General features: G+C 62.9%; 57 protein-coding genes and 1 riboswitch (1 of these 58 running past the window's edge). Of the genes, 29 read left to right on the top strand and 28 right to left on the bottom strand.

Annotated elements, in window-relative coordinates; all coding sequences use genetic code 11:
- The 7 genes in view from RM2_RS14585 to RM2_RS14555 are tightly spaced (at most 36 nt apart) and all read left to right on the top strand, a layout consistent with a single transcriptional unit that may run on beyond the window.
- Positions 1–980, top strand: partial view of an ABC transporter substrate-binding protein gene (locus RM2_RS14585; protein ID WP_139277786.1) — the 3' portion only. The gene continues 385 nt to the left of window position 1, outside the view; the window shows 980 of its 1,365 coding nt (coding positions 386–1,365); its start codon lies off the left edge, out of view; its stop codon occupies positions 978–980.
- A 36-nt stretch (positions 981–1,016) separates the two neighbouring features.
- A complete protein-coding gene (locus RM2_RS14580; protein WP_072690286.1) occupies positions 1,017–1,982 on the top strand; it encodes a carbohydrate ABC transporter permease in 966 nt (321 codons plus the stop codon).
- 3 nt (positions 1,983–1,985) lie between these two features.
- Positions 1,986–2,852 carry a carbohydrate ABC transporter permease gene (locus RM2_RS14575; protein ID WP_072690285.1) on the top strand — a complete coding sequence of 289 codons (867 nt, stop codon included), beginning with the start codon at positions 1,986–1,988 and terminating at the stop codon, positions 2,850–2,852.
- The gene (locus tag RM2_RS14570; RefSeq protein WP_072690284.1) at positions 2,852–4,006 is read left to right on the top strand and encodes an ABC transporter ATP-binding protein; all 1,155 of its coding nucleotides are present in this window, start codon (positions 2,852–2,854) and stop codon (positions 4,004–4,006) included. The genes RM2_RS14575 and RM2_RS14570 overlap by 1 nt, the downstream gene beginning before the upstream one ends.
- The gene (locus RM2_RS14565) at positions 4,003–5,127 is read left to right on the top strand and encodes an ABC transporter ATP-binding protein (protein WP_072690283.1); all 1,125 of its coding nucleotides are present in this window, start codon (positions 4,003–4,005) and stop codon (positions 5,125–5,127) included. Before RM2_RS14570 ends, RM2_RS14565 begins: the two co-directional genes overlap by 4 nt.
- Before the next feature lie 10 nt (positions 5,128–5,137).
- A complete protein-coding gene (locus tag RM2_RS14560; RefSeq protein WP_072690282.1) occupies positions 5,138–6,898 on the top strand; it encodes a dihydroxyacetone kinase family protein in 1,761 nt (586 codons plus the stop codon).
- Positions 6,898–7,401: a ribose-5-phosphate isomerase gene (locus RM2_RS14555; protein ID WP_072690281.1), complete on the top strand. Its 504-nt coding sequence runs from the start codon at positions 6,898–6,900 to the stop codon at positions 7,399–7,401. Before RM2_RS14560 ends, RM2_RS14555 begins: the two co-directional genes overlap by 1 nt.
- A gap of 45 nt (positions 7,402–7,446) precedes the next feature.
- Here RM2_RS14555 and RM2_RS14550 read toward each other — a convergent pair whose 3' ends face one another.
- Together RM2_RS14550 and RM2_RS14545 are read right to left on the bottom strand one after the other, a co-directional pair.
- Complete coding sequence (locus RM2_RS14550) at positions 7,447–8,934, bottom strand: purine-cytosine permease family protein (RefSeq protein ID WP_072690280.1); 1,488 nt, start codon at positions 8,932–8,934, stop codon at positions 7,447–7,449.
- A 135-nt stretch (positions 8,935–9,069) separates the two neighbouring features.
- On the bottom strand, positions 9,070–9,780 hold the full coding sequence (locus RM2_RS14545) for a cysteine hydrolase family protein (RefSeq protein WP_139277779.1): 711 nt from the start codon (positions 9,778–9,780) through the stop codon (positions 9,070–9,072).
- A 217-nt stretch (positions 9,781–9,997) separates the two neighbouring features.
- Here RM2_RS14545 and RM2_RS14540 point away from each other — a divergent pair, with 217 nt between their 5' ends.
- A complete protein-coding gene (locus tag RM2_RS14540; protein ID WP_072690278.1) occupies positions 9,998–10,594 on the top strand; it encodes an ISAs1 family transposase in 597 nt (198 codons plus the stop codon).
- Positions 10,595–11,296: 702 nt separating this feature from the next.
- On the opposite strand, the gene RM2_RS14530 is transcribed toward RM2_RS14540, so the two are convergent.
- The 4 genes from RM2_RS14530 to RM2_RS14520 form a co-directional block, all read right to left on the bottom strand.
- A complete protein-coding gene (locus RM2_RS14530; protein ID WP_072690277.1) occupies positions 11,297–11,503 on the bottom strand; it encodes a hypothetical protein in 207 nt (68 codons plus the stop codon).
- Between the two features lie 5 nt (positions 11,504–11,508).
- The gene (locus RM2_RS14525; RefSeq protein WP_139277778.1) at positions 11,509–11,946 is read right to left on the bottom strand and encodes a hypothetical protein; all 438 of its coding nucleotides are present in this window, start codon (positions 11,944–11,946) and stop codon (positions 11,509–11,511) included.
- Between the two features lie 274 nt (positions 11,947–12,220).
- On the bottom strand, positions 12,221–12,415 hold the full coding sequence (locus RM2_RS23975) for a hypothetical protein (RefSeq protein ID WP_139277777.1): 195 nt from the start codon (positions 12,413–12,415) through the stop codon (positions 12,221–12,223).
- An 81-nt stretch (positions 12,416–12,496) separates the two neighbouring features.
- Positions 12,497–13,438: an alpha/beta fold hydrolase gene (locus tag RM2_RS14520; RefSeq protein WP_072690332.1), complete on the bottom strand. Its 942-nt coding sequence runs from the start codon at positions 13,436–13,438 to the stop codon at positions 12,497–12,499.
- Positions 13,439–13,548: 110 nt separating this feature from the next.
- On the opposite strand from RM2_RS14520, the gene RM2_RS14515 reads away from it, so the two are divergent.
- Both RM2_RS14515 and RM2_RS14510 read left to right on the top strand, forming a co-directional pair.
- Positions 13,549–14,514 carry a helix-turn-helix transcriptional regulator gene (locus RM2_RS14515; RefSeq protein WP_072690275.1) on the top strand — a complete coding sequence of 322 codons (966 nt, stop codon included), beginning with the start codon at positions 13,549–13,551 and terminating at the stop codon, positions 14,512–14,514.
- Between the two features lie 134 nt (positions 14,515–14,648).
- Positions 14,649–15,269 carry a YdeI/OmpD-associated family protein gene (locus RM2_RS14510; RefSeq protein WP_072690274.1) on the top strand — a complete coding sequence of 207 codons (621 nt, stop codon included), beginning with the start codon at positions 14,649–14,651 and terminating at the stop codon, positions 15,267–15,269.
- Between the two features lie 280 nt (positions 15,270–15,549).
- Here RM2_RS14510 and RM2_RS24555 read toward each other — a convergent pair whose 3' ends face one another.
- The 3 genes from RM2_RS24555 to RM2_RS25245 all read right to left on the bottom strand — a co-directional run bounded on the left by RM2_RS24555 (position 15,550) and on the right by RM2_RS25245 (position 17,434).
- On the bottom strand, positions 15,550–15,714 hold the full coding sequence (locus RM2_RS24555; RefSeq protein WP_169846736.1) for a hypothetical protein: 165 nt from the start codon (positions 15,712–15,714) through the stop codon (positions 15,550–15,552).
- Between the two features lie 504 nt (positions 15,715–16,218).
- The gene (locus RM2_RS25645) at positions 16,219–16,353 is read right to left on the bottom strand and encodes a hypothetical protein (protein WP_281250419.1); all 135 of its coding nucleotides are present in this window, start codon (positions 16,351–16,353) and stop codon (positions 16,219–16,221) included.
- A gap of 592 nt (positions 16,354–16,945) precedes the next feature.
- Positions 16,946–17,434 carry a replication initiation protein gene (locus RM2_RS25245; RefSeq protein WP_245813948.1) on the bottom strand — a complete coding sequence of 163 codons (489 nt, stop codon included), beginning with the start codon at positions 17,432–17,434 and terminating at the stop codon, positions 16,946–16,948.
- Positions 17,435–17,489: 55 nt separating this feature from the next.
- On the opposite strand from RM2_RS25245, the gene dapA reads away from it, so the two are divergent.
- Positions 17,490–18,380 carry a 4-hydroxy-tetrahydrodipicolinate synthase gene (gene dapA, locus RM2_RS14495; protein ID WP_072690272.1) on the top strand — a complete coding sequence of 297 codons (891 nt, stop codon included), beginning with the start codon at positions 17,490–17,492 and terminating at the stop codon, positions 18,378–18,380.
- 90 nt (positions 18,381–18,470) lie between these two features.
- Complete coding sequence (locus RM2_RS14490; RefSeq protein WP_072690271.1) at positions 18,471–19,436, top strand: DUF3293 domain-containing protein; 966 nt, start codon at positions 18,471–18,473, stop codon at positions 19,434–19,436.
- Between the two features lie 66 nt (positions 19,437–19,502).
- On the opposite strand, the gene RM2_RS14485 is transcribed toward RM2_RS14490, so the two are convergent.
- Complete coding sequence (locus RM2_RS14485; RefSeq protein ID WP_072690270.1) at positions 19,503–20,864, bottom strand: MFS transporter; 1,362 nt, start codon at positions 20,862–20,864, stop codon at positions 19,503–19,505.
- A gap of 360 nt (positions 20,865–21,224) precedes the next feature.
- Between RM2_RS14485 and RM2_RS14480 the strand changes: the two genes are divergently transcribed.
- Entirely contained in the window at positions 21,225–22,307 is a 1,083-nt protein-coding gene (locus RM2_RS14480) for a hypothetical protein (protein ID WP_169846735.1), read from the top strand.
- A gap of 21 nt (positions 22,308–22,328) precedes the next feature.
- Here the strand turns inward: RM2_RS14480 and RM2_RS14475 are convergent, their stop codons facing one another.
- The 7 genes from RM2_RS14475 to rpsF all read right to left on the bottom strand — a co-directional run bounded on the left by RM2_RS14475 (position 22,329) and on the right by rpsF (position 27,692).
- The gene (locus RM2_RS14475) at positions 22,329–22,583 is read right to left on the bottom strand and encodes a type I restriction-modification enzyme R subunit C-terminal domain-containing protein (protein ID WP_245813942.1); all 255 of its coding nucleotides are present in this window, start codon (positions 22,581–22,583) and stop codon (positions 22,329–22,331) included.
- Between the two features lie 112 nt (positions 22,584–22,695).
- Positions 22,696–23,253, bottom strand: coding sequence for an Ltp family lipoprotein (locus RM2_RS14470; protein ID WP_072690268.1), 558 nt, complete (start codon positions 23,251–23,253; stop codon positions 22,696–22,698).
- Between the two features lie 97 nt (positions 23,254–23,350).
- On the bottom strand, positions 23,351–25,513 hold the full coding sequence (dnaB, locus tag RM2_RS14465) for a replicative DNA helicase (RefSeq protein ID WP_072690331.1): 2,163 nt from the start codon (positions 25,511–25,513) through the stop codon (positions 23,351–23,353).
- A gap of 550 nt (positions 25,514–26,063) precedes the next feature.
- A complete protein-coding gene (gene rplI, locus RM2_RS14460; RefSeq protein WP_072690267.1) occupies positions 26,064–26,519 on the bottom strand; it encodes a 50S ribosomal protein L9 in 456 nt (151 codons plus the stop codon).
- Between the two features lie 17 nt (positions 26,520–26,536).
- Positions 26,537–26,779, bottom strand: a complete 243-nt coding sequence (rpsR, locus tag RM2_RS14455; protein WP_005249686.1) for a 30S ribosomal protein S18 — start codon at positions 26,777–26,779, stop codon at positions 26,537–26,539.
- A gap of 38 nt (positions 26,780–26,817) precedes the next feature.
- Positions 26,818–27,339, bottom strand: coding sequence for a single-stranded DNA-binding protein (locus RM2_RS14450; protein ID WP_072690266.1), 522 nt, complete (start codon positions 27,337–27,339; stop codon positions 26,818–26,820).
- 65 nt (positions 27,340–27,404) lie between these two features.
- Positions 27,405–27,692 carry a 30S ribosomal protein S6 gene (gene rpsF, locus RM2_RS14445; RefSeq protein WP_072690265.1) on the bottom strand — a complete coding sequence of 96 codons (288 nt, stop codon included), beginning with the start codon at positions 27,690–27,692 and terminating at the stop codon, positions 27,405–27,407.
- A gap of 293 nt (positions 27,693–27,985) precedes the next feature.
- On the opposite strand from rpsF, the gene RM2_RS14440 reads away from it, so the two are divergent.
- From RM2_RS14440 to RM2_RS14420, 5 genes are all read left to right on the top strand, one after another.
- Complete coding sequence (locus tag RM2_RS14440) at positions 27,986–29,083, top strand: phosphatidylinositol-specific phospholipase C domain-containing protein (RefSeq protein ID WP_245813939.1); 1,098 nt, start codon at positions 27,986–27,988, stop codon at positions 29,081–29,083.
- Between the two features lie 128 nt (positions 29,084–29,211).
- Entirely contained in the window at positions 29,212–29,700 is a 489-nt protein-coding gene (locus RM2_RS14435) for a GNAT family N-acetyltransferase (RefSeq protein WP_072690329.1), read from the top strand.
- A 276-nt stretch (positions 29,701–29,976) separates the two neighbouring features.
- A riboswitch (SAM riboswitch) is annotated at positions 29,977–30,089 on the top strand.
- Positions 30,090–30,235: 146 nt separating this feature from the next.
- Positions 30,236–31,126 (top strand): arginase family protein, encoded by an 891-nt coding sequence (locus RM2_RS14430; RefSeq protein WP_072690264.1) that lies wholly within the window; start codon positions 30,236–30,238, stop codon positions 31,124–31,126.
- Between the two features lie 73 nt (positions 31,127–31,199).
- Positions 31,200–32,561, top strand: coding sequence for a glycosyltransferase family 87 protein (locus RM2_RS14425; RefSeq protein ID WP_072690263.1), 1,362 nt, complete (start codon positions 31,200–31,202; stop codon positions 32,559–32,561).
- Positions 32,562–32,781: 220 nt separating this feature from the next.
- Positions 32,782–33,069 (top strand): CD225/dispanin family protein, encoded by a 288-nt coding sequence (locus tag RM2_RS14420; protein WP_072690328.1) that lies wholly within the window; start codon positions 32,782–32,784, stop codon positions 33,067–33,069.
- Here RM2_RS14420 and RM2_RS14415 read toward each other — a convergent pair.
- The 3 genes from RM2_RS14415 to RM2_RS14400 all read right to left on the bottom strand — a co-directional run bounded on the left by RM2_RS14415 (position 33,066) and on the right by RM2_RS14400 (position 37,811).
- Positions 33,066–34,691, bottom strand: coding sequence for a glycosyltransferase family 87 protein (locus tag RM2_RS14415; protein WP_072690262.1), 1,626 nt, complete (start codon positions 34,689–34,691; stop codon positions 33,066–33,068). The genes RM2_RS14420 and RM2_RS14415 overlap by 4 nt on opposite strands.
- Positions 34,692–34,769: 78 nt before the next feature.
- On the bottom strand, positions 34,770–37,142 hold the full coding sequence (locus tag RM2_RS14410) for a transglycosylase domain-containing protein (protein WP_373863340.1): 2,373 nt from the start codon (positions 37,140–37,142) through the stop codon (positions 34,770–34,772).
- A 249-nt stretch (positions 37,143–37,391) separates the two neighbouring features.
- On the bottom strand, positions 37,392–37,811 hold the full coding sequence (locus RM2_RS14400) for a DUF5318 domain-containing protein (protein WP_174553858.1): 420 nt from the start codon (positions 37,809–37,811) through the stop codon (positions 37,392–37,394).
- A gap of 301 nt (positions 37,812–38,112) precedes the next feature.
- Here RM2_RS14400 and RM2_RS14395 point away from each other — a divergent pair, with 301 nt between their 5' ends.
- Both RM2_RS14395 and RM2_RS14390 read left to right on the top strand, forming a co-directional pair.
- The gene (locus RM2_RS14395) at positions 38,113–38,670 is read left to right on the top strand and encodes a PadR family transcriptional regulator (RefSeq protein WP_072690327.1); all 558 of its coding nucleotides are present in this window, start codon (positions 38,113–38,115) and stop codon (positions 38,668–38,670) included.
- Positions 38,663–39,745, top strand: a complete 1,083-nt coding sequence (locus RM2_RS14390) for an inositol-3-phosphate synthase (protein WP_072690259.1) — start codon at positions 38,663–38,665, stop codon at positions 39,743–39,745. The genes RM2_RS14395 and RM2_RS14390 overlap by 8 nt, the downstream gene beginning before the upstream one ends.
- Positions 39,746–39,820: 75 nt before the next feature.
- On the opposite strand, the gene RM2_RS14385 is transcribed toward RM2_RS14390, so the two are convergent.
- The 5 genes from RM2_RS14385 to RM2_RS14365 form a co-directional block, all read right to left on the bottom strand.
- Positions 39,821–40,012 carry a hypothetical protein gene (locus tag RM2_RS14385; protein ID WP_072690258.1) on the bottom strand — a complete coding sequence of 64 codons (192 nt, stop codon included), beginning with the start codon at positions 40,010–40,012 and terminating at the stop codon, positions 39,821–39,823.
- A 61-nt stretch (positions 40,013–40,073) separates the two neighbouring features.
- Complete coding sequence (locus tag RM2_RS14380; protein ID WP_084721806.1) at positions 40,074–40,925, bottom strand: carbohydrate ABC transporter permease; 852 nt, start codon at positions 40,923–40,925, stop codon at positions 40,074–40,076.
- Between the two features lie 41 nt (positions 40,926–40,966).
- The gene (locus RM2_RS14375) at positions 40,967–42,016 is read right to left on the bottom strand and encodes a carbohydrate ABC transporter permease (protein ID WP_072690257.1); all 1,050 of its coding nucleotides are present in this window, start codon (positions 42,014–42,016) and stop codon (positions 40,967–40,969) included.
- A gap of 30 nt (positions 42,017–42,046) precedes the next feature.
- Complete coding sequence (locus tag RM2_RS14370) at positions 42,047–43,321, bottom strand: ABC transporter substrate-binding protein (RefSeq protein WP_072690256.1); 1,275 nt, start codon at positions 43,319–43,321, stop codon at positions 42,047–42,049.
- 153 nt (positions 43,322–43,474) lie between these two features.
- Complete coding sequence (locus RM2_RS14365) at positions 43,475–44,548, bottom strand: ABC transporter ATP-binding protein (RefSeq protein ID WP_072690255.1); 1,074 nt, start codon at positions 44,546–44,548, stop codon at positions 43,475–43,477.
- Positions 44,549–44,707: 159 nt separating this feature from the next.
- Between RM2_RS14365 and RM2_RS14360 the strand changes: the two genes are divergently transcribed.
- Entirely contained in the window at positions 44,708–45,526 is an 819-nt protein-coding gene (locus RM2_RS14360; protein ID WP_072690254.1) for a DUF2786 domain-containing protein, read from the top strand.
- On the top strand, positions 45,523–46,047 hold the full coding sequence (locus RM2_RS14355) for a TIGR04338 family metallohydrolase (protein ID WP_072690253.1): 525 nt from the start codon (positions 45,523–45,525) through the stop codon (positions 46,045–46,047). The genes RM2_RS14360 and RM2_RS14355 overlap by 4 nt, the downstream gene beginning before the upstream one ends.
- Positions 46,048–46,128: 81 nt before the next feature.
- On the opposite strand, the gene RM2_RS14350 is transcribed toward RM2_RS14355, so the two are convergent.
- The gene (locus RM2_RS14350; RefSeq protein WP_072690325.1) at positions 46,129–46,608 is read right to left on the bottom strand and encodes a nitroreductase family deazaflavin-dependent oxidoreductase; all 480 of its coding nucleotides are present in this window, start codon (positions 46,606–46,608) and stop codon (positions 46,129–46,131) included.
- Between the two features lie 189 nt (positions 46,609–46,797).
- Here RM2_RS14350 and RM2_RS14345 point away from each other — a divergent pair, with 189 nt between their 5' ends.
- From RM2_RS14345 to RM2_RS14310, 7 genes are all read left to right on the top strand, one after another.
- Complete coding sequence (locus tag RM2_RS14345; RefSeq protein WP_072690252.1) at positions 46,798–47,592, top strand: LLM class F420-dependent oxidoreductase; 795 nt, start codon at positions 46,798–46,800, stop codon at positions 47,590–47,592.
- Positions 47,593–47,821: 229 nt separating this feature from the next.
- Positions 47,822–47,938 carry a DUF2510 domain-containing protein gene (locus RM2_RS25935; RefSeq protein WP_084721805.1) on the top strand — a complete coding sequence of 39 codons (117 nt, stop codon included), beginning with the start codon at positions 47,822–47,824 and terminating at the stop codon, positions 47,936–47,938.
- Positions 47,939–48,337: 399 nt separating this feature from the next.
- Positions 48,338–49,810, top strand: a complete 1,473-nt coding sequence (locus tag RM2_RS14330) for a class I adenylate-forming enzyme family protein (protein ID WP_072690251.1) — start codon at positions 48,338–48,340, stop codon at positions 49,808–49,810.
- 67 nt (positions 49,811–49,877) lie between these two features.
- Positions 49,878–51,719 carry a DUF3556 domain-containing protein gene (locus tag RM2_RS14325; RefSeq protein ID WP_072690250.1) on the top strand — a complete coding sequence of 614 codons (1,842 nt, stop codon included), beginning with the start codon at positions 49,878–49,880 and terminating at the stop codon, positions 51,717–51,719.
- Positions 51,716–53,149, top strand: coding sequence for a phytoene desaturase family protein (locus RM2_RS14320; protein ID WP_072690249.1), 1,434 nt, complete (start codon positions 51,716–51,718; stop codon positions 53,147–53,149). The genes RM2_RS14325 and RM2_RS14320 overlap by 4 nt, the downstream gene beginning before the upstream one ends.
- A 38-nt stretch (positions 53,150–53,187) precedes the next feature.
- Positions 53,188–54,459 (top strand): PucR family transcriptional regulator, encoded by a 1,272-nt coding sequence (locus RM2_RS14315; RefSeq protein ID WP_072690324.1) that lies wholly within the window; start codon positions 53,188–53,190, stop codon positions 54,457–54,459.
- A gap of 38 nt (positions 54,460–54,497) precedes the next feature.
- Positions 54,498–55,001, top strand: a complete 504-nt coding sequence (locus tag RM2_RS14310) for a hypothetical protein (protein WP_072690248.1) — start codon at positions 54,498–54,500, stop codon at positions 54,999–55,001.
- Positions 55,002–55,706: 705 nt separating this feature from the next.
- Here the strand turns inward: RM2_RS14310 and RM2_RS14295 are convergent.
- Together RM2_RS14295 and RM2_RS14290 are read right to left on the bottom strand one after the other, a co-directional pair.
- Entirely contained in the window at positions 55,707–56,237 is a 531-nt protein-coding gene (locus tag RM2_RS14295) for an AMIN-like domain-containing (lipo)protein (protein WP_245813938.1), read from the bottom strand.
- Positions 56,238–57,211: 974 nt separating this feature from the next.
- Entirely contained in the window at positions 57,212–57,442 is a 231-nt protein-coding gene (locus RM2_RS14290; RefSeq protein ID WP_072690244.1) for a hypothetical protein, read from the bottom strand.
- Between the last annotated feature and the right edge of the window lie 229 nt (positions 57,443–57,671).

The following is a 57,671-nucleotide window of genomic DNA, read 5'->3' as shown; positions in this document are numbered from 1 at the left end:
CGGCGACCAGCGACGAATACGACTTCGAGGACATCTACGAGGGGCTACGCACCTCCACGAGATGGGATTTCGACCTGGGCAGCCCACTCGGCACCGGCGGGCAGTGGGCGATCCCGTGGGGTTTCGAGAACGTCGTAGTGACGTACAACAACGCCTATTTCGACCAGCGCAAGATCGCCCTACCGGACACTTTCGACAATTTCATCCAGTTGGCGATCGACCTCACCGACCGGTCTGAGAATCAGTACGGCGTCGCCACCCGCGGCTCCAAGTCGTGGGACACCATTATCCCCGGCTTCATGACCCAGTTCAGCAGGGAGGGTGCCAAGGACTACCGACTCGACGGCGATAGTTTGGTGGCGGTGATGGACTCGGGCGAGGCGGTTGCCTTCACCGAGAAGTGGATCGAGATGCAGATCAAGGCGGGACCGACGTCCTGGACCACCTACGACTACCCAAATGCCACCGGTGATCTCGGTGACGGCAGGGCAATGATGGTCTACGACACCGACGGCGCCACATACCCGAAGAACAGAAGGGGCGCGAGCGCACAGGCCGGCAACCTCGGCTGGTATCCCGGCCCCGCTGGTCCGAACGGGAATTACAACTCGAATCTGTGGACCTGGTCGCTGGCGATGAACTCGATGTCGAAGAACAAACAGGCGGCGTGGCTGTTCATCCAATGGGCCACAGGGAAGGACGCCCTGTCCAAGGCTGTGGAGGGGGGAATCTTTGCCGACCCGGTGCGCAAGTCGGTATTCGACGGGGTGTTCAAGCAGCAACTCGACGACATGCCCGGCTACCTCGATACGTTCGAGACCGTGATCGGCAGTTCGAAGATCCTGTTCACGCCCCAGAAGAAATTCTTCGACACCACCGAGGACTGGGCCGTGGCGATCCAGGACATCTACGGAGGGGCGGATGCGCGTTCCCGCCTGTCCAGCCTCGCCAGAACCAACACGTCCAAGGTCAACCTGTGACCCGGTGAGTGGCAGGTCGAAGAAAGGCAATGGAACATGACTATCCAATCAGTTCACCGGCCATCACAGGTTCCCGACGGTCCGCAATCCACGGAAGACGTGGAACGCCCTCAGGTTCCTGAGATTCCACGATGGCGGCGGTCTCTGCGACCGTATTTGTTGTCCATCCCGGCAGTGCTGATCGTGATCGGCATCCTGTACCCGTTCTTCATCGGCGCCTACTACTCGTTCCTCAACTACGCCGCCGTGAACCCGAATCCTCACTTCGTCGGATTGCGGAACTATGCCAGCGTGCTCGGTGACGAACAGTTCTGGAGCAGCGTTCGTGTCACCGGGACTTTCGCGGTCGTCGCCACCGCAGTGGAGACGGTTATCGGCGTCGGCATCGCCTTGCTTCTGAACAGATCCAGCATAATCGGCAAGATCTTCGAGAAGGTCCTGATACTGCCGTTGATGATCGCACCCGTTATAGCGGGAGTTATCTGGAAACTGATGTTCAATCCGCAGTTCGGCATCCTCAACCACGTACTCGGCCTGGGGTCCACGTTCGATTGGTTAAGCAGCAAGAACGCGTTGTGGTCGATCATCCTGGTGGACCTGTGGATTTTCACGCCTTTCGTCGCGATCCTGGTTCTTGCTGGAATTCGCTCGCTGCCGAAAGAACCCTTCGAGGCATCCGAGGTGGACGGCGCCAGTTGGTTCTACATGTTCCGCAAGCTGATGTTGCCGATGCTCTGGCCGTACATTCTGGTCGCCGTCATCTTCCGGTTCATGGACAACCTCAAGGTGTTCGACGCGATCTACGTGCTCACCGCAGGCGGGCCCGGCGTGGCGACCCGGACGCTTCAGATCGGCGCATTCGAGGACTCGATCATCAACCTCGACTATTCACGCGGGAGCACTTACATGTTCGTGCTGTGGATCATCGTGTTCATCACCGCGCGCTACCTGGTAAGCGTGCTCGGAAAGGCGCAGAAGCGCGCAGCTGGAGCGGAGTCGTAAATCATGTCGAGAGAACTCTTGCCCGGACAAAGACGCTTCACGCCGGCCTCGGTAGGCGCCGACCTGGTCATCCTTCTATGGTTCATCTTCTCCCTGTTTCCGATCGTTTGGATGTTCCTGCTGGCGCTCAAGACGCCCGCCGAACAGACGACCACCTATTTCAAGTTCAGCCCCACTTTCGAGAACTTCGGCACCGTACTCAGCCAACGGGGCACCGACTTGACCAGTGTCGATTTCAAGGCTGCGCTGATTACCAGCCTCATCAACTGTGGTGGCGCCGTGCTGGTCTCGTTGGTGATCGGAATTCCGGCGGCGTACGCCGCGGGCCGGTGGCAGTACAAGGGGTCCAACGATCTGATGTTCCAGATGCTCTCGTTCCGATTCGCACCGGAGTTGATGGTGATCGTGCCCCTGTTCGTAATTTACAACCAGATCGGCTTGTTCGACACCAAACTCGGGATGGTGTGGGTGCTGCAGTTGGTGACCATGCCACTTGTGGTGTGGATCTTGCGATCATATTTCCAAGATCTGCCGGAGGACTTGGAGCAAGCCGCTTTGCTGGACGGATACACTCGCCGCCAAGCTTTCGTGATGGTGGCTCTTCCTCTGGTGCGACCGGGGATTGCGGCTGCCGCCTTACTCGCCTTCATCTTCGCGTGGAACAACTATGTGTTCCCGCTCATCCTGAGCGACAGCAATGCCAGTACTGTCACCGTGGCCATTACCAAGTATCTCGGCGGCGGCGGTCAGGCCTACTACAACCTCACGGCTGCGGCCGCGGTGATCGCAGCACTGCCACCGCTCGTTCTCGCCCTGACTATCCAGCGTTACCTGGTGCGCGGGCTTTCGTTTGGGGCGGTGAAAGCCTGATGGCTCGATTAACGCTCAGCGGACTGACCAAGCACTTCGGCGAAACCGTCGGCATCGACGATCTTGCGCTGGACATATCCGAGGGCGAGTTCTTCGTCATCCTCGGGCCCTCCGGTGCAGGGAAGACCACCACTCTGAAATCCATTGCAGGGCTGGTTGATATCGACTGCGGATCGGTGGCCATCGGTGGTACCGACATGACGCTGGTGGAGCCGTACAATCGCAACGTCGCGATGGCATTCGAGAGCTACGCTCTGTACCCGCAGAAGACGGTGTCGCAGAACCTGGAGTCACCGCTGAGGTCGGGGCGAACGGGCAAGTACTCCGAAGCCGAACGGCGCGAACGCATCGATTCCGTCACGAAGACCCTCGGCATCAATCATCTGCTCGAGCGATTCCCACGGGAGCTGTCCAACGGACAGAGACAACGCGTGGCCCTCGGACGCGTGCTGGTTCGGCCCGCCGATGTCTACCTGCTCGACGAACCGCTGTCCCACCTGGACGCCAAGCTACGTGGCGCCATGCGTGCAGAACTACGTCAACTCGGGCACATGTCCAACACCACCACCACCGTGTACGTCACACACGACTACCAGGAGGCGCTGGCGCTCGGTGACCGGATCGCGATTCTCCGTCACGGCCGATTGGTTCAGGTCGACACCCCCGAAGTCATCTGGCGGGCACCGCACAACACCTTCGTCGCGAAGGCACTCGGCCAGCCTGAAATCAACATCTTCGATGCGACGGTGGACGACAACTCGCTTCGAGTGCTCGGCAGCGGCATCGAGGTCGACCTGCCCGCGGCGTTCGGGCTCGGCAATGGTGTCAATGCACGGCTCGGCATTCGGCCATGCGACGTCACGGTCACCGAGTCCGAGAGCGACGACGCCGACATCGTCAATCTGTCCGGAAGGATCTTGCTGGCAGAACGCCTGGGCCGCAATGTCGAGGTATCGGTCGATATCGGAGGCACCTCGCTCATCGCCCTGTCGAAGGGCGGACCCCACATCAGGGAGAACGCGAACGTAGTCGTCCAGGTGCCGCTGGCCGATATTCACATCTTCGAGGGTGCCGCCGAAGGCGAAGAGAGTAAACGCCTCGGCGACGCGGCGAACGGACCCGAGTCGGCACCGAAACAGGAGGAGAGACAGTGACTGCCACCAGGGATCGAACGACGTCGGTCGCGCAGAGCCTCACGCTCGAGCACCTCACCAAGACCTACATGTCACGCGGTCGAGAAAGCTTCCAGGCAGTCAAGGGAATCGAACTCGATATCGCGCCGGGCGAATTGATCGCGCTGCTGGGCCCCTCTGGTTGCGGTAAGACGACGACGCTGCGAATGATCGCGGGACTGGAGACGGTCACGAGCGGCGACATCCGCATTGGCGACCGGACCATCACGAATCTTCCACCCGGAAAGCGCGGCGTTGGAGTGGGATTCGAAAGCTACGCACTTTACCCTCCGCTGTCGGTTCGGGAAAATCTGAGCTACGGTCTCCTTGCCCGCAAGGTGCCCCGGGCCAACGAACTCGTGAACACCATCGCCCGGCGCCTCGAGATGCAGGACCTACTCGACTTGCGGCCGGCGAGCCTGTCCAGCGGCCAGAAACAGCGGGTGGCACTTGCACGTGCGCTCGTACGCAATCCCCCGATTTTACTGCTGGACGAACCACTTTCGCACCTGGACGCATCTGCCCGCCAACGCGTGCGGCGCGAACTCAAGGTGCTGCAACGCGAGTTCGGCTATACCACCATCGTCGTCACGCACGATCAGGTCGAGGCGCTGAGCCTGGCGGATCGACTCGCAGTGATGGACGGCGGCATCATCGCGCAGTTCGGAACCCCCGACGAGGTCTTCGACGACCCAGCAAATCTCTTTGTCGCCGGTTTCGTCGGCGAACCGCAGATCAATGTGCTCGACGGAGTTGTTCGTCGCGACAGAGGGGCACCGAGCGTCGAGATCGGCACCGGAAGAATGCCCGTCGCCGTATCTTCCGTCGCCGATGGTCAAGCGGTCAAGGTCGGAATCCGCCCGCAAGACACCTTGATCTCGATTGCTACCGCGAGCACCGGTCAGGTGTCGGCATCAGTGCAGTACTTCGAGCACCTGATGGAATTCGGCCAGGCAAGTCTGGAGGTTACCGGAGTCGACGCATCAGTACTCGTTCAGACCCCAGCGCAAGAGAGCTTCAAACCCCACGACGTTTGCACGCTGTGGGCACCTCCGAATCAGATATACCTGTTCGATCCCGATACTGGAAATAGATTGCGATAGAGGCCATCACATGACACGACTATTCAATGACCCTGCGTCGTTCACTGAAGACATGCTCACCGGATTCCTCGACGCCAACTCCGACTATGTGGTCGGTGTCCCTGGTGGCGTTGTCCGGGCAACTTCTACACCACCCGGCAAGGTGGCCGTCGTGGTGGGTGGAGGATCGGGGCACTATCCGGCGTTCTGCGGAGTAGTCGGACCCGGATTCGCCGACGGCGCCGTGGTCGGGAACATCTTCACCTCACCCTCCGCAGCCGACGCCGCGTCCGTGGCCCGGGTCGCTGAGGGGGGTGCTGGCGTGTTGCTTACCACCGGGAACTACGCGGGTGACGTGATGAACTTCGGCCTCGCGGTCGAGCAACTGACAGCGGATGGAATCGACGCCCGGTACCTCGCCGTCACCGATGACGTCGCGAGCGCTCCGGCCGATGACGTCGCGAAACGTCGCGGGATCGCCGGGGACTTCACGGTTTTCAAATGTGCTTCTGCGGCCGCGGAGGCCGGATACGACCTCGATGGGGTGATGCGGGTCGCCCAATCGGCCAACGACAACACCCGGACCCTGGGCGTGGCATTCGACGGGTGCACGATGCCGGGCGCCGCAGATCCGCTCTTCACCGTGGACAAGGGAACGATGGGTCTCGGCCTCGGCATTCACGGAGAACCCGGGGTGGCCTCGCACACGATGCCGACCGCCGACGAACTCGCCCGGCTACTGGTATCCGGGGTACTCGAGCAGAAGCCGGGTGGCGCCGGTGCCCGAATCGCCGTGATCCTCAACGGCCTCGGGCGCACCAAGTACGAGGAGTTGTTCGTCGTCTGGGGCACGATGGCACCCCTGTTACGGGAGTCGGGGTACGCCGTGGTCCGACCCGAAGTCGGAGAACTGGTGACCAGTCTCGACATGGCCGGGTGTTCGTTGACCCTCATGTGGCTCGACGACGAACTCGAGGGCTTCTGGACGGCGCCAGCGGATACCCCGGCATACAGGCGCGGCGGTCTGGCGCGAACCCCGGACGCCAACCGGCGCACTGCTCACCAGGAGGTCGAACACAAGCGCCCTGTGACGGTATCCGACGGCGCGGCCCGAGAGTGCGGCGTCGCGGTCGCTCGTGCGATTCGCGCAATGAAGGAACGCATGGTCTCCGCGGAGGACGAACTGGGCCGCATCGATGCCGTCGCCGGCGATGGTGATCATGGCAGGGGAATGGTGAAGGGCTCCACCGCTGCGCTCGCTGCTGCGGACGATGCCGTCGCGGATGGCGCAGGCCAGGGCGGGGTACTGGTGGGGGCGGGAGAGGCGTGGGCCACGAAAGCGGGTGGCACGTCCGGCGTGCTGTGGGGGGCGGCACTCACCGCACTGGGCGGACGGTTGGGCGACACCGGAACTCCGTCGAACCGCGATGTTGCCGACGCACTGCGCGCCGGCTATGACGTGCTGGTTCGTTTGGGCGGCGCCAAGCCTGGCGACAAGACCATGCTCGACTCCTTGCTTCCCTTTGTCGAAGCGGTGGAACAATCTGTGACGCATGGTAAGTCATGGTTGACGGCGTGGCGAGGTGCAGCTGAGATCGCGGAGCAGGCCGCGGCTGCAACCACAGAGTTGAGACCGAGGATCGGCCGAGCGAGACCATTGGCCGAGCGCAGCGTCGGAACACCCGATGCGGGCGCAGTTTCGTTAGCGATGTGCGTGCGAGCCGTCATTGATGCGTTCGAGGCACGCAACGACGAAGCGGCTTACCAGCACAATACGGAAGGAGTGCGCTGATGCCAGAACGACTGAGGATCGTTGTCGGTTGTGATGATGCCGGACTGGAGTACAAGAACGCCCTGAAGGCCGACCTCGAATCCGATGATCGGGTCGCCGAGGTGACCGACGTGGGAGTGGGAAACGACGAGCACACCGCATATCCGCACGTCGCGGTCACCGCTGCGCGCATGATCGCCGACGGTAACGCAGATCGTGCACTACTGGTGTGCGGCACCGGGTTGGGTGTTGCGATCAGCGCCAATAAGGTGCCAGGGATCCGCGCGGTGACCGCACACGACAGTTTCTCCGTGGAGCGATCGGTGCTCAGCAACGACGCCCAGGTGCTCTGCTTCGGGCAGAGGGTCGTCGGGATCGAACTGGCCCGACGTCTCGCCAAAGAATGGCTCGGTTACCAATTCGATCCCGAATCTGACTCTGCTGCAAAGGTTGCCGACATCAGTTCGTACGAGTCCGGCCCACTCGCGACGGCGTTGGACACTGCCGGGACAGTCGGCGACTGAACAGTCTTGACGATTCTACGCGGTTCCACCTGAAAGTCATGGCCGTCACGAAATGTGATCATGCCCAGTACCAGGCGGGGCTGTCATTTCCTTTCGAGCGACTAGTGAGCCTTCTCCCGACCCTCCGACCTCGACTGCTGGTCCGGCCATAGCGTCGTCGGAGTTACCGGCGTTCGTGTGCGCAACGTACCCGCCCATGCCCAACTTCGGGATCACGGTCCTACCAAGTACGTAGTAGACCCCGCCCGACGCGGCCATGGCAGGAAGCGTGGCACTGATGTAGCCGAAGGCTTCCTGGCCCGCGGTGAATGTCAGGATCGAAAAGCCGCTCTCCCAACCACCGAGGAACACCCATACGATCATCCCGACCGCGGTGCTTGCGAAAGCCAAGATGTTGAAACCGCGACTGTACCAATACGGCCCGGACGTATCGAAGCACGCTTTCGCATCGATGCGCTGTCGGCGAAGGAAGAAATAGTCGACGAGCGCCACCGCCCAATACGGCCCCACGAGCAAACCGATAAAGATGAGCAGGGTGTCGAAGATGCCCTCCAATGATGAACCGAAGACAAATATCAGCGATGGAACGGTGACCAGCACACACACAATTCTGTAGTTTGTGCCTGGGAAAGTGCTCAGAATACCCATCGACCCCGAACCGAGAAGATGCGTGACCGACGTAATGGTGCCGAGAACGATGATGAGTAGAGACACCAATCCTAGGTCTAGTTGATTGGCCCAAATGGCTGGATCAATCTCTCCGGTTGCCAGCGTCGCCATGCCGCCCACGACGGCAAACATGACACCGGTCACCAACAACCCGAGGTATGTTCCCCAAAAACTCGATTTCTCGGTTTTGGAAAATCTGTTCCACGATCCAAGGTAGGGGAACCAAGATATCGAAAAGGCAAAGATGATTTCGAATGCAATCGCCCAATCGGAACTTCCGTCACCGGGTTTGTTCACTATCGTCGGCATATGACCATCGATGAACAGTCTGACGACGATATACCCAATGAAGGCCACCAGTAGCGGCACAACCAACCGCGAAACCGTGAACGCAGCCTTTTGACTGTAGGCGACGATGAGCAACGGAATGACGATACCCGCACCGATCGAATACACGTAGTAGTCGCCTGCGAAGCTGACTCCCTGGCCATTGGCCACGATCTGCGTGGCTGTACCAGCGAGCGCAGCCAGAATTCCGACCCAGCCAAAATTGATACAGACGAGAACCATCGTTCCATATGCGGAACCTCGATGGCCGAATGTCGGGCGCAGCGACACGATCTCATCGATTCCGTATCGCGCACTGCGCTGAGAATTCCATGAGCAGAAGGCGAATCCGAGCATGAATCCGGTGACAGTGATCACCAGCATATTCCGAAATCCGAGACCGCTGGCATACGAAGATCCGGAGATGAAGTTCGTAAGCAGAACATTGCCTCCGGCCCACAGCCAGAAGATCGAGAAGAAACCGGCGTAGCGTTGCGATTTCTTCAGCGGTAGGGACGTGGAAGCTTCACCACTCACGCCGGTATCCCCTGCGCGATGTACCACCAGGTCGAAAGGGCGATGGGGGTTACAGCCAATACCAGCATCAGAACTTGATCGGTTCTCGTAAGATCAGTGGATTCATCGGGATCGACGTTCGCACCCTGATCATACTCAGTCATTGAATACGTCTCCCTTGAATTCTGCCGAGAGAGACTCATAGGCGTCGTCGATCCTCTTGCTCGAGTAGGCGACCAGATCAGGTGCGGTTGCCTTCCACGATGTGAACGCGGACCCGGACATCTTGTTGATCAGTTCACCGGAGTCGATGATTTCGATCCCGTAAGTCCAATTCGCCATGTTCAGAATTGCCGCCTTGTGGGCACCAGAATTGGTGGCCGCGCAAGCATCCTTCACCAGTACGACATCATAGTTGCGGGAGAAGGCATCGAACACGGTGGTCAATACGCAGCAATCGGTCGTAAATCCGATCACAATCACTGTTTCAATTTTCTGGGTACGAAGCATGAGATCCAGGGAAGTCTCGTGGAATCCACTCCACCGATACTTGTCGATCACGACCTCCCCGGAATGCGGCCTGAGTTGGTCAATCACCTCGAGATTCTCGGTATCGGACCGGTAAAAAATGGGTTTCCCCGAATCATCGACAACCTCGTTATTGATCAGTCCCGCACCGTCTACTCGGCTGACGTGTCTGGTGTAAATGACCGGGACCGACAACGATCGGCAGGCATCGATCAGGGATTCGGCGGAATCCACCGCTTCCTGCATGTGCTCGATACCGTATTTACTTTCCTTCTGCATATCTATGACAAGAAGTGCAGTATTTCTTTTGTTTACCATTGATTTACCTTCACTCGTCAACGAGCCAGATCGTATCCTGCTTTCGCAGTATGCGCTCGGCGAGAAACCAGGGCTCCGGCAAAGTCGTGAGTGGGGTGCCCTGAACTGCGAATTCAGCGTCGGGTTGGTGGTCCGAGGATGTGGATTCGGGCGGGCACGACAGTCTCGGGGATGATTCGAGTTCCTATACAAGCACCATCACGAGGAACGCACCGTGCCCGCAGCCCAATCTTCTCCCATGCCCGTGACCGTGTTCGACGCGGGGATCTTCGATACGCTCACACGGGTGCCGGATCCTCGCGCCCGCCGTGGTATCCGGCACAGGTTGCCGGCGATCCTGGGGTTGGCGCTACCGGCGACGTGTGCCGGGGCGCGTCGGGTGATCGCCGTCGACGGCAAGACCCTGCGCGGCGCGAGAGATGCGGCCGGGTGCCTGACGCATCGGCTGGCCACACTCGACCATGACACCGGGGTGGTGCTCGGGCTGGTCGAGGTTGGTGCGAAGATCAACGAGATTCCGAGGCTCACCGCACTGCTCGACCCGCTCGATCTCTCCGATGTCGCCGTCACCGCGGACGCCCTGCACCGCCAACGGGGCGCAGCCGACTACATCGTCGGCCGGGGTGGGCACTACGTGTTCACCGTCAAGAACAATCAGCCGTCCCTGTTGTCTCGGTTGAAAGCATTGCCGTGGAACGGCATTCCGGTCGCGTCCTCAATGGTCGGGCACGGGCGGCGGGAGCGGTGCACGGTGAAGGCCCCCGAGGTCGCTGCGGCACGGAAGGAACCGTGCCCGGTGGAGGAGACGGCTCCGAGCCAGGGCCAGCATTGGTGATCGCGGCGCCGGTAGCGTTTCGCTACGAAACGGGCTACGACGTGGGGATCGTCGAGCCATTGCTGCCACAGATGGTGGGGGATGCGCGCAGGTTGGGGCACTCCGATCAGGGTCAGCTGCTCACCGCCGGTGAGGGAGGGTCTCGCGGCGATCCCCGGGAAGGGGAGAGCGTCGAGTGCTGTCACGATCGGTCTTCCTGTGCGCGCCATACTGTTACCGCCGACCTGACGGTAGGGCGGGGGTCTGACAGGGTTGTCCGGGACGGGCGTGTTTGTCAACGCGGCGGGAAGGCCCCGGCGAAGAGAGTGAGATCGCGTTCGAGCAGGAAACCGAGCTCCACGGGCAAGCCGACCGCGGTGCCGTGGCGCACGCAATCTAGGACCCCGCCGCTGCGCCGGTAGAACAGGAAAAGGTCGCCACACCCCGCCGATCCGAGAAACTTCTCGAATCAGGGCCGACAGGGAATGTTCCCTGTCGGCCAAGGCAGTGTGCGGCGACCTCTTTCTCGTCGCGCCAGCAGTGTAGAACGGGCCTACGACATGGGATGGGGCCGCCATTTCACCTGACGACCGCACAACTCACGTCAAAACACCGACCTGTCATGTTCGCCGTGGGACTGTCCGATGAACGGGGGAACCGCATTGACATCGGTGAGTCTGACTCGGTGTGAACAGGCCATTGCCTCACGAGCTGAGGCAGCTGTCACTCCTTCTTCTTCGGTTGTTCGTCCTTCGGCGAGATCAGTAGACGAACCGCCACAAGCGTTGCGGCACCGAAGATGAGCCCCACGATGACGATCTGCGCGACCACGGACCAGGAACGGAACTGCGCACCAGCGACGACCGAACCTATCGTCAGAACCACCAAACCAGCGGTCAGGCCTTGAACCTCGTTTTTCCTCAGACGCATTTTCCTCAGACGCATTTGAATGAAGGGAGTGGGTTAGGGAAGTCCGCATAGTTGATCTCTAACTCACCTGGGCGACAAATGCCGTTCGCTGCAATGTACGCGGCCGCGCCGACCAACGCACCCACCGCACTCGCGCAGCCGGCTTGGCCGATATACGGAATGGCGCAGACGGCGACACCCAGCGCCGCTGCGCCAGCGGTGGCCAGCACTTTCTGATCCGTTTGGTTCAGGTAGAGATAGATTCCGCTGCCGACCCCCGCGCGGAGCTTCGGAGCGATCTCGCCCGGCGCCAAAGGCGCCGGCCCAGTGGTCTCGATGACGACCCGAGGCCCCCCGGGTTGGGTCACGTCGTATTCCTTCTTCTGCACACCCTTGCCGGTGCTGACCTCCGGGGTGATGCCCTGGGACTTCAAGGTCGTCTGCAGTTCGGTGACAGACTCCATGGTGGGGTTCTGCACGACCTCGGCAGTGGCAGCTGCCTGGCGGCCGCAGCAACAGCGACGGCTAAAACACCCGTTCTGGCGAGTATTTTCACAGAGAGCCTTTCGTATACACGAAGAACATACCGACTTGCATGTTCTTCACGGGAGGCTAGCTGCGCAAACCAGATTGCGCGGCAGATTCGGGCTACCGATCGATCTACTGTCGCCGCCCGCGCCGCGTCGAGATTCATGGGACATGCTGGTGATGTGGCGGCTCGGCCGCCTCGGACGATACCTACCGCACCTGCCCCGAGATCCAGACGTTCCCTTCGACCCCGTCCTCGTCGGAGAACTCGTGGTCGGTGTCGACGGCAAGGACGGCGTGCCGACGCCCGTACAACGATGGCTCACCGATGCTGGGTGGCGAACGAATCGACGCCTTTCTGCCCGACCAGGCGGCGTGCACGGGAGGATAAACTTTCCCGTGCACGCCGCCTGCACTCGTGTGCACTACGGTCGATTTGTTCCGTTCAAGCCGGAGGGCATGCTCAACCTTGAAACGCTTCTGGGACTAGGTGGCATCCTGCTGGTCCAGCCATTTCAAAATCGCTTGGTTTGTTTCTTCCGGCCTTTCCTGTTGGATCCAATGACCGCAATCGAGATTGACCACTTCAACATTGGGCACGAACTCTGCCAGGTTTTCAGACCTCGCGACCGCATCCCGGTCGCCATAGATCATGAGCGCGGGCTGCTGGATGATCGGGTCCACATCCGCCAACAGGCGCCAGTTGCGATCGAGGTTTCTGTACCAGTTGATGCTGCCCGTGAACCCTGTCGATTCGAAGGCGGAGACGAAAACGGCCAGTTCGCTATCGCTCATCAGAGGCTCACCGAGTGGTGTTTCTGCTCTGGCGAGATCGATCAGCGCCATGCCCGGTTGAGGCTCCTTGAGGGGCTCGTTCTTCCGGTACAGGTTGCGAAGGAACTGGAATGTGTTCTCTTCGAACACGGCGTCCGCGACACCCGGCTGCCGGTTGAAGTGGACGAAATAGAAGTCACTGCCAAGCACGGCTTCCATGAACTCGATCCAGGGTTTTTCTCCGCGCTCCTGGTAAGGCAAGCTCAGGTTGATCACCCTATTTACACGGTTCGGATGCAACAGGGTCAGTCCCCAAACGACAAAGGCACCCCAATCATGACCGACAAAGGTGGCATCCTCGTAGCCGTAGTGATCGAGAAGTCCGACGAGATCACCCGACAAATGTTCAATGTCATAGTCCGTTACTTCGGTCGGACGGGATGAGTTGCCGTAGCCGCGCTGGTTCGGGACGATGACGTGGTAGCCCGCCGCGACAAGGGCGGGCACCTGATGGCGCCACGAAAACGCATGCTCTGGGAAGCCGTGACACAGCACGATGGGTTTCCCGGCATTTTGTCGCCCTGCTTCAAAGACTTCCAGTTCCACGCCGTTGACTGGGATACGGACAGGCTTGGGAAAGTCGGATGGATTCACGGATGCTCCTTTGGGTTGACTACCGATCTTGTGTACGGATCGACCGGTTGCTCCGACGATAGGGAGCATCGTGGACAAATGAAGTCCTAGATCGTTGGCAAGCTGAAGAAATGCGTAACGATCCCACAGGCCGAGCACTGCAACTGCTGTCGCTCCTTCAGACCCATCGTTTCTGGCACTGTGCCGAGCTCTCCGCACGCCTCGAGGTCACGGAGCGAACGGTGCGCCGTGACATCGATCGCCTACGCGATCTGGGCTATCCGGTCGATTCCACGTCCGGAAAATACGGGGGCTACCGACTTGCAACGGGGGCGCACGTGCCGCCTCTGGTCCTCGACGATGACGAGGCCGTCGCGGTAGCCGTCGGGCTGCGCTACGCCGCTGAGGCCGCCATCAGCGGCATCGAAGAAACGTCGCTGCGCGCGCTGACGAAGATCGAAACACTCCTGCCCCATCGCCTGCGCCGACGTGTGTCGGCGCTGCATTCGAGCGTCACTTCGATGCGGCGGGCCGACGACGACATTGTTGACCCCGAAGCGCTCAGTGTGCTCGCCGCGGCATGTCGCGACCATGAGCACGTGCGTTTTGACTATCGGCGAGGTGATGGCGAGAGCAGCAGACGGCTGGTCGAGCCGCACCGCCTTGTCACGGCAGGACGTCGTTGGTATCTCGTAGCATGGGACCAACATCGTGGTGGGTGGCGAATGTTTCGACTGGACCGGCTCTGGGAGCCCTGGCTGGCGGGCAGTCATTTCACGCCACGTGAGATCCCGGGCGGTGATGCGGCGAGCTTCGTCGCGAGCTCAGTCGGCTCGACACCCCGTCACCACGATGCGAGACTCGCCATCCAAGCCACGTTCGCTGACCTTGAGGGTGTGCTCCGATGGATTGACCACACACCAATCGAGGTGCAAGCGGACTCCTGTCTTGTCCAGATCCGCAGCGAAGATCTCGGCCGGCTCACCATGACGGTTGCTCGCATTGCGCTCACCGCCCCAGTGGTCGTCATCGAACCAGCCGAGCTCGCCGACACCGTCAGGCAGCTCGCCCTTCACCTCAGAGTCTCGCCACCGTGACGACCAGAAGAGGATTGCGCGACAAGGCCATGCATGTCCAGGTCGCCACTGGGACGAGTTCGCGGTCGTGTTCCCTACGCCGGTCCCTCGTCTATCGAGACACGTATCCGTTTCCCTCTGAGCTGGGAGAGTAAGTGACCAATTCGGAATCATCGCCACCGGCTTCCGTCCACCCCCCAACGTGGAAGTTCGACTACCCGATCATCCACGCCGAGACTCGGGAACAGTGGCGAACTTGGCTGACGCACAACCACACGTCAGCCCGAGGAGGGTGGTTGTGCTCCTGGCGTAACACCACCAGCCGACCACGCTGCCCCTACCCCCGGGCCGTCGAGGAAGCCATCTGCTTTGGTTGGATCGACTCCACCAACACCATCCTCGACGAAGAGCGCGGCCTGCAGCTGTTCACGCCACGTAGACGCAAGAGTTCCTGGACCCGGCTCAACCGCGAACGCGCAGCCGATATGGAGAAGCATGGCCTCATGACCGACGCTGGTCGCCACGCCATTGCTGCCGCGAAATCCAACGGTTGGTGGACGATTTCCGACCAAGTCGAAGACCTCGAGGAACCACCTGACTTAACGGCAGCGCTGGACCGAGACCCGCGAGCTCGAAGCAACTGGGACAGTTTTCCGCCCAGCGCCCGCAAACAGATGCTGTGGTGGATCGTCAGTGCCGCTCGAGACGCAACACGGGCAGGTCGAATCGCCCATATCGTCAACAAAGCGGCCATCGGTCAACGTGCCCACGGCTGATCCGCAATTCGACCGCGCCCGGTATGAAACCGTAGCGAGCTTCGGATCGGTCTGACGTCGTCCAGTGTGGCAGGTAGTGCGGTATCCACCAGTGCACGGCCAGTCCGTCAGAAAAATCCTCGTCGAGGTCCGGAGTCCGGTCAGGTGCACGTGGAGCCGTAAGACCTGTTTCATCGAAAGCTTGCCGTCGATGGTCATCGGAACGGTCATCATCTGAACGCGAGGGTGTCCCTCGGCGGAGAATCCAGCCACAGACGTTCTCTGCGCCGGCGCGGTCGATCTAGGTATCGATCATCACCCTGAGCAGGCGGCGAACTTCTGCCCGCTTCTCAGGAATCCTGTCCGCACTCTTGCCCGCGAACTCAGGGTCGAGCAAGAGGCTTGTCTCGACCACCACGGCGGCAACACCATCAAAACCGGCACGGACTCCTACCGACTCGCTCATACCCGAGCTCAGCAATCTCCCTGATCCATACATCAGGGCGGGTCCGGATCAAGCCGCCCTACTGGACCTGAATGAGATTGACATATTCACCTGGTGCTGGCGCTCGGATTGCTGGTGTGGTTCGTGGCCAACAGGGACTATGCGTTCATGATCGTGTTTCTTGCTACCGGGCTCCTACTAGGGCCCTGCACCAGGCGGTTCTCCATGTACACAATCGGAAGATCCGTAGTAGCTGACCGAGTAGGCCTGGTGCTTGTCGACAACCCGTGTTGGGAATCAACGTCGGAAAACCCGAGCCAACTTGCACCCTGGGACACGCTCGGGAGTACCCGGCCTACCGCCACGACCTGACCTGCCACCACTGACCGACGACGACTACACCACCGCACTCGCGTTCGTCGGGGAACTCGGCCACATTCGCGAGCGCTCTCGCGCCCGCATCGACCTCGAACTCGGAACGTATGCGGGGGCATTGCTTGCAATGCCCAGTAGTTCTGGAACTATCTAGCGTTCAGGACCCGCCGAGTTCACCGATGCACGGGCGATAAGCAGCACAACCGCGACCCCACATGTCATGCCTGCCACGAAGCCGCCCGCGGCCAGGTTGAAGCCCTGGGCGCCCCAGGTGCTACCCGTCATGATGAAGACCAAGGCGATTAGACCCCCTAGGCCTCGCCGCGGGACTGCACGCCCAAGTCTCACTGATATAGCGCTTCACCAGGTACCTCCATCATCATATGCACTTGAACTCATAGATCCTCAGGTTAAAGGGGTTCCCCAGTTGGTTGTTCTGCGTGCATCGCGGCCGCCGGCGCTGTTGGGGGAGGAACCCTCGGAGCTTGCTTTGCACAAGCTTGGGGATGAGAGTTGAGGGATGACCAGACAGAGGTTTCAAATACTGAACGCCGCCTGTACGGCATTGGTCATTTTGGGTGTCATGCTCCCGATCATGTTGCAGGGGAACTACTTTAGCGGGATCCTCGGCTGGTCTCTAGCTCTGATCGTTCTGGCAATTTGGTTCTCCGCGGCGGTTGTCATGTGGCGGAAGCAGAACATGCCTCAGTGATCGAGAGTCAATTCCATCAGCTGCAATCTGAGAGACTGAAGTGCCCCTCCTCGCTTCCGGCGAGCGAGGGGCACTTCACGTTTTGTCCCTTGGAATTATCCTGGTTACGTCCCTGGGAAACGCCAAAATCCGATTCGAACGCAGGTAGGGGACACAAACCGTCGTTTACGAAACGGCCTCGTCAAGGGCCGCGCGCGACCGGGGCAGTGACCGCCCTGAAAGCTGATCCAACTCGACCAGGCGCAAGCAGACCGTGTTGCCATTCACCGGGCTCAGCGGTGCCAGCCATCTTCCCGGGGTAGTGGTCGACAAGACAGGCAACACCACCGTTGTCATCAACCGGGCCACTGTTATGGGTCGTCGACGCGCTTGCCGCCCGTCTGGCCGCGCTCCGGGGCGACGGCGGCAGTCGGGGTGGATAGGATTTTTGGTGAGTTGCCCGCCGTAGGAGCAGTCGCCGCCGACACAGAGTTTGAGGCCGGTTTCGATGCGGTGCGCGTAGCGAATGGGGGTCAGGCGGGCTGAATCGGTGCGGCAGATGTGGTTGGGGCCGAGCCACCACCCGAGGTGCGCGCGCCCGGACGGGGACTGGGCCACCCAGTTCGGGGCGGGATGGTCCGCGGGCCGGAGTCTTCCGATGTGCGTCGTACACATCTCGCGATCGGTCGGCGATGCCGAAGGCGACGGTCGGGCGTAGTGTTTATCAACCATGGAGGACACCCCATTCGGCCGGATGATCACCGCAATGGTGACTCCGATGCACAATGATTGCTCGATCGACTACGACGGGCTGCAGCGGCTCGCCGTACACCTCGCCAACCATGGGCACGACGGGCTTCTGGTCAATGGCACCACGGGAGAATCCCCGACGACCACCGACGAGGAGGACTACTCCTCGGTGCAGGCCGTCGTCGAGGCGGTGGGCGACCGAGTCGCGGTCATGGCTGGTTGCGGCACCAACGACACCGAGCACTCCACGCGCGCGGCTCGGGAGATGGTCGCCCGCGGAGCGGATGCGCTGCTAGTGGTCACGCCTTACTACAACAAGCCACCGCAGGACTGCATCCTCGAGCACTTCCGCCTTGTCGCCGAAGCAGGCGGCCAGACGCCAGTCATGCTGTACGACATCCCCGGCCGCACCGGAACCGCCCTGACGACCGACACGATTCGGCGCGCCTCGGATATCGAGCAGGTCAAGGCCGTCAAGGATGCCAAGGGCGAAATGTTCGAGGCGAGCCGACTGATGGCCGAGACCGATCTTCTCTGGTATTCGGGGGACGACGTAGTCAACCTCGCCCACCTCGCGCAGGGCGCCACCGGAGTCGTGTCGGTTGTCGGGCACGTCGCAGGCGACCTCTACGCAGAGATGATCGCCTGCATGGACAGGGGCGACCTGGCGCGTGCACGCGAGATCCACACCCAACTGATTCCTGCGGTCGACGCAATCATGCACACCTCGCAGGGCGCGATCCAGGTGAAGGCAGCGCTCAAGATGCTCGGTGTCATCGATTCCGACCAGCTCCGCATGCCGCTGCGGGAGGGGCCGGCCGAGCACATCGAGCGCCTGCGAACCGGGCTCGCCGCGTCGGGTCTGCTGTGACGGGAGTGGAACTCGGCGCAGGTCTGTGATGGCACTTCTCGAAGAGCCGACCCCGGGCGCGGATGTCTGTGCCCTCGGTACCTTCAAAGCATGACGTTGGGGGACATCACAGCAGGGTTCCTGGTTGACGTAGTGGTCGTGAATGCCGGCGAGGTCGAACATCACCAGGTCGAACAGTTCTCGGTCGCCGCGCAGCCTGCAACTACGCGGCAGCGTTCACGGACCGAGGGGCAGCTGCAGAACACCTACCTCACCTATCTGCGCCGAATTGGGCATCAGGTCAGCGGTCGGCGAATCACGTTCGGCGACACCACATTGGTGGTGGACCTGTTCGACGACACGAACCGCGAGCTGATCGAGGTCAAGGCGACGATCGACAGGGCGACGATGCGCACCGCGTTAGGTCAGATCCTCGACTACGCCCGCTACCTCGAGCACAGTCACCGGTCGATCCTGCTGCCGGAGGAACCGGCTGAGGAAATGATCGAGCTGCTCCACGATCACGGGGTGTCCGTGATCTGGGTAAGCGGAGTCGACTTCGCGGTACGACGCTGCCCTGCCTCGTTGGCCGCCTCCGCCGCCAACGATGTCCTTTGGCAGGACTATTCGGAGGCGGTCGTGGACATTCACCTACCCACCGGCGCCGTTCGCATCATCCCCACCGACGACGCTGCAGGCCACACCAGGCCCCCGGCCGGTCCGTTGCACATCATCGCAGCCTGCCAACCCGGTGAACTTCCCGGGACCGAACGTGAACGCGAGAGCTACCGCCGCCTCACCGAATATCTTTGCGGCCGTGGCCTGGAGCCATTCGCAACGGTCGGAGGCGCGCAGGACGGCACCTACCAGGAGCTCAGCGTTGCAGTGTCCGGACTGACCGACGATCACGCCCGCAAGATCGGCTGCCGATTCGGGCAGGTCGCGGTATTCTCCTGGAACTCGACACAGTGGACGTTGCTGGCATGCGCCAGTTACCGATCCGCCGTCCACCGATGGATCCTCGCTCCATCACCACCCCCAGCGAGGGAATTGGTAGCAACCGAAACACCCGCTTGATGGTTTCGCCATCGTCGATCAGCATCCACCCAACCGCCTATTGCATGAAGCGGGCAAGGGACTCGATCAGTTGTCGCTCATGTTCCGTTCCTCGGCTGCTAGTCGGTATCCGCGCAACGCGACCATGCTCGCCACGACGAGGACGGCGGGCACGGCGGCGAAGGCGATCACGATGCCGGTGACGGCTCCGTCGGATTGGATGACGGTCTCCCCGCCGGCCGAGGAGACGAACCCGGTGGCGGCGAGGATGGCGAGCACCACCGCGGGACCGAGTGCCAATCCCACGGTCTCCGCGGCGGTCCACACCCCACTGAAGGCGCCCGCACGAACGGATCCGGTAGTGGCGTTCTCGTGGTCGCTGATTACGTCCGGCAGCATCGACATCGGCAGCATCTGCATGCCGGCGTAGCCGATGCCCGCCAGCGCGACCACCGCATACACCCACGGCCCGGGGGTGGCGAGGAGGCCGAGCATGGCGACGGCTGAGGACAGAAACAGCCCGGACGCCAGGAAGTACGCGCCCCGCTTGCCCCACGCCCGCACCAGCCGGATCCACATCGGCATCACCGCCAGAGCGGGTGCGACCAGCGCGGCGAACAGGACGGACACCGAGCCTTCGGAGTCGAGCACGTACGTGGCCACGTATTGGGCGGCACCCAGCATGCATCCGGTGGCCAGGGCCTGCAGCACGAAGGCGCCGAGCAGGAATCGGAACGGGCCGCTCGAGCGCACCGCGGCGAGGCTGTCCGCGAGCCCGTGCCCCGACGAGGCGTCTGCGGGGGCGGCGTCGGGGTCGACGTTGCGTCCGCGTGGCGCGATCCGCCAGGCGGCCAGCATCCCGAGCCCGAGGGCGAGCCCCGCGAAGATCCCCATCAAAAGGTATCCAGGCTGGCCGCCGCCTCCGAGGTCGCGCAGCGCGGGGCCACCCGCACCGAACAGCAGGATCGCGACGGCGAGCAGCGCGACCCGCCAGGACATCAGCCGGGACCGCTCGTGATAGTCGTCGGTGAGCTCGGCGGGCAACGCGATGTACGGAACCTGGAACAGGCTGAAGGCGATCGCGGCGAAGATGAACGCCACGGTCACCCACAGGCACCCGACCAGAGTCGAGGCGCCGGCGGGCACCGCGAAGGTGAGTGCGAAGAACACCGGCAGGGCCAGCGCGCCGAGGAGCAGGAACCGTCGTCGTGTCCCGGTGCGGGCCGCGGCTGCGTCGCTGCGGGAACCGATGTACGGGTTGATCAGCAAGTCGAGCGCCTTGGGTGCGAACACCACCACCGAGGCGACCGCCGCGGCGACACCAAGGGTGTCGGTGAGGTAGTAGGCCAGCACCAGCCCGGGGAGGGTGGCGAACCCGCCGGTGCCCACCGAACCCAGCGAGTAGCCGGTTACGGTCGATCTACTCAGCCGTGGGGGAGCCATCGTCATCCGGCCAACATAGGCGATCGTTTCCGGTCTCGAGCGGATTATGCGCAGCTTGGAACGGGGGGTACACGCCCAGTTGAAGCGGCGTTGCCGTCTCTGGTTGAAGGGTGCGGTACTGTTCGGCGCAAGGTAGCCCCGCGCCCGATGGCGTCGTCCATCGGATCGTCGAGTGCGTGGGGTTCGACGATGATCGCCGAAACGGCATGTCGCACACTCCGGGTCCTGATTCCCGGTGCAGTTTTTGATGATCGTTCACTCGCTCCGCCTTCTCGAGGTGATGTTGTCGAAGTGGTGGTGCAGTTCATCCCCACTGGTTCTGTGGCGTCACCCATCGAACAATCCGCGCGAGGGATTGCACGGCCGGTGTTCGGGCAGGGGGCCGGCGTTCACCCGGACGGTGGTCTGCACTGGCTGATCTGGTTGTTCGGGGACGGCTGGTCGGCCACTTGGTGGTCCGACCGACCGGTCACGGGAGCAGTCGAAGTCACGGGAAGATTCGTCGCCCGCCTCGGACCAGGACGGTCGGAGGAAGATCCTGTGCCCGTTCGGGGCAGGGTGCGGCGGTTGCGGGTGGTCGAACAGCCAGTCGAACGCACCGACAACAGTGCCCGTACCATCGAAGATACCGAGCGATTCATCGAGGTCGAGTCCACACCAAAACGATTCTGGTCGACATTGGAACCACTGGTGGACGACGAAAGCTTCTGCCCAACCGGGGTTCTGGTCGATCTCGACCTCGACGACGTGCCGCCCCTCGATTCGGAGTTCGCTCCCGGGGCGATGTCTGCCGACGGCGCGGATGTCTGGTTGATGGATCGGTCGAACCCCATTCTCCTGCACCTCGATACCCGCTCGACGCCACCGCGGATCACCGAGTACCTATTGCCGCTGACGATCGAGCCTCCGGGGAATAGGTGGGCGCGTGACGTACACGCCGATTCGGGTGGGTGTTGGATTACCTCCCACTACGACGTGTTCCGATGCGACCGCGCCCTCGACGGGCCATTGGCGGTCGAACGCGTGAGCACCGAAGGCGGCGGCGCCATCGTTGACAACGGACGCCTGTTCATCCTCCGCATGCCCCGGCCTGTGATGCGGATTGATCGCCGGCATGGTGTCGTCCGTGTCGAACCGGACGCACACCCTGTGCGAATGCTCGACCGGGATGGGCGGTTGATACCAGTCGACGACCCGGACGCCGCGGCTGCGTTGCAGGCGAAACGCCTTCGGGTCGGCAAAGCCCACGCTGCCGACGAGGCGGACTCGCGATCTGCCGACGGGCAGGTCACCATCCGAACGCCGGACGGTGAGCGCACGCCGGTCGACCTCGGTACGCGCACGCGCGGCACCCTTTTCTGGGATCCACCGGACCCATTCCACGATCCGGCGAACGCGGATGTCGTAGAGAGGATCTCGCTATCACTCCCACGGTCGGTCACCGAGTGAGCGCATAGCACTCCGGCCGGTTCAGGCGCTGGCCGCTTCCGTCGGCTCGACGGACGCGTTGATCGACCGGATCACCTGGACCAACCGCACCGCCGGCTCGTCCCCGAATGCCTGAGTCGGTCCCTGCGGGGCGCTGTTGGTGAACGGCGACTCGAACAGCAGCTTCGGGTCCATCTCCCCGTGACAGGTCAGGTGCGAGACGATCAGGTTGACGAAGTCGATCTGGCTGGCGGTCGCGGTCTTACCGTGCAGAAACTCCGCGAAAGCGTCGGTCACCGCCCTCGACGCCCTTGGAGTCCAGCGCATCCGGTCAGGGTTGGCACAATAGATTGGTGCAACCCAGACCATACAGCGCCGAGGAGGAAGTACTCGAAAGGTTCGTGCGGACTTATCTGTACGCTGCGTTGGCTCCGTGCTCAGCCTGCGCTCTCGTGAAGCCGTCGAACTCCAGCTGCTCGATCAGTCCCGACCTGGAGAACGACATCATGTCGAGATACTGCTCGGCACTCAGCCCAGCCTGCTTGTTCCAGTCCGCATTCAAACTGTCCACCGCGTACGTCGCATCCGCGACGGAGAAGCCTTCGAACTCAAGCTGTTCGATCAGTCCGCTGCGGGAGAAGGCCATCATGTCGATGTACTGATCGGCAGACCGGACGGCGTTCCGTTGACTGGCACTGATCTGCGGCTTGGCCGGGACCGGTGCGGCTGCCGGCGCGGGCGCTGGTGCGGGCGCTGGTGCCGGCACCTGGTACGTGCTGGGCGCCGCTACCTCCGCTTTACTCGGCGACGGGGCAGGAGTGCGCATCTCGGAGGTGGTGGTGGGCGTGCTCAGTGCAGTCGTCGGAGCGGATTCCTGGGCTTCTGACTTACCTTCCGTGTTCCCGCCACAACCCGTAAGCGTTAGGACACCTATGGCCAGGAAGGACGTAGCGAGTTGCAGCTTCATGCGAAAAGCATGCCATACGATCTCGGTTCACGATGGGGGTTCCCCCAAACGGTGGACAAGGGTTAAGCAGCTTCGACCCGAACCCGGCCAAGAACTACTACCCCCGCGCCATGTCCACGAACTTGGACAGGTGAAGTTGGTGTGCCACAGTGATTGTCGCCGTCGGACCGTTGCGGTGCTTGCCCAGGATGAGGTCGGCCTCACCGCCGCGTGGGTCGTCGCGTTCGAAGGCGTCGGGACGGTGTAGCAGGATGACCATGTCGGCGTCCTGCTCGAGCGAGCCCGACTCACGAAGGTCGGAAACCATCGGCTTCTTGTCCGTTCGCTGTTCGGGGCCACGGTTCAGCTGGCAGATGGCGACCACGGGAACCTCGAGTTCCTTCGCCAAAAGCTTGAGGCTGCGCGAGAATTCGGAGACTTCCTGCTGGCGCGACTCGACCTTCTTACCGGACGTCATCAGCTGAAGGTAGTCCACCACAATGAGTTTGATGTCGTGCTTCTGCTTGAGCCGGCGAGCCTTGGCGCGGATCTCCATCATGGTGAGGTTGGGGGAGTCGTCGATGAAGAGCGGCGCCTCACTGATCTCACTCATGCGGCGGGCGAGTTTGGTCCAGTCGTCGTCGGTCATCTTGCCGGAGCGCATATCGCCGAGTTTGATCTTTGCCTCCGCAGACAGCAGACGCATGACGATTTCGGTCTTGCTCATCTCCAGGGAGAATATGACGCTGGCCATGCCGTTCTTTACGGAACAGGAACGCAGGAAGTCCATGCCCAGCGTGGAATTGTGCGTGGGCACCATCGAACGGCCCGCGAGGTACAGGTGATCTGCGTTGTCGACCTCGACGCACCGCACGGGAACGCTCTCGATCCGGCGCACGTCGACTATGCGGCGCGAGCCGCTGACCTCACCACGAAGTTCCTTGTGCCGGATCGCCTTCCGGTGAAGTTGGAACACCTCGTCATTGGCGGAGAAGGTCAGGTGGCCGGCGATGCGTCGGCAGTCGTATCCCAACCCGACGACCAGTTCGTGAACATCGTCCGCAAGCGGAACATTCTTGGCCTCGAAGCAAACCGAACCGTCGTCGCCGACCGAACCGCCTGCGTCGAGCAGACCGGCCAGCAGCTCGCGCCGCTCCAGCTCCGAGCCGCGCAGCAGCTCCGCCGGAACGCGCTTGGCCGCCACTGCAATGCTGCCCGTAGTGAGCGAGGCCCCCAACGCGTAGGGGTCGACACTGACGCTCGACGACGGCAGCTGAAGCGCGCCGGTATGCGCGACATGATGCCCACGCTCGAGCGACCCGGCAATCTGATCCGTGGTGTGGATGGCAGGCAAGCCGTCAACCCTCGTCAGCCACTGATGTTGAGCATCGGCGACGAGGACGGTGCCGTCGGAGAATTCCACCTCGTAGCATGACCGACCGTGCATGACGTCGGTGGCCGCGACGACGCGGGTGGGCTTGCCGTCGGCGTCGATCAGGTGGTCGCCGACCCGGACCTCACCCATGGTGGTCCAGCCCGCGGGGGTAGCGAGGGGTGTATCGAGGGCGAGCGCCTTACCCACACCGGGCCTGGCCGCGACGATGATCATCTGACCGGGGTGGAGGCCGTTGGTGACCTCGTCGAGTTCGACGAAGCCGGTGGGCACGCCGAGTGAGATTCCGCCGCGGCTGGCGATGGAGTCGATCTCGTCCATCGTCGGCTGTAGCAACTGCTCGAGGGGGACGAAGTCTTCGGTAGTACGACGTTCGGTGACCTCGAAGATCTCCGCCTGCGCACGGTCGACGACCTCGGCGACGTCCTGGCCGTCGGCACCGGTGTAGCCGTATTGCACGATCCGCGTACCGGCATCGACGAGGCGCCGCAAGATCGCCTTTTCCGACACGATCTCGGCGTAGTAGCCGGCGTTGGCGGCAGTAGGGACCGTCTGGGTGAGCGTCACCAGATAGGGCGCTCCGCCGATACGACGGAGTTCGCCGCGGCGGTCGAGTTCAGCGGACACTGTTACCGGATCGGCGGGTTCACCGCGGGCGTAGAGGTCGAGGACGGCGTCGTACACCGACTGATGGGCGGGGCGGTAGAAATCGTCGGGCCGGAGCACCTCGAGCACGTCCGCGATGGCGTCCTTACTGAGCAGCATGCCGCCCAACACCGACTGCTCGGCCGCCATGTCCTGTGGTGGCTGCCGACCGAACTCCTCACCGGGTTCCGTGTCAGGCGGACCCGCGTATTCGGAACGGCCCCGATCGTCTACTACAGCCACTCGACCGACCTTCCGGATCACTGTTGCGCTGCTGTCGAGAACTCGATCTCGGTAGCCTCAAAGTCTTTGTACTCGCCCCTACCGACTAGCTTCTCAGGCTCTTCACGGCAAACGGCGCCGTGATAGTGAGACACGCTGGAACGACGTTAGGGACCGGCTCCCCAGTGATCAAACCGGCCTGTGCACAGGGTTGGGGATGAATTGTGGAAACAACTGGATACGTTTGTTAACCCCATGGGGACAACCTGAGGATAAGTACGTATCACAATCCAGAAACGCCAGTTCAGGCTAAATTTTTGGACTATCGCCATTGTGGATGGAAACTCGTTCGGCGTGTCTTCCGCGTTGGGGAGTCGGGCGTGTCGCGCGGGTCGCCCCCGCCTGGCAAGATGATTCGCCCCCGCCTGGGAAGATGATTCGCTCCCGCCTGGGAAGATGTTTCGCCCCCCATCTAGCACGGATGAGGGACTAGCTCCCAGATTCGACAAACGCAGGTCCCCAACGCTCCGAGGAACGTGGGGACCTGCGTTCGAAAAGAACGACGAGTCGACTAAGCGCCGATGACGTTCAGGTGGAACTTCGCAACCACGTCGGCGTGCAGGTTCACGACGATGGCGTGCTTTCCGGTCGCCTTGATATGAGCCTTCGGAAGTTCCAGGCTGCGCTTGTCGACCACGGGTCCACCAGCGGCCTTGACGGCACCTGCAACATCGGCGGCGGTAACCGAACCGAAGAGCTTGCCCGAATCACCGGCGGTCTTGACCGACAGCGAGACGGACTCGAGGCCCTCGATAGCTGCCTTGAGCTCCTGTGCGTGGTCGAGACCACGCACAGCGCGAGCTTGCTGGGCACGACGGATGCCTTCGACCTGCTTCTCGGCGCCGCGGGTGGCAGCGATCGCCAGGCCGCGAGGAAGCAGGTAGTTGCGGCCGTAGCCGTCCTTGACCTCGACGGTGTCGCCAGGCGCACCGAGGTTGTCCACGTCAGCGGTGAGGATGAGCTTCATGTCTTCCCTCCCTTTCCTTAGCGAGCCACGGTGGCGTAGGGCAGCAACGCCACCTCACGTGAGTTCTTCACGGCAATGGCAACGTCGCGCTGGTGCTGGACGCAATTGCCGGTGACACGGCGCGCGCGGATCTTGCCACGGTCGCTGACGTACTTACGCAGAAGCGTCGTGTCCTTGTAGTTGATCTGCGTGTTCTTCTCTTTGCAGAAGATGCAGATTTTCTTCTTCATTACCTTGTCGCGCAAGGGCGGCTTCGGCATTAGTTTGCTCTTTTCTGGATGTTCCGATCAGGTACGGATCAGAACGGGGGTTCGTCGCTCCCACCACCAGAGCCTCCGAAGGAGTCCTGCGCCTGCGGCGCACTGCCCCACGGATCATCTCCGCCGCTGGTGGATTGCGGACGTCCGCCGCCTAATCCGCCGGAGGAACCGAAGCCGCCTCCGCCTCCGCCGCCACGACTGGCCTTGTTGACCTTGGCCGTGGCGTACTTCAGCGAGGGGCCGATCTCGTCGACCTCTAGCTCGACGACAGTGCGCTTCTCACCTTCACGAGTTTCGTAGGAGCGCTGCTTGAGCCGGCCGCTCGCGATCACTCGCGAACCACGGGTCAAGCTCTCCGCAACGTTCTCGGCTGCCTCGCGCCAAATGTTGCAGCGCAGAAACAGGGCTTCACCGTCTTTCCATTCATTGGTCTGACGGTCGAAGGTGCGGGGCGTGGACGCAACGGTGAAGTTCGCGACCGCGGCACCCGCGGGGGTGAATCGAAGCTCCGGATCAGCCGTCAAGTTTCCGATGACGGTGATAACGGTGTCGCCTGCCATTTGGTTCCTCCTGCAGAATGTGGAGTTCGGTTGGGCACGAGCCTAAGGCTCGGGGCCGACAGAAATCACTTGTTGTGGCGAAGAACCTTCGTTCGCAGCACCGACTCGTTCAGACCGAGCTGACGATCGAGCTCCGCAACAGTGGCGGGAGCAGCGCTGATATCGATCACCGCATAGATGCCTTCGCTCTGCTTGGAGATCTCGTAGGCGAGGCGACGCTTACCCCAAACATCGACCTTGTCGATCTTGCCGCCGTCCTGGCGAACAACATTGAGGAACGTATCCAGCGAAGGAGCAACAGTGCGCTCGTCCAGGCTGGGGTCAAGGATGACCATCAATTCGTAATGACGCATAAGACCTCATCACCTCCTATGGACTAGTGAAACGGCCACGGACTGTCCGTGGCAGGAGGGTCGTTGCGTCAGCAACCTTTGCAGGCTACACGACGAGCCCCTGACCAGCGAAGTCAGGCCGCCCGGTCCGATCACGGGATCAGCGTTTCCCTATGTGCGCGCACCCCGATACAGCCAGAGAAGTACCGAGGTGGCGGGCAAATCGAAATGTTCGACGAAAAGCCCACGGGCCGAACACGAATGACTATACGCTCCCGGCTGTTCCTATTTATTCTCGAAAAGGCGGCAAGACAGTGAACATCTCTCGACCGGGACGCGCGACGATTGCCTCCCTCGCGGCCATGGCTGCCATCCTGGTTTCGCTGCCCACGACTGCGAACTCTGCCGAACCGCCTGCGGACACCGAATTGCTCGGGTACGACGAAACCACCACGGTCGGCGTTCACAATGCCTACGAGAAGTCCACCTTCCCGTTCCTCGCCGATGCGCTGGACTCCGGTGCTGCGTTGATCGAACTCGATGTGTGGACCAACAGCGCGGCTCCAGGGTGGCGGGTATCGCATGCCAATCCCATTGGCAACGACAACAACTGCGTTGGTGCGAAGTCGGAGGCCGAGTTGCGCACCGGTTCGCGCGATCAGGGGCTCGACGGCTGCCTGGCGGACATGCGGGTGTGGCACGACGCGAACCCCGATCACCCTCCAGTGATATTCAAGATGGAGATGAAGGACGGGTTCAACGCAGGGCAGACCGTCGGGTCCAGCGGATCGGCGGCAAACGGGCGGGGGCCGAGTGACTTCGACGCACTCGTCAGTGGACAACTCGGCGACGCGCTGCTGCGTCCGGCCGACTTGGTTGGCGACGCCGACTCGACCTTGGACGAGGCGGTGCGTACCCATGGCTGGCCTACCCGTGACGCGATGCGGGGCAAGTTCCTCTTCTATCTGACCAAGGGAACAGTCGAGGGACAGAACCCACTCGACACCCTGCATACCGACGTCGAGTACGGCACTCATGTTCGGGACCTGGCGGCGGAAAATGAACTCGAGCAGGCTGTGGCTTTCCCGGCCGCACTCGGCGCGAGGAAGGGCGATCCGCGAGAGGCGAAGTATGAGGACGAGTCGATTCGGCCCTGGTTCGTGGTGTTCGACGGTGGTGCGTCCGGGTTCGTCTCGCGGGACATCGACACCGAGTGGTACCGCGACAACGGATATCTGCTGGTGATGACCGCCGCGGAAAGCGTCGCGCCCCCGATCGACAGCAGGACGCCAACTGAGGGAGAGGCGCGGGCGCGGGTGGCCAAGTTGGCGGCCCTCTCTGCCAGCATCGTCACTTCCGACTGGGCCTCACTACCGGCGGTGCTGTCCGACGTCATTCCCCGTGGCGCATGACACAACTCCCCTCGAGCACCAGTTGTCCGGAAAACCAACGGTTTCCGGAAGACCGCGCGACCAGCAGCAAGCCTCGGCGGCCCCGAATGTCGAACCGGTTGCAGGCGGGTGATGACGCTGGATTCGAGATGGGTGCCACTGCCGCTCCAGTGATCCGGATCGACGATCTGACTGGTTCGGAGATCGCGGCCTTGCTGCAGGAACACAATAACGAGATGCGATCGATCTCCCCGCCGGAGAGCTGCCACGCGCTGGACTTGGACGGGTTGCGGGTGCCCGAGGTGACGTTCTGGACGATGTGGTCGGAGACTGTGCTGGTGGCGTGCGGCGCGATCAAGGATCTCGGCGGCGGGCACGCCGAGATCAAATCGATGCGCACCTCGCGCGTATATAAGCAACGTGGACTGGCCTCGGATCTGTTGTCGCACCTAATGGCCGAGGCCACTGTCCGTGAATTCAGGCGGGTCAGCCTGGAGACCGGACGGCAGGACTTCTTCGAACCAGCGCGAAAGTTGTACATCAAGCACGGATTCGAATTCTGCGGTCCGTTCGGCAGTTACCAGGACGATCCCAACAGTGTGTTCATGACCCGCAAACTCGGGCAGCACGCGCGATAAGCGGGATGATCGGCTGCGCGGATTCCTGCTGTACGCGCAGTCGGGGTGTGGCATATGACGGTGTTGTTGCGGCACATCTGAAGTTGGTGTGGAATTCCGTGACCACCACTCACACGGCACCTCCCACTGACAGAGCCTGACCGGGCCACGACGGGATGCAAGGAATGATGCTGGCTCAATCCGATTGAACCGGTGAGACATTCGATCACTACGATGACTAACGGGACGTGTCGACATGCGCGGATGCGTCGTACACCCGCTATATGCATTGGCCAGTTTCACGAGATGCGGCGCCAAGCTCCGACTGGCCGCACACCAACCCCACTGCGTTTGAGGGTGGATCGGATGACGAAGCAGCCTGTACCGACCGGTTCGGGTAAGTGCGCCGCCGGACCGGACTGGACCGGAGGAGTTGATGCCGCCCGGGATCACAGCAGCTCAGCACCCGTACGAACACCGAAGCCAGCACAAATCGGTAGTCTGCGGTGTAGGGGGCTGACGTAGGGGGCCAACGCACCTGGAAGGACACCAGGCCATGAAGGTCTTCTACTCTCCCGAGTACACCGCATCGACCCACGCGTTCGACACCACCCTCAAGTCGCAGTGGGTCGCCGAGTCTCTGCTTCGCGATCCCATCGACGGGGTGGAGTTGGTGCGCCCTCACTCGCTGAATGTCGAGGAGCTGGCCGGCGTACACGACCTGCAGTACGTCCAGGCGGTGCAGTGCGGTTCGCCCCGTGGCCTCGCCGGGTCGCCGGGAATCAGGTGGGACGAGGATCTGTGGACCGCGACCACGGCGTCGGCTGGGGGCATTGTGGACGCGGCCCTGGCCGGGCTGCGGACCGGTGGGGTCGCCGGGTCGTTGTCCTCAGGACTGCACCACGCCTACCGGACCTCGGGCCGTGGCTTCTGCACCTTCAACGGCCTGGCGTTAGCCGCCGCCACCGCACTCGATGCCGGCGCCGAGTCGGTGCTGATTGTGGACTTCGACGCGCACTGTGGCGGCGGCACCGCTTCGCTCGTGCAGTCGGACCCGAGGATCTGGCAGGCCGACGTGTCAGTGGACTGGTTCGACTTTTACGATCAGACAGATCGATGCAAGCCGGTCTTGGTCTCGGACGGGGAGAGTTATCTGACCGAGTGCAGTCAGGCGCTGAGCCGGATCGACCATATCGGGCCGAACTTCGACCTGGTGCTCTACAACGCCGGGATGGACCCATACGAGGGCTGCGACAGCGGTGGGCTGGACGGCATCACACGCGAGGTGCTGGACGCCCGCGAACACCTGTTGTTCAGCTGGTGCCAGGCGCGCGAGGTCCCCGTCGCCTTTGCCTTGGCCGGGGGTTACGTCGGCACTCGCCTCGACGAGAAGGAGTTGGTGGATCTGCACCGCCTGACGATTTCGGAGGCCAGCCTGCTCGACTAGGTGTTCGAAGTCTCCCAGGCGCTATTTCCCGACAGAGCCGAGTGTGGCGTCCGTAGAGAACTAGTGTGGATCCATGCATATCGGAGTTCGGCAGCGGGCGCCGATCGCGGCGCTGGCCGTCGGATTGGCCGGCCTGTCCATGCTCGTCGGCTATCTGCAGAAGGCTCGATGCGCCGGGGCGCCGTTCGACGACGCCGGGCGCAGCCTGATCTTCGACCGTATCAAGGACACGCAGGTCTGCTATTCCGACATCCAACTCCTGTGGCTCGGCCGCGACGTCAACCTGCACGTCTTTCCCTACCTCACCGGCGGGATCAACTCCGACGGCACCCTGACCGGCGGCACGGTGGAATACCCGGTACTCAGCGGTGTCCTGATGTGGCTCGGCGGCATCGGTTCACACACCGACGCCGACTTCCTCCTGCACTCGGCGTTGATCCTCGCTCCGTTCGGCCTGCTCACGGCCTGGATGCTGGGACGTCTGGCGGGCTGGTGGGCTCTGCTCTGGTCGGTCGGCCCGCCGCTGATTCTGTATGCATTCCACAACTGGGAACTACCAGTGATCGCCATGTCGGTGGCCGCGATCTTCGTCATGACACTCGAACGCATTCCGCTGCGCACCCGCGCGGTCATCGCGGCCGTACTCCTCGCCGTCGGTTTCTGTCTCAAGCTGTATCCGGGTGCGTTCGTGCTTCCGCTGATCGCATACGTCCTGACGCACGACCGCACCGCCGAACGCCGGTACGACGTGCGCGGCGCCGTCATGGTCGGAGTGGCTGCGATCACCACCGTGGTGGCGGTGAATCTGCCGTTCGCCCTGATCTCCTTCCAGGGCTGGCGAGCATCTTTCACATTCCAGCAAAATCGGCAAGCAGACATCACCAGCAATTCCATCTGGTACTGGGGTCTGCGACCGCTGTTCGGGCCGCACGACGCGGATACCCCAGTGCCGGCGTACGACCAGACCGTGAGCCTCGTGTCGCCGCTGCTGGTGTGCGCCGCGTTTGCGGTTGCCATGAGACTCGGCTGGTTGCGGTACCAGCGCGAAGGCATATACCCGTGGATCCCGGTCAGCGCCGCCATGCTCTGCGGATTCCTGCTGCTGCACAAGGTGCATTCGCCGCAGTACACACTGTGGCTCGTCCCGTTCTTCGTGCTGCTACGGGTGCCGTGGGGGCTTGTCGCAGCGTATCTGGTGGCCGACCTGTCGCTCGGGATCGGTGTCTTCAAGTACTTCGGGGCGCTGGTCTCCGAGACCGACGCGACGACCTTCGAGCTGCTGGTGAAGTTCGGGGTGTGGGGTCGTGCGGCACTGCTCATGGTGCTGTTCTTCGTATTCCTGCGCGCCAGCCTTCGACACCCTCATGTCAGTGCCACCACAGATCCCGACAGCGACCAACGATCGCGGCCGAAATCTCCCGAGCCCGCGCGATGAGCGAATCCTGGTTCGCTCACCCAACTCTCCTCGGACGGCACGTACGACTCGAGGCGTGCGTCGAGGACTGACCGGTCGGGCCGAGTTCGGCGGTCGTGCCACGGCCCGTCCGATGTCGCATTACGATCGATCGAAAGGCGCTGCGCAGAGGGGTATCTCGACGGGTCTATACTCCACGACGTCGCCCATATTCGTGGGCCCAGCCACGGGGAGGCATCGCATGACGTCACAGCAGCAGGACAACTCGACGGAGTACAGCGGGCGCCTGGCGCCGCCGCCCGCCAGCAGTCTCCCTCTCGCGATCCTGGCGATCGTCACCTTCGTGCCGTTCGGCATCGTCGCGCTTCTACGAGCGCTCAGCGTGCGCGGATTGTGGGAGCAGGGAGAGTACGACAGTTCCGTGCGTGCCGCCGCCGACGCCCGCCGGTGGTCGATCCGTGCGCTCGCCGTGGGCGTCTCGATCGCAGTGCTATCCGTCGGGGCGGCACTGGTGCTGTCAAGGTCCTAAGCTCCAGAGTTTCCCAACGGAACCTTCTGGGCCGGAACTGCTTCCACCGTCGATCGCGGGCGCAGCCAGGTGGGTAGCCACTGCGGTTGGGCGTCGGGCGCCTGGTCGAACACACCTCCCGACGGATCATCGATGAAACCGTACCGCGTCAGGTCTTCGTCGGGTCGGTAGATCTGACGGACGATCAGCGCACAGATGATGATCACCGCGACGTCGCGAACCACCACCGTCGCGGTGAACCACTGCTCGGGCAAGCCCTTGTTCGACGTACCGAGGTAATAGAACATTCGCGGCACCCACACCAGCGCGTCGATCGTCATCCACGCGAGCAGTATCCGCCGGTGGGGGAAGGCGAGAACGGCCAACGGCACCAGCCACAGTGAATACTGCGGGCTCCACACCTTGTTCGTGAGCAGGAAACCCGCGACCACCAGGAAGCACAGCTGCATCAGCCGCGGCCGGGTTGGTGCTGTGAGGGCGATGTAGCCGATTCCGACGCACACCGCCGCGAACAGCAAGATTGACACCGTATTCAGGACGGTGGGGGACTGACCGGACGGAAGGACGCCGTCGAACCCGGCCCAGCCGGTGAACGACGTGATGACGTTGTATACGGAATCGGGGTCGGCACCGCGCTCGGAGTTGAGACGGAAGAACTCGGCCCATCCACTCGGGAACAGCAGGGCGATCGGCAGATTGACCGCCAGCCACGCGCCGAAACCAGCCAGCGCGGCCACCCCCCAGTCTCGCACTTTGCCCGTCCGTAGACACAACACCAGCAAAGGTCCGAAGAGCAGCAGCGGATACAGCTTGGTCGCACCGCCGAGCCCGAGCAGAATTCCGGCGAGCACGGGCCGCTTCCTCGACCATGCCAGCAACCCGCCCGCCGCGAAAGCCGTTGCAAGGGGGTCGAAATTCGTGAACGCATGCACGATCACGAGAGGCGACGCCGCGGCCATTGCGGCGTCCCAGATTCGGCGACCGGCCAGAAGCGCACTTGCCCACACCGTGATGAGCCACGCCAGCGCCAGACCGAAGGCAACGACGTTGAAATAGGTCACGACCTGCAGCGCACCAGGCAGCCAGTGAACTGCATCCCACGACTTCGCGGCCGTCATCGAGACATACTGGTAGAGGCCGGCAATCACCGGATACTCCATGTAACGTTGCTGAACCTGGCCGTTGCCGACGTCCTCCACCCACGACTTCTTGTAGGGGAAGGCGCCCTCGTTCAGCCGTTCCGCGCCGTAAAGCGGCACCGTGTCCGAGTAGCACATCGCCACATATTGCCGACTACCACTCCAGTCCAGCGCGAGCGCGCCGTTCTCACCTAATGGCGCCTGTTGGATGCACGGCGCCTTCGCGAACCAGCCCAGCGTCAGAAACAAGACTGCCAGCAACAGTATGGCGCGCATCGGCGTGAAAAATCGACTTCGCCCCACCACCGCATGCCGGCCGACCGGACCACCGATCACTGCGGAGAGGTCTGCGGTCAGCGGGTCGGTGCGACCGGGAAGATCCCGCCAATCCGCGGAACGCCTATCCTCCGCCAGGGGCGCGGGCGAGACGAACTCCGGCTCGCCCGCATCTCGCACGGTATGCGCATCAGCGTTCTCGGCCACTCCGCGAGGCTACCGGTCGCCCGCTACCCCGTCGGAACCTACCGCCCACCCGCGCCCGTGTTCGGTTGCACCGATTGGCTACCCGGGGGGCTGCCGTGGAACCAGGCGCGGAATCGGAATGGAGATCCCGGGCAGGATCTCGACCGGCGTCGGCTCGAACACTGGCGGCAAGAGATCCGTCGGAAATTCGAACGTACTCGTCGGCGGTGCCGAGGTCGTCGTGGGCGGGGGCCCGGTGAACGACGGGACACCCGATTGACCACCGATGGCCCCGGGCTTCGGGAACCTCTCGACGGAAGTGCCCTTCAGAGCGTCGTCCATCGTGTCCTCCCAGATGTCCGAAGGTATACCGGAGCCGTAGATCTGTCCGCCGCTGCTGCTCCGCAGAGCCTGACCGTCAGTGGTTCCGACCCAAACCGCAGTCGACAGCGACGGCGTGTAGCCAATCATCCAGGCGTCCTTGTTCTCACCGGTGTCACCCAGTTGTGTGGTACCCGTCTTCGCTGCCGACGGACGCCCACCTGCCAGGTTGTGGTTGCGTGAATACGCGGCGATGGGTTCCATCGCCGCAGTGACGTTGTCGGCAACAGCCCTGTCGATGCGATCCTCACCGGGGACGATGCCGCGGTCGAACAACACCGTGCCGTCTGCGCTCACCACCTTCTGGACGAAGTATGGGGCGTGGTACGTGCCCGAGTCGGCCAGCGTGGCATATGCCGACGCCATGTCGATCGGACGCGACAGATACTGGCCGAGAACGATGCCGTTGTTCGGAGCACTGCCGTCGGATTCTTTCAGTGATGGTCCGACGCCCGGGATGTCTTCCGGTATACCCGCCTTGTGAGCGATGTCCGCGATGGACTGCGGCCCGCCGTCGAGTTCGAGTTGCATGCGGTAGAAACTGGTGTTGAGGGACCGCTTCAGCGCCTCGGCGATGGTGCAGGTGCCACAGCTCTCGCCTCCGACGTTGCCGATGGTGATGCCGTTGACCGTGAGTTCCGAGCTGTCGTACATCTGTGACAGCGGGATGCCCTGGTCGAGTGCTGCCGCGAGCCCGAACACCTTGAACGATGAACCGGTCTGTAGGCCTGCATTCGCGAAGTCATAACCGACGCCGTCCTCGCCGCCGTAGTACGCCCGCACCGCGCCGGTCTTGGGATCCACCGACACGACAGCGGCGCGCAGGTTCTCCGACTCACCCGTCATGTTGGAGCTAACGGCATCCACGGCAGCAGCCTGGGCCGTGGGATCGATCGTGGTCGTGATATCCAAGCCCTCGGTGTTGAGTAGCTGTTCGCTGATCCCCGCCTCGCCCAGCTCACGCAGAACCTGGTTCTTGATCAACCCTTCCGGCCCCGAGTCCTGGCCGCCCTGGTCCACCTGGGCCAGCGGCACATAAGCGGGGTATTGCATGCCGGCCCTGACCGACTGCTCGAGCGTTCCGGCCGTGACCATCCCGTCGAGCACGTAGTTCCAACGCGCCTGTGCACCGTCCGGGTTGGTCTCCGGATCGAGCAGTGACGGCAGCTGGATCGACGACGCCAGAACGGCGCTCTCCTCGATCGTCAACTGCTCGACCGGTTTGTTGAAGTACGCCTTCGACGCCGCTTCGATGCCATACGCACCACGGCCGAAGTAGATGGTGTTGAGGTACGCGGCGAGGATGTCGTCCTTCGTCCATTCGCGGGCCATCTTCGACGCGATGACGAGTTCCTTCATCTTTCGCGTCAGCGAGCGGTCGGAACCGACCATTGTCTTCTTCACATACTGCTGGGTGATGGTCGAGCCACCGCCGGCGCTTTCCTTGCCCTGGACATTGTCGCGAGCGGCGCGCACAAAACCACCGATGGAGAAGCCGGGGTTCGTGTAGAAGTCCCGGTCCTCGGCGGCCAGGACGGCGTCACGTGTGTGCTTCGGAATCTGGTCCAGCGTCACCTCGGAGCGGTTACCTTCCGGCGGCACAACCTTGCTGATCACGGACGTTCCATCGGCCGCGTAGATCGTGGCCACCTGGTTGGTCTTGAGGTCGCCGGGACGCGGGACTTCCTGAACGACGTAGGCCGCCATGAACACCAAGATCGGGATGATGAGACCAAGTGCGACACCCGTGTAGGCCGTCCGCCGAACGATCTTCCACACCGACTTCTTCTTTTTCTTCGCGGCTGCCTTTCTGCCACCCCTCGGGGGTTCGCCACCACGGCCGCCACCGCCGGTCTTGCGACCGTTCGACGGCGGGGGGCCGGGCGGACGTCCACCGGGACCCGATTGGTTGCGGGTCTCTGGCGCACCTGGTGCGGGACGTCCGGGCGGGGGCCCGGGGCGCCGGGGCGGCGGACCGGGACGACGCGGGGGAGGGCCCGGGGGGCGGCCACCACCTTGTGGCGGGGGCCCGGGGCGGTGCGGCGGGGGCCCCGGAGGACGACCCGCGCCCTGCGGAGGCGGAAACGGCATGCGTCGGGGCGGGGGCGCACCCGCAGGCTGTCCGCCGTGGGGTGGTGGACCTCCGGGGCGTCCCTGCGGCGGGGGGCCGCTCGGTCGTCTCGGTCCGTTCGGTCGGTCACCCGGGGCGTTGCTGCGGGGGGAACTCACGTACAAATCTCCAGTGGTTGTGGACCTGATTCAGTCCTGCGTTACTACTGTGCGAAATACTCGGCCCAAGTGTGCGAAATACTCGGCCCAAGTTCCGTCTCCGGACAGGTCCTACTCGCTCGCGGTCCGACGTGGCCGCGACAAAGACCGCCTCGGACTTTTCGGTGCAGGTAGCTTACCGAGAACATAGGACTGAACCAGGTGATTCCAGCTACATGTCCGGCACACCTCGACCACATGAACCGAGAACTCTTCCTGAGTGGACGCCAGACGCACCAGCTCTTCTGCCGTACGAGCCGAACCCGATACGGAACCCAACTTGTCACCGAAGACCCAGGAGACCAGAGTCAGCTGCTCCTTGCGACAGATAGGGCATACCACATCACTGCCCTTGCCGTGAAACTTTGCAGCTCGGAGCAGGTATGGGCTGGCGTCACACACCTCCGTGACACCCGTCCTGCCTGAGTAGACCTCGGCCAGGAGAGACCGGCGCTGAAGCGCGTAGTCCACCATCTGCCGCTGTATCCGCACGCAGACCAGAGTACGTGCGTACGCCGGTATGGCTAGTGCGACTCCCATTTTCACTCTCGGCCGTGTGCCCCGTCACGCTCGCCCGATGTGACATCCGGTCGGTCAGACGACACCCGTGTGACACCGGGCACAACCAACTGGACGCGACTAGGTGCACGTACCCCCGAAACGCACGCACCTGGACGAATCAACCCGCGGTATCCGTGGCGCATGTATCGGCTCGGCGTATCGTTCTATATATCGGTACGATATAGTTGCCGATGGCATTACATGGTTAGGTTGGGCGACTCAGGGGGTGGACATGCTCGAATTGGCGATTCTCGGACTGCTCCACGGGTCACCCATGCACGGATACGAGCTGCGCAAGCGGTTGACCGGACTCCTGGGCGCATTTCGCGCCTTTTCCTACGGTTCCCTCTACCCGACGCTTCGACGCATGCAGGCGGACGGGTTGATCGCCGAGGACGCAAGACCGCCGGGGACCGCCAAGCGACGTGCCCGCCGCGTCTACCAGCTCACCCCGATCGGCAAGATGCGGTTCGAGGAACTGGTCGCTGACACAGGTCCGCAGAACTACACCGATGACGGATTCGGTGTTCATCTGGCATTCTTCAGTCGCACTCCCGCGGAAGCTCGGATGCGGATCCTCGAAGGCCGACGCCGCCAGGTCGAGGAGCGCCGCGAAGCGCTCCGAGACGCGATCGGAAGAGCCAGCGGCACGCTGGATCGCTACACAAAACAGCTCCACCAACTCGGTCTCGAATCCAGCGAACGCGAAGTGCGCTGGCTCAACGAACTGATCGCCGCCGAGCAATCGACAGCAACACCTAAGAAAGAAGGAGAACCCGACAATGGGTGAGAACAGCACCGCGGTGCGCGTGGCCATTGTGGGCGTGGGGAACTGTGCCTCGTCCCTGGTCCAGGGCGTGCAGTACTACAAGGATGCCGACGAGACGGCGACCGTCCCCGGCCTCATGCACGTCAAGTTCGGCAGCTATCACGTCCGCGACGTCCAGTTTGTCGCAGCTTTCGATGTCGACGCCAAGAAGGTCGGATTCGACCTCTCCGAGGCCATCTTCGCCAGCGAAAACAACACCATCAAGATCGCTGACGTTCCGCCGGCCGGCGTTCCCGTGTTGCGCGGCCCCACCCTCGACGGCATCGGCAAGTACTACGCCGAGACCATCGAGCTCTCCGAGGCCGAGCCCGTCGACGTCGTCCAGGCACTGAAGGACGCCGAGGTCGACGTGCTGGTCTCGTACCTGCCCGTGGGTTCCGAGAACGCCGACAAGTTCTATGCCCAGTGCGCCATCGATGCCGGCGTCGGGTTCGTCAACGCGCTGCCCGTGTTCATCGCGTCCGACCCCGAGTGGGCCGCGAAGTTCAAGGACGCCGGCGTTCCGATCGTCGGCGACGACATCAAGTCGCAGGTCGGCGCCACCATTACTCACCGCGTGATGGCGAAGCTCTTCGAAGACCGCGGCGTGCAGCTCGACCGCACCATGCAGCTCAACGTGGGCGGCAACATGGACTTCAAGAACATGCTCGAACGTGAGCGCCTGGAGTCCAAGAAGATCTCCAAGACGCAGGCCGTCACCTCCAACCTGACCCGCGACCTCGGCGCCGGCAACGTGCACATCGGTCCGTCGGATCACGTCGGCTGGCTCGACGACCGCAAGTGGGCGTACGTCCGTCTCGAGGGGCGTGCATTCGGAGACGTCCCACTCAACCTGGAGTACAAGCTCGAGGTCTGGGACTCCCCCAACTCGGCCGGCATCATCATCGACGCGGTCCGCGCCGCCAAGATCGCCAAGGACCGCGGCATCGGCGGACCCGTCTACCCGGCGTCCGCCTACCTGATGAAGTCCCCGCCGGTCCAGATGGCGGACGACAAGGCTCGCAGCGAGCTCGAGGCGTTCATCATCGACGCGTAATCCCCCACATTGGTCGCTCAGCTAAAGGCGAATGTACCTCGGTACATTCGCCTTTTGCGTTCGACTCCGCCTGTTTCAGCGGAGGCGACTCCGGGCTAGAACGGCCAGGCCCGTCAGCACCAAGCAGCCGAGTAGCACCAGCGCCGGCATGATGCCGGGGTCGCCGCGCGCGACCTCGACGACCGCCGCGATGAACGCCATCGACGTGAAGAACCCGAGGATCCCGATCAAGACCTCGAGTCGCTGGCGCTTCGCAACCGGGTGCATCGGTTCAGTCTCCCCTCGCTTCGCTCGACCGGTCCAAATTCCCCTCGCTTCGCTCGACCGGTTAGCTCTTTACACCACCGGCCGTCAGCCCCGACACTATGCGGCGCTGGAACAGCAGCACCATGATCACCAGCGGAATCGTGACGATGGTGCCCGCGGCCATGATCGCCGCATAAGGCACGACGTGCGGGTCGTTGCCGGAGAACCGGGCAATCGCGACGGTGACCGGTTCAGTGGCGGCGCTGGAGAGTTGGCTGGCGAGCAGGTACTCGTTGACGGTCGCGATGAACGCGAGGATCGCGGTGGTGAACAGCGCCGGCGCCGCGAGCGGCAGCATCACTAGTCGGAACGCCTGGCCGCGACTGGCACCGTCGATCCGAGCCGCCTCCTCGAGTTCCCAGGGGAGATCCCTGAAAAACGACGTCAGCGTGTAGATGGTGAGCGGCAGGACAAACGAGATGTTCGGGATGATCATCGCCTGATAACTGCCGATCCAGCCGATGTTCGTGAACAACTGGAACAACGGGGTGACCAGCGCGACGACGGGGAACATCGATGCGCCGAGCACGATACCGACCACCAAGTACTTGAAGCGAAACTCGATGCGTGCCAGCGCATACGCGGTGAAAATGCCCACCACGAGGGCGACCCCGGTGGTGACCCCGCCGATGATCATGCTGTTCACGACGGCCCGGGTGAAATTATTTCCGCTGCTCGTCGACAGTGCGTTCTGGAAGTTCTCGAGCGTGAGATGCGTGGGCCAGGGGGTGGTGTCGAATGTGTAGTCGGGGTCACGGAAGGCCGTCACTACCATCCAGTAGAACGGCGCCAGCCCCCACACGAGAATGATCGTGACACCGATGTAGATGCGGGAATTCTTGAACGAGGGGACCTTCGGAAGGTTCAGCTTCAACGACGAGGTCGGCGGAGCATCCGTCTCCAAGACGCGATGGGTCACGATTTCGGCCCCTTCCGCTGGGCTTCCTGCGTTTCGACGGCATTGGCACCGAGGAACTTCACCAGGACGAACGCCACCGCGAAGATCATGAGGAAGGTAATGGTCGACAGTGCGGACGCGCTGTTGAAGCCTTGCCGCACCTGGTCAACCACAAGGATGGAAACCGTCCTGGTAGCGGGATTGCCTTCGGTGAGGATTGCGGGCAGGTCGTACATCCGTAGTGCGTCCATGGTGCGGAACAGAATGGCGACCATCAACGCCGGCTTCACCAACGGGAGCGTGATCTGCCGGAACCTCTGCCACGCGGAAGCGCCGTCCACCTTGGCCGCCTCGTAGATATCCTGCGGGATCATCTGCAGCCCTGCCAGGATCAGAAGGGCCATGAAGGGTGTGGTCTTCCAGACGTCCGAGATGATCACCGCGAACCGGGCGGGCCAGGAGTCCGACGTCCACAGGATCTCGGTTCCGAGCAGGCGGTTGACGATGCCGTCGTACGCGAAGATGAAGTACCAGAGCTTGGCTGTGACCGCAGTCGGGATGGCCCACGGGATCAGGACCGCCGCACGCAGCAGAGCGCGGCCCTTGAACGTCTTGCCCATGATGATCGCCATCCACAGGCCGATCGTGATCTCGATGCTCACCGTCACAACGGTGAAGAACGCGGTGTTGCCTACGGCCGACCAGAACTGCGAACCCAGCGTGCCCGGCGGGCACGACGCAACCACGCCGCCTGGAAACGTGCACTGCTGCAGGATCCAGTGTGTGTAGTTGGTGAGTCCAGCCCAGCCACCCGGAGTGAACATGCCCGTCACCGGATCGAGACCGGCGTCCTTCTCGAACGACATCACAACTGCCCGGATCACCGGGTACCCGATGACAACAGCCAGCACGGACAACGCGGGAACGATGAACAGCCACGCACGACGACTACTCAGCCCCATGCGTCTACCGCTCTCGCTCTTCTCACGCGCACCGCGGCCGGGGTTCGAATCCCCGGCCGCGGTTTGGGCTGGCGCTCCACTGGTGGTCCCAGCGGGAACGGCCATTTTCACTCCTGTGTTCGACGACCCGATACCTTACGAGCCTGCGGACTGGATTCCGGACTGCATGTCCGTGATCGCCTGGTCCACCGACTTCTCACCCCTGATCGCAGCGTAGGCGTTGTCCTGCACAGCCTTCGACACGGCCGGGTAAAACGGCGTAACCGGACGCGGGACTGCGTTCTCGATCGACACCTTCAGCGTCGGCATGAACGGGTACTTCGCGACAACCTCCGGGTCGTCGTAGAGGTCCGCGCGGACCGGGGGAAGCGAGTCCATCGCCATGATGCGCTGAGCCTGCTCACCCTGGAGGAACTCCAGGAAGTCGTGGGCGGTCGCCTTGTTCTCCGAGTACGCGCTGATTGCGGCGTTGTAACCACCGAGCGTCGACGTGCCGATGCCGTCCTTGCCGGGCAGTGGGGCCACGGCGAAGTTGCCGTTCACTGCGGAGGAATCCTTCTCGGCGTTGGCGTACACGTACGGCCAGTTGCGCAGGAACAGCACCTGACCGTCCTCGAACGCCTGCTGGCTCTCAGGCTCCTGGAACGTGGTGTCCTGGGCCGGGATGTTGCCGTCCGCGAAGTTGTCGACGAGAACCTGCAGTCCCTCGCGGGCCTCGGGGCTGTCGATCGTCGGGGTCGTGCCGTCCTCGCCGACGAACGATCCACCGTAGGCGTTGATGACCTCGGCTGTATTCACCATCAGGCCCTCGTACGGAGCGAACTGGCCTGCATAGCAGTCGATGTTGTTTTCGGTGGCGACATCGCAGGCGGCTTCGAGTTCGGTCCACGTCGTCGGTGCAGCCGGCAACAGATCCGTGCGGTAATACAGCAGGCCGCCGTTGGTGTTCTTCGGGGCCGCGTACTGGGTGCCGTTATACGTGGCGCTGTCCACCGTGGCGGGAATGATGCCGGTGTTGTCCATGGCGAAGTCGCCGGTCAATGGCTGCAGCCAGCCCTTTGCCGCGAACTCCGCGGTCCAGGGGACGTCGAGCGCCATGACATCGTAGTCGGACTGCTGGGCCTGCAGGTGCTGGACCAGATCATCGTGCTGCTGACTGGCGTCATTCGACTGCTCCCTGAACGTCACCTGCTCGTCCGGGTGCTCGGCGTTCCACGCGTCGATGATTTGCCTGACCACACCGGTTTCGGTGGTGTCCTGGCCCTCGACGTACGTGATGGGTCCGCGACCATCGAGGTTCTCTGACGCGGAGTCACTCCCGCCGTCGCTCGTCGAGCAGGCGGTGAGCGTGACAAGCGAAGCGGTGGCAAACACCGCGGTGCGCCGGACCGCTCTCGAAATCTGAACCATGAAGTCTCTCCGTCGGTGGATGTGGATGTAGCCATATCGGTGCCGGAAATCACAGAACCGGCTATGTCGGAACATACTGTGGCATGAATCGCCGTCCGAGGGCAGCATTACCCCAGACCTGTATCGGTAAGGACCGCGACCGTTCCTTCGGAACTAGACCAGGCGATCTCCCGTCGAGGCCGAGAACAGATGCACCCAGGCCGGGTCTACGTGCAGTTTCACCAGGTCTCCCTTGCGCGGCGGGTCGCGCCAGTCGGTGCGAGCCACCAGCTGCTGCGTCTCACCGTTGACGGTGCTCCGGCCATAGATGTAGGCGTCGGATCCGAGTTCTTCCACCACCCCGACCTCCATCGGGATTCCAGTGCTCGAAAGCTCGAGGTGTTCGGGCCGGATCCCGACCACCACCTCACGCTCACCGGTCCCGGAGAGGAAGTGCCGCGGCAATGGGATGGTCGCGTCGCCGAGCACAACTCCCTCGGGCGTGATCGGCAGAGTGAAGAGGTTCATCGAGGGAGAACCCATGAAGCCCGCGACGAACACGTTGGCGGGCGCGCTGTAGAGGTCACGCGGAGACGCGCACTGCTGCAGGACCCCGTGATCGAGCACGGCCACCCGATCACCCATGGTCATAGCCTCGATCTGATCGTGCGTCACGTAGACCATGGTGGTATCGAGACGACGCTGTAGTTGCGCGATCTGGGTGCGGGTCTGCGTGCGGAGCTTCGCGTCGAGGTTCGACAGCGGCTCGTCCATCAGGAACACCTGAGGTTGGCGGACAATCGCACGTCCCATCGCGACCCGCTGCCGCTGACCGCCGGACAGCGCCTTGGGCTTGCGGTCCAGGTACGGCTCGAGGTCCAAGAGTTTCGCGGTCTCTGCGACGCGCGCGCGAATGTCGGTCTTGTTCATGCCCACGAGCTTGAGCGCGAAGCCCATGTTCTCGGCCACCGACATATGTGGGTACAGCGCATAGTTCTGGAACACCATCGCGATGTCGCGCTGCTTGGGTTCCTCCGCGGTGACGTCGCGGTCGCCGATCAGGATCCTCCCGCTGTGGACGTCCTCTAGTCCGGCCAGCATCCGAAGCGACGTCGATTTTCCGCATCCGGAGGGACCGACGAGCACCAGGAACTCACCGTCCTCGATCTGCAAATCGAGATTCTCGACGGCCGGCTTGTCCGAACCTGGGAATAGGCAGGTGGCACCGTCATAGGTCACTGTGGCCATGAACGTGAAGTCCCTTCTACCCGACGCATCGCGCAGGTGCGTCAGAACTTACCTGGTCATACACTTTCGCACCCACCCGGGAGAGTGGGACATCGACGACGAACTCGACGCCAACCAGGCCCACTACCGCCCGTGGATCACGGGGCGTAGCCTCTCGGCGTGAGTTCGGACAAGATGCTGACCCGCATCGGTGGGCTTCTCCGGCTGGCTGAATCCACCGACAACTCGCACGAGGGCGACGCATTCATGGCCGCGGCGCAACGGCTCGCCACGGCCGCGTCGATCGATCTCGCGGTGGCGCGCGCACACGCGGCGGGTGGGCAGAGGCGCGACACTCCGACGCAGCGCCTGATCAGCATCGGCGAACCGGGCAAGAAGGGTCTACGCACGTACGCCAAGCTTTTTCTGGCGATTGCCGCCGCCAACGACGTCCAATGTGACATCGCCCAGACGTCGGCCGTCGTCTACGCCTACGGCTTCGGCGGGGACATCGACGTGTGCGAAGCCCTGTACACGAGCCTTCTGATCCAGATGGTCCGGGCGTCCGACGCCTACATCCGGTCGGGTGAGTACCGCAGCGAGACGACGGTGCGCACCCGGGTCGAGAGACGGGGACGGCGTCGTGTCGCAACCGAGGTACGACGTCCCGTCGCCGGGGTGACAGCGCGGCTGAACTTCCAACTCGCCTACGCCGCGCGAATCGGGCAGCGCCTCGCCGACTCCAAGAGCGAGACCGAGAAGCAGGCCGTGTCGGTACCGGAATCGTCGACTGAGACCGCGATCGCCCTGCGCGACAAGCAACTCGAATTGAAAGACTACTACCGGGAGAACTCACAGGCTCGGGGCACGTGGCGCGGGGCGCGCGCAGCGGCCGGGCACGTCTCGGACGCCCAGCGCGCCGGGGATCGAGCCGCGAGGACGGCACGGTTGAGCAATACACCAGAGTTGTCGGTGGCGAGGAAGCAGCTACCGTCGTGAGTGGCCTGCGCGACAATCAACGCGCCGCGGTGTACGACGCGGAAGCTTTGGTACGCACCATGTTCGACCGTGCGGACGAGCGGGAACTGCGCGTCGTCGAGGTGATGGGGTCGCAGGTGACGCTGCCGGTGGAGCGAAAATTTGCGTCCATCGAATCCGTGCAGGATTACGTCGACCGCGTTCTCGTCCTGAATTGGGTCCGATCCACGTGGACGAGGGCTGCAACCCCGATTCGCGTTCGCGCGAGAGCAGGCAACAAGGCATCGCACTACGAAAGTGACTGTGCCACAATCGCAATTCCCGAGCATCAGGGCGGGAGGGCTTGGGCATTGCGCGAACTCGTGGTGCTCCACGAGATCGCTCACCACCTCGACCCGTCCGACCCCGACCACCCGACAGTGGAACCTCACGGACCGGGTTTCGTCGACCGCTACCTCACCCTTGTCTGCGAAATCATCGGGCCCGAAGCCGCGTTCGTCCTGAGGATGACACTCCTCGCGGGCGGGGTGCGGCTGAACTGACACTGATCAGCCGGGCGAATGTACCTTTCGGCGCATTGGCCGCGCCGGAAGGTACATTCGCCCCGTTCAGGCAGGACTGTTTCAGTTGCGATTGCGGAATCTGACGAAACGGATCTGCCGGCCCGCCTGCCTGAAATCGTCGGCGCTGCCGTCCACCTCGAAACCCATCATCTTACACAGCCGCACGCCCACTTTGGGGTGTTCGGCCCCGTACCGTGCCATGAACTCCGAACCTTCGTCCGGGCTGAGGAACTCAGCCGTCACGAGAAGGCGGTCACTTCCCACCTGAATCGTTACGTCATTCTGTACCAACAGGTTCCGGTACCAGTCGGCCTTGGGTCCGAAGCCGACCCCAACGACGTACCCGTCCGACGTGGCGCCGCTGTTGACCACCTCGAGCACCACCTGGCGGATCTTGCCCGACTTGCGGCCGATGTGCTCGAGGAGCAGGAATCTGCCACCGAGCAGGAACCCCAGATGCCAGCGATAGTGGTGGATCGGCGCACGGAAGAACGCCCGACGGATGCCGGTGGGCGGGCCAGGCCTTTCTGTGACCTTCATGCCCTCAGCTTTCCAGATCCGACGCGCGGCCGCTGGCGTGATCGAAAGTTCGGCACGCCGAGCACGAGTGGTAGCCATCCCGAGGTCGGGCGAGCAAGATGGATTCGTAAGACGATCTGCACGCACCAGCCCGGCGCAGTGCCCCGCACCAATCGGACGCAGTGCCCCGCACCAATCGGAGGAGCCCGCATGACTCGCCCAGTTCGTATCGGTGTCCAGATACAGCCGCAACACGCGCCGGATTACGGCCTCATCCGCGACGCGGTACTCCGAGCCGAGGACGCCGGCGTCGATATCGTCTTCACCTGGGACCACTTCTACCCGCTGTTCGGCGATCCGGCAGGCGCGCACTTCGAATGCTGGACGATGCTCGGGGCGTTCGCCGAACAGACGGAGAGAGTGGAGATCGGCGCGCTCGTCAGTTGCGTCGGCTACCGGAACCCGGACCTCCTCGCCGATATGGCCCGCACCGTCGATCACATCAGTGGTGGACGGCTTATTCTGGGAATCGGATCGGGGTGGTTCGAGCGGGACTACGACGAGTACGGGTACGAATTCGGTACCGCCGGATCACGGCTGAAGCTGCTCGTTGAGTATCTCCCGCGCATCACGTCCCGGCTCGGCAAGCTCGTACCGGCGCCCACTCGTCACATTCCGGTCCTCATCGGCGGTGCGGGCGAGAAGAAGACGCTTCCGCTGGTCGCGCAGTACGCCGACATCTGGCACAGCTTCAGTGACATCGAGACGTACTCGCGCAAGGCCGGAATTCTCGCCGATCGGTGCGCCGACCGCGGACGCAACCCCGAAAGCATCGCGCACTCGACGCTTTGGCCGGGCGTGGACGACGCGGCAACCTATGTCGACGGCGGGGTCACACTGTTCACCGTCCATGCGAGTGGGCCGGATTACGACCTCACCGAGCTGAAACGGGCCGTTGCCTGGCGCGACGAGAACACCCCGCCGCCTCTGTCGGGTCTGGCCTAAGTACTGGTTACGACAGTTTTTGGTGTCGGTGTTTGCAGTCGCCTTGCTCGCGCGCGCGTCGTTTGGCGGATAGCGCTGCCTGGCTCATACTTGCGCGCATGGGAGCTCCGAGTCTGTGGCACTTTCGGTCATAGTGGCCTTCATCGTGTTCGTATCCACGATTATCGTTGGCGTTGTGCTTCTGATTGTGAAGGCCAGCAAATCGAGCAACAAGACGTCCCCGGTTCAGATGGTTGTCCCCGGGTGGTATCCCGGCGTAAATGACCCACGCTTCGTGCGCTGGTACGACGGCCGGCAATGGACTGATCGCATACAACCGCGCGGCACCGGCACGACTGCTGGCTAGTTGACCCGAAGTGGTGCCGTTCGGAGAGATAATTCTGCTGGTGGCGTAGCTCGAGAGCGAACCGGTCACCCTGAGCTTGTCCTGGTCGATGTTCCAGCTCACGTGCCGAATCGAGAAGCTGCACAGCGAATACCTCGCTGATCTCTGCGAGGTCGATATCGCCGATGCCCATTCCGGCGATTTCGAGGGCGCGCCCGGATGCCTCGATTGGACGTCCGCAAATTTTCTAAGCATTGGCACATTTCTGGCACCCCGAGCCGTGGTGTCAACCCTCCGACGTCCCCGTTTGTGCTCAACCGACAACGCACCGGCCGAACTCGAGTCCCCGAGACCGTTTCACACCACAAAGCCTGCCGATAGTGTCTGATATCACACAACAGACGAAAGGCAGACGAAATCGTGTCGCACATTGGCTATTTCGCTTGGGATCTTGCTTCGGAGCGCGGAGATGCGCCGTGCCTGCGCGACGACCGTCTCCATCTGAGCTACCAGCAGTTCGCCGAACGGGTCGACGCCTTCGCCGCACAGCTGTCCGAGAAAGGCGTCGGCCGCGGTGACGTCGTCGCGATCATGCTACCCAACCGTGCAGAACTCCTCGTCGCACTGATGGCGTCTTGGCGGATCGGTGCTGCCGCAACGCCGGTCAACCCCACGTTCACCGCGAATGAGGCTGAGTACCAGATCGATGACGCCGCAGCGGTTCTCGTCGTCAACGAGGGATCCGATGCACCCTCGGCGGGGCGGCCGACCATCGCGGTCGACGAGATGGCGAGCACCTCCAGGGCCGGCTGGACGCCGAACGGCACCCCCGGGGGCGACGACCTGGCGCTTCTGATCTACACGTCGGGGTCCACCGGACGACCTAAGGGCGTCATGCTCTCCCACGACAACCTGCAGTTCATGAGCTCCTCGATGGCACAGCACTTGTCGTTGACCCCCGAGGACCACTGCCTGCTGATCCTGCCGCTGTTCCACGTCAACGCGATCTGCGTCAGCTTTCTGTCCCCGATGCTGACCAGCGGTCAACTGAGCGTCACGGGACGCTTTTCTCCTGCACGGTTCTTCGACGACGTCGCCCGGCTGCGCCCGACGTACTTCTCCGCCGTCCCGACCATCTACGCGCTGCTGGCCTCGCAACCGGACGCCACCACGTCCGACCTTTCTTCGCTGCGTTTCGCCGTCTGCGGGGCCGCCCCGATCTCGAAGGAACTCCTCGACCGCGCCGAGCAACGCTTCGGTCTGGTCATCGTCGAGGGCTACGGGCTGACCGAAGGTACCTGCGCATCGGCGTGCAATCCCCCGGACGGTGTCCGCAAACTGGGCACCGTCGGCCCGGCGCTTCCTGGACAGACTCTCGCGATCGTGGACGAGGCCGGGTCACCGCTGCCGGCGGGAACCGCGGGCGAGGTGGTGATCCGTGGCGCGAACGTCATGCGCGGCTACCTCGGCCGTCCAGACGAAACCGAACGCACCATCGTCGACGGCTGGTTGCACACCGGCGACGTCGGAAAACTCGACGAGGACGGCTACCTCACCCTCGTCGACCGCATCAAGGACATGATCATCCGCGGTGGAGAGAACATCTACCCCAAGGAAATCGAGAACGCGCTCGCCACCCACGACGGCGTGCTCGAGGCGGCGGTGATCGGCGCCCCGCACGAGGTGTACGGCGAAGTGCCCGTCGCGTATGTCGTGGCCTACCCGGACGCCCAGGTCACCGGCGACAACCTCGCCGCACACCTGGTCAGCCGACTCACGAAGGTCAAACTTCCAGTGGCCATCCACATCGTCGACGCACTCCCGCGCAACCCCGTCGGCAAGATCGACAAGCCCGGCCTGCGCAGCCGCCACCGCCCGCAGCCGGTGAGCTGACACCTCTACTCACCCCACGCCTCGACCCGCACCCGAGGCGACACCCTCTACCTCTAGGAGCCTCGCGATGGGATTCAAGACGGGAAACCCCCCCGAAGTCGACCCCGCCACCTTTCTCGACCGTCCGTTCCTCGACCGCATTCGCGCGACGTCGACGCACTGGGTCGACTACGGTTTCGGAACACCGAAGATGGTGCACACCATCTACATTTTGAAACTGCTCGTCCTCTACCTCGGCGTGGGACTGTCGATCGCGACCTTCACGTCCGGCCACAACGTTCTCGACGTCGGGGCATGGTGGAACGAGCCGATCGTGTATCAGAAGCTGATTCTGTGGACGGTGCTGCTCGAATCAATCGGACTCGCAGGATCGTGGGGTCCGCTGGCTGGTCACTTCAAGCCGATGACCGGCGGCATCCTGTACTGGCTGCGCCCCGGCACGATCCGGCTCCCGCCGTGGCCGGGGAAGGTGCCGCTGACCTCCGGTGACACGCGGACCGAATTCGATGTCGTCCTGTATGCCGCACTGCTGGTGAACATCGTCGTCGCGCTCACCCTTCCCGGCGTGCACACCGCGTCGATCGACGCGGCGATCGCCGACAATTCGGGCCTCGTTCGTCCCGCCGTGCTGTTCCCCCTCATTGCACTGCTGGTGATCATCGGCCTGCGCGACAAGGTCATCTTCCTCGCCGCGCGCAGCGAGCAGTACCTGCCTGCGATCGTGTTCTTCGCGACCTTGTCGTTCGTGGACATGATCATCGCGCTCAAGCTTCTGATCGTAGTGGTGTGGGTCGGCGCCGGCGTCTCGAAGCTCGGTCACCACTTCTCCATGGTGGTGCCACCGATGATCAGCAACACCCCGTGGATGCCGTCCAAGGCGATCAAGCGCGCGCACTACCGCAACTACCCCGAGGACCTGCGTCCATCCATCGTCGGCGGTGGCGTCGCCCACGTGCTTGGGACGCTCGTCGAGGTGGTTGCCCCACTGGTGCTGCTGTTCTCCACCAACCGCACGCTGACCCTGGTGACCGTGGTGCTGATGGTCGCATTTCACCTGTTCATCCTGTCCACGTTCCCGCTGGCGGTGCCGCTGGAGTGGAATCTGCTGTTCGCCTTCGCATCGGTGTTCCTGTTCGCCGGATTCCCGGCATGGGAAGGCTACGGCGTCGCGGACATGTCGTCGGTGTGGCTGCTCGCGGTAATCGTCGCCGCACTGCTGTTCTTTCCCATCCTGGGCAACCTGCGGCCCGACCTGGTGTCCTTTCTGCCGTCAATGCGTCAGTACGCGGGCAACTGGTCTTCGGCTACGTGGGCTTTCGCGCCGGGCACCGAGGAGAAACTCGACCAGTTCATCTCCCGTCCTGCCAAGATCACCCGCACCCAACTGCTCGGCACCTACTCGCCGGAGGAGGCGGACGTGGTGATGCACCAACTGCTCGGATTCCGGTCGATGCACAGCCAGGGACGCGCCCTTTTCTCACTGATGATGAACCATCTCGGAGAGGACATCGACACCTACACGTTGCGGGAAGCCGAGTTCAGCTGCAATTCTCTGATCGCCTTCAACTTCGGTGACGGACACCTGCACAACGAGCACCTGATCGCCGCGATCCAGAGGCGGTGCAACTTTGCACCGGGTGAGTTCCTCGTCGCCTGGATCGAGTCGCAGCCCATCCACAAGGGCGTTCAGGAATATAAAGTGATCGACGCCGCGCTCGGTGTCATCGAACGGGGAACCTACAAGGTGGCCGACGCGATCAACGAGCAGCCGTGGTTGCCGAACGGACCCATCCCGTTCGACGTGCGGTGGACACTGGAGGTGGATGCGAACCGGGCACTCATCGACCCGGACCCGATCGAGGAGCCGAAGATGCGTGACAGCGGTGACAGCAGCGGGGTGCACTCGTGACCAAGGCTGTCGTGGTCGGCAGCGGGCCGAACGGGCTCGCTGCCGCAGTCCACCTGGCTCGCCAGGGGGTCGAGGTCCAGGTCCTCGAGGCCGCCGACACCATCGGCGGCGGTACCCGGTCGGGCGAACTCACCGTCCCCGGCCTCCTGCACGATCACTGTTCGGCGTTCCACCCGATGGGGGCTGGATCGCCGTACCTGCAGACACTCGACCTAGAGCGATACGGGTTGACCTGGAAGTGGCCGGAGATCGACTGCGCCCACCCCCTCGACTCGGGCGACGCCGGGTTACTCCACCGGTCGGTCGCCGCGACCGCCGCCGGTCTCGGCGAGGACGGCGCACGCTGGCAGCGCATGTTCGGGGGCCTCGCCGACGGATTCGATGATCTGGCATCCGACCTGATGCGTCCGATCGCGAATGTGCCCCGGCACCCGATCCGGCTGGCTAGCTTCGGGCCCCGCGCATTGCTGCCGGCTACCGTCACCGCCCGCTGGTGGCGCACCGAGCGGGGACGCGCACTGTTCGGTGGTGTCGCCGCGCACGCCTATTACCGTCTCGATCGTCCCGCGACCTCCGCTGTCGGTTTGATGATCATCGCTGCGGGTCACCGCTACGGCTGGCCTGTCGCGGAGGGTGGTTCACAGTCGATCACCACCGCGCTGGCGACCGTGCTGGCGGATCGCGGTGGCAAGATCACCACGGGTGCACGGGTCCGCACCTGGGGCGACATCCCGGCAGCGGACGTGGTCCTGCTCGACGTCGCACCGTCCGCCGCGCTCGGCATACTGGGCGATCGACTGCCCGACAGGGTCGCGCGTGCTTACCGACGATTCAAGCACGCGCCCGGCGCATTCAAGGTCGACTTCGCCGTCGATGGTGGGGTGCCCTGGACCGATCCCGCGTGCGGTCGCGCGGGCACCGTGCATCTCGGGGGCACCTTCGCCGAGATCGCGCACGCCGAACGGGAGGTCACCGCAGGACGGATGCCGCAGCGGCCGTACGTGCTGCTCGGCCAGCAATACGTGGCCGATCCCACTCGATCGAAGGGGGATCTGCATCCGCTGTACGCGTACGCGCATGTCCCACACGGCTATACGGGCGACGCTACGGAGGCGATCACCGCGCAGATCGAACGGTTCGCGCCCGGTTTCCGGGATCGTATCGTCGCAACCACCAGCACCGGTCCAGCCGGGCTGGCCGAATTCAACCCCAACCATGTCGGCGGAGACATCATCGGAGGCGCCAACAACGAGACGCAGGTGGTGCTACGCCCGCGCATTGCCCTCGACCCATACAGCACCGGCGTGCCGGGCACGTATCTGTGCTCGGCGTCGACACCGCCCGGCGCCGGGGCGCACGGGATGTGCGGGTACAACGCAGCGCAATCCGCCCTGCGTTATCTGCGACGGGGCGGAGGAGATGCAACGTGAGCAGTGCCGGCGACCGCCAGGCCGGTGCGAGGCGCAGGATGTCCAAGGCGCCCACGATGGCGGCGACCGAAGTCCTCGACATCGTCGCCGGCATAGCTCGAAGACTCGACGCACGGCAGGCGGAGATCACCCGCGCTATGACTGCGCTACTCGCGCATGAGATCGACCAACTCGACGAAGACCCGCAGCTGATGGAACTGCTCGAAGCCAGCGTGCAGGGCAACATCTCGACGATCATCCACGTCCTGGCGAACGATATTCCCGTCGACCATCTGCAACCGACGACGGCGGCCGTGGAGTACGCGCTGCGGTTGGCCCAACGTGACGTGTCGTCGAACTCGCTGGTGCGCGCCTACTACATGGGCCAGGACGACCTGATGAAGATCTGCTACGACGAGGTCGGCACGCTGGGTCTGCCGGGACCGCTGACATTGGCTGTGCTCAAACACATGTCGGAGGTGATGTACAGCTACATCGACTGGATCACGCTATACGTATTCGGTGCGTACGAGCAGGAACGACGACGGTGGCTCGGTGCGCGCGGCAACGTCCACTCGTCCATCATCCACACCCTCCTCAACGGGACGGGGAGCGACGGGTCCGCTTTCGAGGCCGAGACGCACTACCGACTCGACCAGACCCATGTCGCGATGATTCTGTGGTCGACCGGATCAGACGACGAGGCGGGCCTCAACTCGCTCGACCACTACGTGCGCGGCATCGCCCGCCACCTCACGACGGATTCTGCTCCCATCGTCACCGCCATCGATCGCCGAACCCTGTGGGCCTGGCTCCCATTCGGGCGCCGCCAGCCCCTCATCGACACCGCCGAACTCTCAGCCGCACTGCCCTCGAACGCGCGGATACGGACTGCGATCGGCCTACCCTCGCCCGGGGTTGCGGGGTTCCGGCGTTCGCACGAACAGGCTCTCGCCGCCTACTCCGTCGCCACAGTCCCCAACACACCGGCCCGGCCGATGGTCAGCTTCGGCGATCGCGGCGTCGCCGTGGTGTCACTACTCGCCGAAAATCTCGACTCCACCCGGGCGTGGGTGTGGGAAGTCCTCGGCCCACTCGCCGAAAACACCGATCAGGCCGCCACTTTGCGGACAACCCTGGGCACCTACTTCGCGAACGGCGAGAGCCACCTGCACACCGCCCAGCAAATGAATCTGCACCGCAACACCGTCAAGTACCGCGTCACCAAGGCACTCGGCGACCCGAGCACCGGAGTCGCGGGGCGCAGCAAACTCGATCTGGCCCTTGCTCTTCAGGTCTGCGAGTTCCTGGGACCGACGGTGTTGCGCTAGAAGCAAGGGACTCGCCGAATTCTGATAAAGAACCCTCAGTGGCACTATCCGCGGCTACCGTTGTCGGCACAGCGATTCCGGCGTCCGCCGCACCGAGTCAGGACCCATTGGCCCCGATCACCGCCTTCGCAGCCGGTGCTGCAGTGGGCGACATCGCGGCCCCAGAGGGGATGACCGTCCAAGCACTGATCGCGGCCCACAACGCGGGATTCCCGATCTACGAAGCGGTGGCAGAACACACGTACCGTGGCACGTACAAAACCCCTGACTTTCAGATGATCGAGTACCGTCGTGTGTACGACATAAATGCGTTGAGCTCGCCCACGGCGAAATTCGAAACGGTAGGAACAGAGGCACCGGACACCTTCTTCGACAACCCTGACTCCGTTGACACGATGCGAGTGAATCCGCGCGTGGTTACCAAAGAAAACATTACCGGGCCCTTCACCACGTGGGATCTCACGCCCTACACGTTCACCAATAGCCCGCTCGTCCAACTTCCTGGCGGCGGGCCGGGCATCGGCATCGCCAGGGTGAAGTAGCGCACAATCGAGATGAGTATTGCCCCTCACATCAGCCACCAGCTGCGGTGAGGGGCAATACTCATTGATCAAACATGCTGAAGCTCTGCGTTGTTCACCTGGCGCCGCAGCCGCTGATGTTTTGGCGCCGACTAACTTTCTTCGACGAAGGCCAGCGTATCGACGCGGCCGTCGATACTGAACTTACCACCCGAGAGTTCCGACAGGATGTGCAGGCGGCCTGTCTCCCTGACACCGTCGGGCTCACCGCCGCAGCCCCCAGGGGAAGCTCCGCAGACACTTCCGATTGACGCTACGATCTATTCCAGCACAAGGGGTTCCGTCAAGACAGTCAACGTGCATCGGGCTGCCGGAGTCGGTGTGGTGAATCAGGCGGCTTCCGGGTGTCGTAGCCACCGCGACAAGGACCAGACATGCGCCTCGGGATGCGCGTGTCGAAGGATCAGATACACGAGCAGGTGGAGGATCTCGGATACCGTGAAGCCGATTCTGTCCTGGTCTTCGATTTCAGTTTCCCGTTCATCGCTTGGGTTTTGGTACCTGCGTGCTAAGCCGGGGCGAGCATCGACAAGGTGGTGTGTGCACACAAGGCGCGGTAGGTCCACACCTCGTGCTGGTCGACTGATCGTGCAATCACATTGAAGCACGTTCTTGGATTTCACCGGCTGCCGAAAACTGTTCGGCCAGTGGTCTCACGCACTGGTTTCAGGTAGCGATGTCGACGACTACGCGGGTGGGCCCGCTGAGGGTGAAGACGGTGAACGGGCGTTGGGAACGAGCAGTACCGATGAACGACTGCATGTCACCCTCGGACCAGCTGACCCCTTCCCGGACTTCGGTCACAACGCTCCCTGTGCCCGGAACCGGGGAAAATGATCTGACTCCAGAGTTGTCGTAGGGAAACGTGATTCGGTTGATGTAGATCTGTATGATCCCGTTTCCTGTCACAGAGATGGGCTTATTACAGTTGTCCTGTGTGGCACTGTCGACGTAGCGGGCACGCCAACCAGGTGTCCCGGTACCGGTGAACTCGTAGACCACGCGATCGAAGCCCGGATGCCGGCCGACCCGGACGTCGGTCAGCGTCAGATCCGCCGACGCGGAGGGCAGCGACGATTGGGGGGCGGTATCGGTCGGGAGTGTCGAGTTCGAATCCCATTCTGTCGCGCCTACGTCTGCGGGAGTTGATTCGGGCGCTGCGGTGACGGAGGTGGTCATCGAACCGTCTGCGGTCACGGTCGTATTCGGGGCGTCCGACGTACTCGAGGTGTTCTGTGCCGACTGGGTGTCAGTGCTCCCGCATCCTGTGGCAGTGAATACAACTGTTGCACAGGTCAGCCCGGCAGCTATCGTGCTGAGTCGGTTTCGCAAGGTGAACCTTCCATAATAGAAATAGCAGTTGCGCGGATTGTTCAGCTCGTGTGCAACGCAGCCACGGTCGTTTGAAGATCGGCACACAGTGAGGCTGCGTTACAGAATCCACTCCGCACGGGGGCGGCCAGGCGGGACCGCCCGCACCGAGCCCGGTTTGCCGGCCATGATCGGCAGGAGCTGTCGCCGTAGAGGCGGCTCGGGCGACGCTTCGCGTGCCAGACCGGTACCGAACCATCTCCCTCACCTTCTGTAACAAAGCGGACCAAACAGACGACTATCCCATGTCCCAATCACATAGAACGAATCGGAGTACCACTTGTGAGATTGTCGTGTGCTGTTGGTGCAACACTCATCTCGACGATGGCATTGCTGATGACGGGATGCGGCGGAGCCGGCTCTTCAAGTGAGCACAGCTCCGAACCCACCCTCCACCAGTCGTCGTTGACCGCCACCCCGAGCACCCCAAGTACGACTCCCAGCGTTCCTGTTTCTCCCGTGAGATCGACCGAGGACGGTCACTCTGAAACAGCTCATGAACCTCCTCCTTGGTCGCCCACTGCCTCTAACCCTGCCGACCCCGATAACCTCGAGAGCAAGTGCAGCGATCCGCAGTGGCGAAACGCCCAAGGCGCGGAAGGCGACCGACGGTGCGGAATCGCCAACCCATTCACCACACCGCCCACCGTCGCCAACCCGGCGAAACCAGACAGTGCCAACGGCTGAGCGTCCCACGAGCGATGGTGGAGAGTGGGTCTGGGTCACGCTTCCGGAGGAAGTAGTCATGAGAGCGACGGCCTCCCCGAGCGACTGGCCGAACTCTTTCGGGTGGCGTTCTTTTAGGTCACAAGGCCGAAGATCTCGGCCAGAACGTCTTCCGGAACCACGCCGATTCCGGCACGCAGTTGCCGACCGGTGCGCATCAACGTGCGGATCAGCGCGTCTTCGTCGGAGAAGTGGAGGGTGCGGAGGGTTTCGGTGATGAAGAGACACTCGTTGGAGCCGCGGTAATAGGTCACCTGTTTGGGGTGGGCTCCCGCCGCGGCGGGACGTCCGGACAGCGGCACCATGACGCCTCCTTCTTGTCTGTATGACAAACAATGACCTCCGTTCGCCCGTATCGCCGACGGGTGGGAGTGACCCGCGTCGCGCGTGGGATCCTCGGTCGAACCGGACGCCCCGGGTTAGGCTTCTCACTATGCTGTCTTCCGTCGGAGTGAAGGTCCGTGTGCTGGTTGCACTGCTGCTCACCGCCGTGCTGGCGCTGACCCTGTCATCGTGCTCGAGTGACGGGAGTTC

The sequence above is a fragment of the Rhodococcus marinonascens NBRC 14363 genome (assembly GCF_001894885.1).
GTDB classification, from domain to species: domain Bacteria; phylum Actinomycetota; class Actinomycetes; order Mycobacteriales; family Mycobacteriaceae; genus Rhodococcus_F; species Rhodococcus_F marinonascens.
The sequence above is the reverse complement of the archived record's forward strand: the minus strand, read 5'-3'. Positions and strand labels throughout refer to the sequence as shown.

Excerpts from the sequence above, each read along its gene's own strand:
- RM2_RS14580 (WP_072690286.1), top strand. The coding sequence starts at position 1,017 with ATGACTATCCAATCAGTTCACCGGCCATCACAGGTTCCCGACGGTCCG.
- RM2_RS14575 (WP_072690285.1), top strand. The coding sequence starts at position 1,986 with ATGTCGAGAGAACTCTTGCCCGGACAAAGACGCTTCACGCCGGCCTCG.
- RM2_RS14570 (WP_072690284.1), top strand. The coding sequence starts at position 2,852 with ATGGCTCGATTAACGCTCAGCGGACTGACCAAGCACTTCGGCGAAACC.
- RM2_RS14560 (WP_072690282.1), top strand. The coding sequence starts at position 5,138 with ATGACACGACTATTCAATGACCCTGCGTCGTTCACTGAAGACATGCTC.
- RM2_RS14555 (WP_072690281.1), top strand. The coding sequence starts at position 6,898 with ATGCCAGAACGACTGAGGATCGTTGTCGGTTGTGATGATGCCGGACTG.
- RM2_RS14540 (WP_072690278.1), top strand. The coding sequence starts at position 9,998 with ATGCCCGTGACCGTGTTCGACGCGGGGATCTTCGATACGCTCACACGG.
- RM2_RS14530 (WP_072690277.1), bottom strand. The coding sequence starts at position 11,503 with ATGCGTCTGAGGAAAAACGAGGTTCAAGGCCTGACCGCTGGTTTGGTG.
- RM2_RS14525 (WP_139277778.1), bottom strand. The coding sequence starts at position 11,946 with ATGGAGTCTGTCACCGAACTGCAGACGACCTTGAAGTCCCAGGGCATC.
- RM2_RS14515 (WP_072690275.1), top strand. The coding sequence starts at position 13,549 with ATGCGTAACGATCCCACAGGCCGAGCACTGCAACTGCTGTCGCTCCTT.
- RM2_RS24555 (WP_169846736.1), bottom strand. The coding sequence starts at position 15,714 with ATGAGCGAGTCGGTAGGAGTCCGTGCCGGTTTTGATGGTGTTGCCGCC.
- RM2_RS25645 (WP_281250419.1), bottom strand. The coding sequence starts at position 16,353 with ATGACGGGTAGCACCTGGGGCGCCCAGGGCTTCAACCTGGCCGCGGGC.
- RM2_RS25245 (WP_245813948.1), bottom strand. The coding sequence starts at position 17,434 with ATGTGTACGACGCACATCGGAAGACTCCGGCCCGCGGACCATCCCGCC.
- dapA (WP_072690272.1), top strand. The coding sequence starts at position 17,490 with ATGGAGGACACCCCATTCGGCCGGATGATCACCGCAATGGTGACTCCG.
- RM2_RS14490 (WP_072690271.1), top strand. The coding sequence starts at position 18,471 with ATGACGTTGGGGGACATCACAGCAGGGTTCCTGGTTGACGTAGTGGTC.
- RM2_RS14485 (WP_072690270.1), bottom strand. The coding sequence starts at position 20,864 with ATGACGATGGCTCCCCCACGGCTGAGTAGATCGACCGTAACCGGCTAC.
- RM2_RS14470 (WP_072690268.1), bottom strand. The coding sequence starts at position 23,253 with ATGAAGCTGCAACTCGCTACGTCCTTCCTGGCCATAGGTGTCCTAACG.
- rplI (WP_072690267.1), bottom strand. The coding sequence starts at position 26,519 with ATGAAGCTCATCCTCACCGCTGACGTGGACAACCTCGGTGCGCCTGGC.
- rpsR (WP_005249686.1), bottom strand. The coding sequence starts at position 26,779 with ATGCCGAAGCCGCCCTTGCGCGACAAGGTAATGAAGAAGAAAATCTGC.
- RM2_RS14450 (WP_072690266.1), bottom strand. The coding sequence starts at position 27,339 with ATGGCAGGCGACACCGTTATCACCGTCATCGGAAACTTGACGGCTGAT.
- rpsF (WP_072690265.1), bottom strand. The coding sequence starts at position 27,692 with ATGCGTCATTACGAATTGATGGTCATCCTTGACCCCAGCCTGGACGAG.
- RM2_RS14435 (WP_072690329.1), top strand. The coding sequence starts at position 29,212 with ATGGGTGCCACTGCCGCTCCAGTGATCCGGATCGACGATCTGACTGGT.
- RM2_RS14430 (WP_072690264.1), top strand. The coding sequence starts at position 30,236 with ATGAAGGTCTTCTACTCTCCCGAGTACACCGCATCGACCCACGCGTTC.
- RM2_RS14425 (WP_072690263.1), top strand. The coding sequence starts at position 31,200 with ATGCATATCGGAGTTCGGCAGCGGGCGCCGATCGCGGCGCTGGCCGTC.
- RM2_RS14420 (WP_072690328.1), top strand. The coding sequence starts at position 32,782 with ATGACGTCACAGCAGCAGGACAACTCGACGGAGTACAGCGGGCGCCTG.
- RM2_RS14410 (WP_373863340.1), bottom strand. The coding sequence starts at position 37,142 with ATGCCGTTTCCGCCTCCGCAGGGCGCGGGTCGTCCTCCGGGGCCCCCG.
- RM2_RS14395 (WP_072690327.1), top strand. The coding sequence starts at position 38,113 with ATGCTCGAATTGGCGATTCTCGGACTGCTCCACGGGTCACCCATGCAC.
- RM2_RS14390 (WP_072690259.1), top strand. The coding sequence starts at position 38,663 with ATGGGTGAGAACAGCACCGCGGTGCGCGTGGCCATTGTGGGCGTGGGG.
- RM2_RS14385 (WP_072690258.1), bottom strand. The coding sequence starts at position 40,012 with ATGCACCCGGTTGCGAAGCGCCAGCGACTCGAGGTCTTGATCGGGATC.
- RM2_RS14375 (WP_072690257.1), bottom strand. The coding sequence starts at position 42,016 with ATGGCCGTTCCCGCTGGGACCACCAGTGGAGCGCCAGCCCAAACCGCG.
- RM2_RS14370 (WP_072690256.1), bottom strand. The coding sequence starts at position 43,321 with ATGGTTCAGATTTCGAGAGCGGTCCGGCGCACCGCGGTGTTTGCCACC.
- RM2_RS14365 (WP_072690255.1), bottom strand. The coding sequence starts at position 44,548 with ATGGCCACAGTGACCTATGACGGTGCCACCTGCCTATTCCCAGGTTCG.
- RM2_RS14350 (WP_072690325.1), bottom strand. The coding sequence starts at position 46,608 with ATGAAGGTCACAGAAAGGCCTGGCCCGCCCACCGGCATCCGTCGGGCG.
- RM2_RS14345 (WP_072690252.1), top strand. The coding sequence starts at position 46,798 with ATGACTCGCCCAGTTCGTATCGGTGTCCAGATACAGCCGCAACACGCG.
- RM2_RS25935 (WP_084721805.1), top strand. The coding sequence starts at position 47,822 with ATGGTTGTCCCCGGGTGGTATCCCGGCGTAAATGACCCACGCTTCGTG.
- RM2_RS14325 (WP_072690250.1), top strand. The coding sequence starts at position 49,878 with ATGGGATTCAAGACGGGAAACCCCCCCGAAGTCGACCCCGCCACCTTT.
- RM2_RS14315 (WP_072690324.1), top strand. The coding sequence starts at position 53,188 with ATGTCCAAGGCGCCCACGATGGCGGCGACCGAAGTCCTCGACATCGTC.
- RM2_RS14290 (WP_072690244.1), bottom strand. The coding sequence starts at position 57,442 with ATGGTGCCGCTGTCCGGACGTCCCGCCGCGGCGGGAGCCCACCCCAAA.